Origin of the sequence: Flavobacterium aquiphilum, from assembly GCF_027111335.1 — a bacterium.
Taxonomy (GTDB): domain Bacteria; phylum Bacteroidota; class Bacteroidia; order Flavobacteriales; family Flavobacteriaceae; genus Flavobacterium; species Flavobacterium aquiphilum.
Genome location: NZ_CP114288.1, coordinates 288,357 through 346,027, shown reverse-complemented (window position 1 = coordinate 346,027; position 57,671 = coordinate 288,357). Strand labels below are relative to the sequence as shown.

General features: G+C 36.4%; 38 protein-coding genes (2 of these 38 cut by a window edge). 21 read left to right on the top strand and 17 right to left on the bottom strand.

Going from position 1 to position 57,671, the window contains the following annotated elements; translation table 11 throughout:
• The 6 genes from OZP12_RS01260 to OZP12_RS01235 all read left to right on the top strand — a co-directional run.
• Positions 1-19,732 carry the 3' portion of a T9SS type B sorting domain-containing protein gene (locus tag OZP12_RS01260; protein ID WP_281227242.1) on the top strand. It extends 2,120 nt beyond the left edge of the window, so the window shows 19,732 of its 21,852 coding nt (coding positions 2,121-21,852); the start codon falls outside the window, past its left edge; the stop codon is at positions 19,730-19,732.
• A 37-nt stretch (positions 19,733-19,769) separates the two neighbouring features.
• Positions 19,770-20,726, top strand: coding sequence for a PorP/SprF family type IX secretion system membrane protein (locus OZP12_RS01255; protein WP_281227241.1), 957 nt, complete (start codon positions 19,770-19,772; stop codon positions 20,724-20,726).
• Between the two features lie 265 nt (positions 20,727-20,991).
• The gene (locus OZP12_RS01250; protein ID WP_281227240.1) at positions 20,992-22,179 is read left to right on the top strand and encodes a phosphoglycerate kinase; all 1,188 of its coding nucleotides are present in this window, start codon (positions 20,992-20,994) and stop codon (positions 22,177-22,179) included.
• Between the two features lie 463 nt (positions 22,180-22,642).
• Positions 22,643-24,697: a LysM peptidoglycan-binding domain-containing protein gene (locus tag OZP12_RS01245; RefSeq protein WP_281227239.1), complete on the top strand. Its 2,055-nt coding sequence runs from the start codon at positions 22,643-22,645 to the stop codon at positions 24,695-24,697.
• A gap of 45 nt (positions 24,698-24,742) precedes the next feature.
• A complete protein-coding gene (locus OZP12_RS01240; RefSeq protein WP_281227238.1) occupies positions 24,743-25,720 on the top strand; it encodes a DUF4837 family protein in 978 nt (325 codons plus the stop codon).
• A 10-nt stretch (positions 25,721-25,730) separates the two neighbouring features.
• Positions 25,731-26,177, top strand: coding sequence for a GNAT family N-acetyltransferase (locus OZP12_RS01235; RefSeq protein WP_281227237.1), 447 nt, complete (start codon positions 25,731-25,733; stop codon positions 26,175-26,177).
• Positions 26,178-26,272: 95 nt separating this feature from the next.
• On the opposite strand, the gene OZP12_RS01230 is transcribed toward OZP12_RS01235, so the two are convergent.
• The 3 genes from OZP12_RS01230 to OZP12_RS01220 form a co-directional block, all read right to left on the bottom strand.
• Positions 26,273-27,910: a S41 family peptidase gene (locus tag OZP12_RS01230; protein ID WP_281227236.1), complete on the bottom strand. Its 1,638-nt coding sequence runs from the start codon at positions 27,908-27,910 to the stop codon at positions 26,273-26,275.
• Between the two features lie 2 nt (positions 27,911-27,912).
• Positions 27,913-28,743 (bottom strand): DUF4349 domain-containing protein, encoded by an 831-nt coding sequence (locus OZP12_RS01225; RefSeq protein WP_281227235.1) that lies wholly within the window; start codon positions 28,741-28,743, stop codon positions 27,913-27,915.
• 91 nt (positions 28,744-28,834) lie between these two features.
• Positions 28,835-29,215, bottom strand: coding sequence for a ribonuclease P protein component (locus tag OZP12_RS01220; protein WP_281227234.1), 381 nt, complete (start codon positions 29,213-29,215; stop codon positions 28,835-28,837).
• Positions 29,216-29,460: 245 nt separating this feature from the next.
• Here OZP12_RS01220 and OZP12_RS01215 point away from each other — a divergent pair, with 245 nt between their 5' ends.
• The 3 genes from OZP12_RS01215 to OZP12_RS01205 all read left to right on the top strand — a co-directional run bounded on the left by OZP12_RS01215 (position 29,461) and on the right by OZP12_RS01205 (position 31,977).
• Entirely contained in the window at positions 29,461-30,195 is a 735-nt protein-coding gene (locus OZP12_RS01215; RefSeq protein ID WP_281227233.1) for a lysophospholipid acyltransferase family protein, read from the top strand.
• A 13-nt stretch (positions 30,196-30,208) separates the two neighbouring features.
• Positions 30,209-31,195 (top strand): acyl-ACP desaturase, encoded by a 987-nt coding sequence (locus OZP12_RS01210; protein ID WP_281227232.1) that lies wholly within the window; start codon positions 30,209-30,211, stop codon positions 31,193-31,195.
• A 137-nt stretch (positions 31,196-31,332) separates the two neighbouring features.
• Positions 31,333-31,977, top strand: coding sequence for an HD domain-containing protein (locus OZP12_RS01205; RefSeq protein ID WP_281227231.1), 645 nt, complete (start codon positions 31,333-31,335; stop codon positions 31,975-31,977).
• Positions 31,978-32,097: 120 nt separating this feature from the next.
• On the opposite strand, the gene OZP12_RS01200 is transcribed toward OZP12_RS01205, so the two are convergent.
• Entirely contained in the window at positions 32,098-32,493 is a 396-nt protein-coding gene (locus OZP12_RS01200; RefSeq protein WP_281227230.1) for a hypothetical protein, read from the bottom strand.
• 252 nt (positions 32,494-32,745) lie between these two features.
• On the opposite strand from OZP12_RS01200, the gene OZP12_RS01195 reads away from it, so the two are divergent.
• Positions 32,746-33,327: an LOG family protein gene (locus OZP12_RS01195; RefSeq protein WP_281227229.1), complete on the top strand. Its 582-nt coding sequence runs from the start codon at positions 32,746-32,748 to the stop codon at positions 33,325-33,327.
• Positions 33,328-33,512: 185 nt separating this feature from the next.
• Entirely contained in the window at positions 33,513-34,055 is a 543-nt protein-coding gene (locus OZP12_RS01190; RefSeq protein WP_281227228.1) for a PsbP-related protein, read from the top strand.
• A 48-nt stretch (positions 34,056-34,103) separates the two neighbouring features.
• Here the strand turns inward: OZP12_RS01190 and OZP12_RS01185 are convergent, their stop codons facing one another.
• The 6 genes from OZP12_RS01185 to metG form a co-directional block, all read right to left on the bottom strand.
• A complete protein-coding gene (locus tag OZP12_RS01185) occupies positions 34,104-35,495 on the bottom strand; it encodes a hypothetical protein (protein WP_281227227.1) in 1,392 nt (463 codons plus the stop codon).
• Positions 35,496-35,837: 342 nt separating this feature from the next.
• Positions 35,838-37,226 carry a hypothetical protein gene (locus tag OZP12_RS01180; protein WP_281227226.1) on the bottom strand — a complete coding sequence of 463 codons (1,389 nt, stop codon included), beginning with the start codon at positions 37,224-37,226 and terminating at the stop codon, positions 35,838-35,840.
• Positions 37,227-37,298: 72 nt separating this feature from the next.
• The gene (locus OZP12_RS01175; protein ID WP_281227225.1) at positions 37,299-37,928 is read right to left on the bottom strand and encodes a chloramphenicol acetyltransferase; all 630 of its coding nucleotides are present in this window, start codon (positions 37,926-37,928) and stop codon (positions 37,299-37,301) included.
• A gap of 135 nt (positions 37,929-38,063) precedes the next feature.
• On the bottom strand, positions 38,064-38,774 hold the full coding sequence (locus tag OZP12_RS01170) for an HAD family hydrolase (protein ID WP_281227224.1): 711 nt from the start codon (positions 38,772-38,774) through the stop codon (positions 38,064-38,066).
• Between the two features lie 10 nt (positions 38,775-38,784).
• The gene (locus tag OZP12_RS01165) at positions 38,785-39,672 is read right to left on the bottom strand and encodes a DMT family transporter (RefSeq protein ID WP_281227223.1); all 888 of its coding nucleotides are present in this window, start codon (positions 39,670-39,672) and stop codon (positions 38,785-38,787) included.
• Positions 39,673-39,771: 99 nt separating this feature from the next.
• A complete protein-coding gene (gene metG, locus OZP12_RS01160; protein WP_281227222.1) occupies positions 39,772-41,832 on the bottom strand; it encodes a methionine--tRNA ligase in 2,061 nt (686 codons plus the stop codon).
• Positions 41,833-42,069: 237 nt separating this feature from the next.
• On the opposite strand from metG, the gene OZP12_RS01155 reads away from it, so the two are divergent.
• The 3 genes from OZP12_RS01155 (at position 42,070) to OZP12_RS01145 (ending at position 43,516) form a co-directional block, all read left to right on the top strand.
• Positions 42,070-42,240 carry a hypothetical protein gene (locus tag OZP12_RS01155; protein WP_281227221.1) on the top strand — a complete coding sequence of 57 codons (171 nt, stop codon included), beginning with the start codon at positions 42,070-42,072 and terminating at the stop codon, positions 42,238-42,240.
• Between the two features lie 60 nt (positions 42,241-42,300).
• Entirely contained in the window at positions 42,301-42,840 is a 540-nt protein-coding gene (locus OZP12_RS01150; RefSeq protein ID WP_281227220.1) for a DMP19 family protein, read from the top strand.
• A gap of 220 nt (positions 42,841-43,060) precedes the next feature.
• On the top strand, positions 43,061-43,516 hold the full coding sequence (locus OZP12_RS01145; protein ID WP_281227219.1) for a hypothetical protein: 456 nt from the start codon (positions 43,061-43,063) through the stop codon (positions 43,514-43,516).
• An 87-nt stretch (positions 43,517-43,603) separates the two neighbouring features.
• On the opposite strand, the gene OZP12_RS01140 is transcribed toward OZP12_RS01145, so the two are convergent.
• From OZP12_RS01140 to nhaA, 5 genes are all read right to left on the bottom strand, one after another.
• On the bottom strand, positions 43,604-44,098 hold the full coding sequence (locus OZP12_RS01140) for an outer membrane beta-barrel protein (RefSeq protein WP_281227218.1): 495 nt from the start codon (positions 44,096-44,098) through the stop codon (positions 43,604-43,606).
• Positions 44,099-44,253: 155 nt separating this feature from the next.
• Positions 44,254-45,627: a hypothetical protein gene (locus OZP12_RS01135; RefSeq protein WP_281227217.1), complete on the bottom strand. Its 1,374-nt coding sequence runs from the start codon at positions 45,625-45,627 to the stop codon at positions 44,254-44,256.
• Between the two features lie 4 nt (positions 45,628-45,631).
• Positions 45,632-47,623 (bottom strand): hypothetical protein, encoded by a 1,992-nt coding sequence (locus OZP12_RS01130; protein WP_281227216.1) that lies wholly within the window; start codon positions 47,621-47,623, stop codon positions 45,632-45,634.
• A 6-nt stretch (positions 47,624-47,629) separates the two neighbouring features.
• Positions 47,630-48,289: a hypothetical protein gene (locus tag OZP12_RS01125; protein ID WP_281227215.1), complete on the bottom strand. Its 660-nt coding sequence runs from the start codon at positions 48,287-48,289 to the stop codon at positions 47,630-47,632.
• A 107-nt stretch (positions 48,290-48,396) separates the two neighbouring features.
• Positions 48,397-49,560 carry a Na+/H+ antiporter NhaA gene (nhaA, locus tag OZP12_RS01120; protein ID WP_281227214.1) on the bottom strand — a complete coding sequence of 388 codons (1,164 nt, stop codon included), beginning with the start codon at positions 49,558-49,560 and terminating at the stop codon, positions 48,397-48,399.
• 123 nt (positions 49,561-49,683) lie between these two features.
• Between nhaA and OZP12_RS01115 the strand changes: the two genes are divergently transcribed.
• The 4 genes from OZP12_RS01115 (at position 49,684) to OZP12_RS01100 (ending at position 51,940) form a co-directional block, all read left to right on the top strand.
• Positions 49,684-50,634, top strand: coding sequence for a 2-hydroxyacid dehydrogenase (locus tag OZP12_RS01115; RefSeq protein ID WP_281227213.1), 951 nt, complete (start codon positions 49,684-49,686; stop codon positions 50,632-50,634).
• Positions 50,635-50,721: 87 nt separating this feature from the next.
• Positions 50,722-51,129 carry a DUF805 domain-containing protein gene (locus OZP12_RS01110; protein WP_281227212.1) on the top strand — a complete coding sequence of 136 codons (408 nt, stop codon included), beginning with the start codon at positions 50,722-50,724 and terminating at the stop codon, positions 51,127-51,129.
• A gap of 3 nt (positions 51,130-51,132) precedes the next feature.
• Entirely contained in the window at positions 51,133-51,414 is a 282-nt protein-coding gene (locus tag OZP12_RS01105; protein ID WP_281227211.1) for a TM2 domain-containing protein, read from the top strand.
• Positions 51,415-51,502: 88 nt separating this feature from the next.
• Positions 51,503-51,940: a DUF2752 domain-containing protein gene (locus OZP12_RS01100; protein WP_281227210.1), complete on the top strand. Its 438-nt coding sequence runs from the start codon at positions 51,503-51,505 to the stop codon at positions 51,938-51,940.
• Positions 51,941-51,999: 59 nt separating this feature from the next.
• Here the strand turns inward: OZP12_RS01100 and OZP12_RS01095 are convergent, their stop codons facing one another.
• Positions 52,000-53,802, bottom strand: a complete 1,803-nt coding sequence (locus OZP12_RS01095) for a GNAT family N-acyltransferase (protein ID WP_281227209.1) — start codon at positions 53,800-53,802, stop codon at positions 52,000-52,002.
• A gap of 321 nt (positions 53,803-54,123) precedes the next feature.
• Between OZP12_RS01095 and OZP12_RS01090 the strand changes: the two genes are divergently transcribed.
• The 3 genes from OZP12_RS01090 (at position 54,124) to OZP12_RS01080 (ending at position 57,080) form a co-directional block, all read left to right on the top strand.
• On the top strand, positions 54,124-54,885 hold the full coding sequence (locus tag OZP12_RS01090; protein ID WP_281227208.1) for an exodeoxyribonuclease III: 762 nt from the start codon (positions 54,124-54,126) through the stop codon (positions 54,883-54,885).
• Between the two features lie 45 nt (positions 54,886-54,930).
• Positions 54,931-55,869: an OmpA family protein gene (locus OZP12_RS01085; protein ID WP_281227207.1), complete on the top strand. Its 939-nt coding sequence runs from the start codon at positions 54,931-54,933 to the stop codon at positions 55,867-55,869.
• A 173-nt stretch (positions 55,870-56,042) separates the two neighbouring features.
• On the top strand, positions 56,043-57,080 hold the full coding sequence (locus OZP12_RS01080) for an NADP(H)-dependent aldo-keto reductase (RefSeq protein ID WP_281227206.1): 1,038 nt from the start codon (positions 56,043-56,045) through the stop codon (positions 57,078-57,080).
• Positions 57,081-57,215: 135 nt separating this feature from the next.
• Here the strand turns inward: OZP12_RS01080 and OZP12_RS01075 are convergent, their stop codons facing one another.
• On the bottom strand, positions 57,216-57,671 hold the 3' portion of the coding sequence (locus tag OZP12_RS01075; RefSeq protein WP_281227205.1) for a transglycosylase domain-containing protein. It continues 1,506 nt past the right edge of the window; the window shows 456 of its 1,962 coding nt (coding positions 1,507-1,962); its start codon lies beyond the right edge, outside the window — the gene reads right to left on this strand; the stop codon is at positions 57,216-57,218.

Here is a 57,671-nt window from a genome sequence, read left to right as displayed (position 1 = left end):
TTCAGATGGTTCAACTATTGTTTGGGAAAAATTGAATGAAGCCAGTTGTACAGCTGTATCGAATCAGAACTGTGCTAATGAAAATAGTTCATGTACATGGACACAAGTTGAAACCGGCGCAAGTTATACGGCAAACACTTCGGGTCAGTTCAGGCTTACATTGAATTATCCTGGTGGCTGTTTCAACCGTTTCTATTTTAATGTTTATCAAAATTTATTAGATCCGACAGAAACGCATAGAGATATTATCTGTAATACTAAAGGAAATATTACTATTGGAGGCGTACCTTCTGGATATGAATACAGTATTGATGGAACCAATTATCAGGCAAGTAATAGTTTTACCATAAATACAGCTGGATTATATACTGTATATATAAGACAAGTTGGGGTGACTAGTAATCCTTGTATTTTTAAGGTACCTAATATTCAAATCAGACAGAGAAATTTTACAGTTAGTACAACTGTTACCCAGCCATTATGTTTTGGAGAAAAAGGAAGTATCAAGGTAGCTGCCAATGATGTAGAGCCTCAATACAATTTTAAAATATTTAATGGAGGGACTTTAGTAAATAGTGTTGGCCCTACCACAGCCGGGGATTATACTTTTTCAAATTTGACTCCGGGAATTACTTATCAGGTACAGGTTACAACACAAGATGGATGTAGTAATGATCAATGGATTTATATAAGTCAGCCTTCAAGTGCCGTTACTGCTAATGCTGCCATTGTTGAGCCACTTACCGCATGTAATGATGGTAAAATTGTTATTACTACACAGGGTGGGACGGGGCCTTATTATTATTTTGTTAATGGTTCCTCAACTTTTCAAACCTCAAATGAGATAATTGTTACTACGCCGGGTAAATATGATATTTTAGTTGTTGACTCTAAAAACTGTAGTGGAACAGCTACTGTAACAGTGCCAGATAATAGTAAGCCAACTTACACTATTGGAAATACAAATAGTACTTGTTATGGAAATGGTTCACAAATTACAATAGGAAACATTGTGGCTAATGGTTATACAATGTCTTATAGTATTGATAATGGAGCAACTTTTAGTTCAAATCCTGTCTTTTCAAATTTATATCCAGGAACTTATAATGTAGTTGTAAAATATACTATTACTTATATGTCTCAATGGAATGGACAACAGACAAAAACTTGCCAAGATCCTGCTGTAACTGTAACCATTACAGGGCCAACTTCAGCAGTTTCTGCTTCTGCAGGAGTAGGAGAACTAGCAGGTTGTGGACCATTGCAAGGGGGACAACCAACAGGTTTATTACGAATCACCAATGTACAAGGTGGAACAGCACCATATCAATATAGCTATGATGGTGGAAACATTTGGGAAGCATCTAGCCAAAAATATGTTGTAGCTGGTACTTATAGTTTAGCAGTTAAAGACGCTTTAGGATGTACATACCAGATTCCATATTCGGTTATTTTAGATCCCAAACCTGCTGATCCGGTTATTCAAGACAATGTAAATACAATTTATAATTGTGATGGTACGGCAACTGCAACTGTTATAGTGAATAATCCTGCTTCATCAGGAGGTACTACTTATACCTATCAATATTATTTGGACAATGTATTGAATACCAATACTCCAACAAATACTTTTTTGAATGTACCTTCAGGAAGTCATACGGTTAAAGTAAAATACGACGTAAGCACGGTTTCCAGTTATAGTAATTTATTATCAGAAGATTTTGGAAGAGGTGATGATACGACTTCGCCAGGTATTAACAGTGCTTATTGCTGGGAAAAGCAAGACGGAAATACCTTAGCTTTTGCGACATGTAGTTTAAACGATTGGCATCCTTGGTTGATGAATGATGGCGATTATGTAGTTACAAAAGCATTACTTCCAGACCATTTTAATGATTTTAATTGGTGGCTACCAAAAGACCATACAGCTGTTTTAAATAATACTCCAAGTATCACCGATGGGCGTTTCTTGGCGGTAAATATTGGAGCTACAATTCCGATAGGTGCTGTTTTATACAGTAAGCCGATTAATGATGTGATTCCAAATCAGAGTATTAATGTGTCATTGTATATGGCTAACTTGTTGAAAGCGAGTAATAATTTGCCATCACCTCAATTAAGGGTACAGTTAGTAAAAAATGGAACAGTGATCGCATCCCAAGCGATGCCTGATATTCCTAGAGATGAAAAATGGCATTTCAGTACCGATTTAACAGGAAGTGTTTTAACTCTAAATCCTGGAGATAATACTTCATTAGATTTTCAAATTATATCCAATAGTCAAGTCGTGACCGGTAATGATTTGGCAATAGACGACATTCAGGTATATCAAATCCCAAAATCGTGTGGGAACGAAAGAGAATTCCCAGTAATAATTGATGGAAGTAAAGCATTCAAAGCTTCGTTACCATCATTTAGTAATCCTAAATGTAACGGAGGTAATGATGGTACTATTACAATAGCAGCCGAAAACTTTAATACAACAACAGGTTACCAGTACAATATTGACGGAGGTACATTTCAAACAACTACAGTTTCACCATTTGTATTAACCGGAATTGGAGTAGGTTCACATACCATTGTGGTTCAGAATGATGCGACTGGGATTTGTTCATACCTTTTAAAACAAGTTATTACATCTCCAACAGCAGTAACTGTTACTGCTTCGGTTACAACATTGCCAACATGTACTACTGGTGCTACTATTACAGCGATTGGGAGCGGAGGCACACCTGGTTATGAATTTGAATTGCGTGCATCAGATGGAACAACTGTTATTACAGGCTTTCAAGCTAGCGGCATATTTACAAATGTAGCTTCAGGAAATTATAAAGTTTTTGTGCGTGATGCTAATTTATGTACGGGATCAGGTACTGGTGTGGCTGTAAGTGTAACTGCACCAACTGCACCAACTGCAACTTTGGACACCACAACAGATTATTGCTATACTACCGCAGATCCGGCCAAGCTTGTTGTAAAAGTGACGGGTGGATTAGCACCTTATACTTATACAACAACTTTTAATGGAGGAACACCAAGTGCAGTAAGCCCTACTTTTGCAGGGCCAACTTTCACTTATACAGCAACAGCTCCGGGCACTTATGCTTTCGATGTTTATGATGCCAATGGTTGTAAAGCAAATACAATAAGTCAGGTTATTAATGATGAGTTAACTGTTGCTACTCCTGTTACAACCGGATTGGACTGTGATGCTGCTCCTTCAAATCAGGCAGTGATTACTGGTACGATTTCTGGAGGGAAAGCACCATTTGTTGTAACGCTAGTTTCAGGAACTGGAGGGACTTTGGTTCAACCGGTTGGAAATGGGAATACTTTTACATATTCGAATGCGGTTGCCGGTACTTATGGTTTTCAGGTTAAGGATGCCAATAATTGTTTGGCAACGAGTAGCCAAAAAATAGATCCATTAGTTCCTATCACTTTAGGAAGCACAAATATAAGTCCAAAATGTAATGGTGGCTCGGATGGAAGTATTCAGTTAAATCCAAGTGGAGGATCTGGTGGGTTTACTTATAGCAAAGATGGTGTTATGTATGATAATACATCATTATTTACCGGACTGAGTGCCGGGATTAAATACACTTATTACGTACAAGACAGTAATAAGTGTATTAAAAGCATAGACGTTACTTTAGCAGCTCCATCGACTATAAGCGCTACAGCTGCGATAACGACGCCTTATACTTGTGATGGTCCCGCAGTTATTTCTGTAACAAGTATTTCGGGTGGAAAAGGTCCTTACAATTATACTTTGAATAGAGGAGCTACAGTAGTTTCTTCAAATACCTCGGGAGTATTCAGTGGTATCAGTGTTGTTGGAAATTATACGGTTGCAATCACTGATGCAAATGGTTGTCCTGCTACGGCTACACCATCATTAACTATTTCGGCTTTAAACGGACCAACAGATTTAACGTTTACTTATAAGAGTTTTGATTGCGATACTAATACTTCGGCATTCAATGTCAATTTACCATCTTCGGGAGGTGGTCAACCTCCAATAAGATTTCAAATTATTGCTCTGCCAGCGTCTATTGCAGTTGGTTCACCCTTGTATAATTATTTAACCCAAGATCATCCGGATGGACAATATTCAGGTGTACCAGCAGGTGTTTATACTTTTGAAGTGACTGATAAAAACAACTGTAAGTACCAAGAGGTATATGAACTGGCACCTGAACCTCCGATAGTGGTAAGCGGAAGTGTACTCAATAATGTGAAATGTTTTGGAACAGCTACTGGTTCCGTAGAATTTTCTGTTTCCGGATTTGCCACAACTTATTCTTATACCATAAATAATGGTGCATCTTCCGGATTTGTCAGTAATCCAACAATTACGCTTACTAATTTAGCGGCGGGAGATTATACCATTAGTGTTACAGACAAAAAGACTGGTTGCGTCAGAACCGCAAAGGTTTCTGTTCTAGCTCCGCCTACAGAATTAAAAATTGATTCAATAGGCACAACGCCTATCACATGTTTGTCCAATGCAACGGTTACCATTAACACAGTAGGGGGATGGGGAAGCAATACTTATACAGTTACTGGAACTGCTCCAGTTGTGGCCCCGGTTACTCAATCCACAAATTCTTTTACAATTTCTGCACCAGGAAATTATACAGCTACTGTAACCGATATGAATGGTTGTTCCGTTACTCAAAACTTTACGATAGCCAATAAAGTTAACCCTGTGGCCAGTATTGATCCAAGTTCTGATTACTGTTATGACAGTACGGATAAAGCAACATTAATTGTTACTCCAAATGCAAATCCAAATTATGTTTATAATATAAATAACGGAACTTTTCAATCAACAGGAACATTTGCTAATTTAACTCCTGGAGCTTATGTAATACGTGTAAAAGATATAACAACAGGATGTATTCTTCCATTAGCGTCAGAAACAATTGCTAGTCAAGTTTCGGCTGGCACAGCTATTACCAAAAACTTAGACTGTACGTCTTCGCCAAATGCCATAATTAAGGTTACCGTAGCAAACGGTTATCCGGATTATTCATACCGAGTGAGTACCGACGGTACTTTTACTGGAGTCAAAACTCCACTAGGCGCAGGTGTGACTACTTTTAACTATACCACAACACATGGTCCTGGTGCGGCGACTTATTCTTTTGAAATTACCGACGCCAAAGGATGTGTTACGATAATTACACAATCGATAAACGCCATAGTGTCCCCAACGGCCACTACTAACCCAACGAATCCAACTTGTTTTGGAAACAGTAATGGTTCTGTTTTGGTAAATGCCAGTTTAGGCTTGGCACCTTATACGTATGAGTCTTCTACAGACGGAATCACGTTTGTTCCAATGGCTTCAAACCTTTACTCAAATGCTGCGGCAGGAGATTATTGGTTTAGGGTTACCGATGCCAATAGCTGTACTTTTACCACTGGAAAAGTTACCTTGACTGCACCGGCAACCGTAAGCGGTACAGCCTCGATAACCACACCTTATACCTGTACCAGCCCTGCAACGATAACTGTAGGGGCGACCGTGACAGGCGGAAATGGTGTTTACATGTACACATTAAACAGGGGAGGTGTGGCCGTAACTGGTGCCCAAAGTTCCAAAACCTTCAATAATATTAGTGTTGTTGGATCTTATACGGTAACCATTAGCGACAGTAACGGATGTTCGTTCACAACGCCGGCAATGTCTATTGTGGCATTGAATCCGCCAACGGACTTGGCATTCAGTCCGTCGGCATTAAGCTGTCCTACCAATAAAAGTAATGTTACCATAACAACGACTCCGGCTGCAGGGAATACCCCTTACAGCTATACCATTTTGCCGTCCCTTCCAGCAGGAGCAGTTGTGACACTAACTGGAATCGATAATTTATCTCCGGGGACTTATACTTTTGAGGTTACGGATGCCAAAGGGTGTAAGTATTCGGAATCTTATGAGATTATTGCATTGCCAAATTTAAGTGTGAATGGTGTATTAAACAATAACGTAAAATGTTTTGGGGACAATAATGGTAAAGTGACTTACACTGTTTCCGGATTTGGCAATGGCGCGCCATATTCTTATACAATAGATGGGGCTTTACCTGCCACTGCGGGAACTACGCCAGTTACAGGAAGCACTTTTGATATTGTGGTTTCAAATCTAAATGCCTCAAGCCATACGATTGTCGTTACGAATCCAACCACAAACTGTACAGCATCGACTTCGGTTACCGTTTCGGGACCATCGTCAGCTTTAGGAATAACAGCACCAACAATTACTCCTATTACCTGTTCGGCAAATGCCTCAATAGTGATTAATACTACGGGAGGTTGGGGAAGCAACAGTTATACCGTTACGGGAACAAATCCAGTAGTGGCAGCAGTTACACAATCCAGTAAGACTTTTACAAATCTTGCCGCCGGGGATTATACGGCGAGTGTAACGGATTTGAACGGTTGTACGGTTTCTATACCATTTACAGTTGCACCGTTAGTGGCTATTGTTGCTAGTATTGACCCGATTTCTGATTACTGCTATGACAGTACCGATAAGGCAACATTGGTTGTTAGCCCTAATGCGAATCCAAATTACCTTTACAACATCAATAACGGAACTTTTCAAACTACGGGAACCTTTGCCAATTTGACTCCCGGAAATTATGTAATACGCGTAAAAGATATCACTACGGGATGTATTCTTCCTTTGGCTTCAGAAACAATCGCCAATCAGGTATCGGCGAGTGCTAGTATTACAAAAAATTTAGATTGTACGTCTTCGCCAAATGCCATAATTAAGGTTACTATTTCAAATGGTTATCCGGGCTATTCATACAGGGTTAACATCAATGGAGGTGGTTATAGCGGATCGCCATTGAGTTTAGGAGGTGCTACCACTTTCAATTATACGACCACCACCGGAGCTGCTGCAGCAACCTATACGTTTGAAATTACTGACAGCAAGGGTTGTATTACAGAAGTAACTCAGAATATAAACGCTAGAGTGTCCCCAACGGTCACTACCAACCCAACGAATCCAACTTGTTTTGGTGGAAATAACGGTTCTGTTTTAATTAATGCCAGTTTAGGATTGGCACCTTATACGTATGAGTCTTCTACAGACGGAATCACGTTTGTCTCAATGGCTTCAAACCTTTATTCTAATGCAACTGCCGGAGATTATTACTTTAGGGTAACCGATGCCAAAAGCTGTACTTTTACCACTGGAAAAGTTACGTTGACCGAACCTTCAAAAATTACGGCATCGGCATCGGCAACTAATTTAACCTGTAATACCAGCAATGTACAACAGGCTGCACTTATTACCGTTAATGCTTCAAACGGTACGCCATTTGCGGCACCAGATTTGTACAGATACAGTTATAATGGTGCGCCGTATGTAAGTTCAAAGACTTTTAGCATTAATACGGCATCGACTGTAACAATTGATGTTAAGGATGCCAATGGCTGTATCATTCCGGTAGTAGGAGGGGTAACTATTGATCCTTTAACAGCGCTATCACTTAGTTTCAGTAAGAGCAATGCTATTACATGTAGCGCGACAACTACGGGATTAACCGTTACAGTTACAGGTGGTGTAGCGCCTTATAAGTATGAAATTACAGCTCCAGCTGCAGCTATAACTGTAGTTACAGGTATTTCATCAACATCGCATACTTTCAATGCATTACTGCCAGATACCTATACCGTAAAAGTTACGGATGCCAATGGTTGTTCAGTAACTGATACCTATAAGATAGATGCTGTAAAGCCAATTACAGTAAGTGGCTCATTAGTTGCCAATGTTACCTGTAACGGAGGGAACGATGGAAAAATTAGATTTACTATCGGTGGAGATACAACAGGTTATTCTGTAGTCTTAAAAAATAGTTTGGGAACAATAATTAGTTCAGGACTGACTACTACCCCTTCAGGTTCAGGTTTTATTTTGGATTATATTGGCTTGCCAACCGAAACCTATACACTTGAAGTAAACAGTCCAACAGCTTGTACTGTAACAGCTAGTGTGCCAGTTTCCGAACCTACTGCTGTTACCATAACAGGTATCAATGCTACCAAAGTATATTGTTCTAAAACCATTTCGACGATTACCGTTACGGCTTCTGGAGGTACAACTCCATTGTCGTATGCCGTTGTTAAGCATTTAGTTCCTGTTGTGGCAGGTGACTATGTAAGTACTAATGTATTTACAAAAAACACCACAGCTGATGGTTTGGATTATGATGTATATGTAAAAGATAAAAATGGTTGTCCAGCTCCAATGGGAACTGTATCAGTACAAAGTGACTCTGCCCCTACAGTTTTAGCAGCTGGGACAGGATGTTTAGGGACTGGATATACTATTACGGCAACGCCAGGAGGCACTGTATTTGGTACGCCAACCTACAGTTTAAATGGTGGATCCTTTGTTGGTACCAATGTTTTTAATATAACCACGGCTGGTGATTATACCATTACCATAAAAGACGGAAATGGCTGTACTGCTCCAAGTAATTTAGTTCATGTGGATCCTAAATTAACTTTAAACGCCATTCTTGATAAGGATATTACTTGTACTTCAGTTGCTCCATTTACTAATGATGCTCAAATTACACTGACTCCTGGAGGCGGAAAAGCGCCTTTTGCATATGAGTATAGTTTAAATGGCGGTAGCTTTACTTCTTTCCTCGGACCTGTTTTGCCTGCACCTGCTCCAATCAGTCCGCTTACTCAGGATAATTATATTTTTAAAATTACAGATGCCAATGGATGTAGTGTAGCTACTACTGGACCAATTAAAGTTACGGCTAAAGTAGATCCTGTGATTTTGAGTGTAACAATTCCATTAGGAAAAGAAATTAAATGTAATGGAGATGCTACTGCAAGCATCAGTATTACTATCGATAACACTAAGGGTCAGGGGCCATTTGTGTTTAATGTTAAGCAATATGCCGATGGAACATATACTAGTCCAGCCGTTAAAGATTTTGGTACTCAAACTTCAGGTTTACCAGCCGGATTTTATGAAGTTACTGTTACTGATGCCAAAGGATGCTTCGACACTGAACGCATTGAAATTAAAGAGCCGAATCCAATAAATGTTTCATTTACACCTAATAATATTACATGTGTTTCAGGAAGTGGAATTTCTAAGGGTTCAATTGTTGTAAATTCTGTTACTGGAGGAACAGGAAACTATACGTATCAAGTATCCAATGATACAGGTTACATATCTCCAATAGTTACTTCGGATGGTACAACAGCTGAAACATTTACTTTAATAGATTTTGGAAACTATCAATTAACAGTTATTGACGCTAATGGATGTAGTTGGATTCAACAAGACATAAAAATTGCTTCACCTCCTACTTATTTAGATTTGGTTGTTACTCCTTCTACCCCTGCATGTGGTGCTTTGGGTTCAGCTGAAGTTAAAGTTCAAGCTTCGTTGGCGGGACCTTTAGGTTTTTTCTTTGCCATTTATAAACCAGGAATTACTTATACCGTAGGGGATCCTGCATGGTATCCAGAGGACGCTCCAAATAGCTTAAAGACTACCATACCGAATTTAATTCCTGGGGTTACTTATACTTTTATAGTTTACGATGATAACACAAAATGTTATTATTTCAAAACATTTATTAGTACTGTACCATCTGGGTCTAGTTTAACTTCAACTGCAACAGCTGTGCCTATAACATGTAAAGGTTCGGCAGATGGTTCTGTCAATTTAAATATTAAAAGCACTTATGGAGTAAATACAAATGTAAAATATGAAATATTTAATTCGGCAACGTTATTAACAACAGGCATTGTTGACAATGGTGTTGTTAATGCAAATTCTACATTGACAATTTCAAATTTTGGAGGTAAGCCTTTATATTCGGGATTGCCTTATGGTACTTATTATGTTTTGATTACAGAGACTTCTGGGGCTAATAGTGGATGTTCAATTACTACAGCACCATTTAGTATTACAGAATCATCAATTCCATTATCAGTTTCCGCATCGGTTACTAAAAATTCGAATACTTGTGTTGCTAATGCTGGAATTATTACAGCTATCGCTAAGGACGGTACAGCAACTATTGCCAACCCTTATCTGTATCAAATTTTTGCAGATGCTGGAACACCAGGTGTAATTGATGCTACGGACAAAGTGACAACTGACCCTGTTTTTTCTGCAACATTTACTCCCGCAATGACTTCAAATACTTTCTTTAAAGGTCAAGGGGATTATATCGTTTATGCAAAAGATGCATACGGCTGTATACAAGCAGCATTTGTATCATTGGTTGATGATACTCCGCCAACAATTACACCTCAAACACCACCGTGTTTTGTTGCGGGTATGAATATTGATTTGGATTTATCTACTTTCAGCGCATCAACTATTGGCACACCTACCTATAGTATTAATGGCAGTTTCCAAGCAGATTCTAACTTTAGAATTAGTAGTCCGGGGTCTTATACTTTGGCAATCAAAGACGGAAATGGATGTGTTGCTTCAACTCCTTATGTGATTAGGGATGAAATAACGACAGGTCTTAATGTTATGAAACAATTGGATTGTACTGTATCGCCCGAAGCCATAGTTCACGGTGTTGTTGCAGGAGGTTTTGGCAGCGGCACGTATTCTTATACAGTGAAAATCGGAAGTGGTGCTTTCGGTGCAAGTGTGCCAATTGTAGGCAGTACTTTTGATTATAAGGCGGCTACATCAGATACCTATACTTTTGTAATTACGGACGGTACCTGTAGTGTTACCGAAAAAATTGATGTTGATTCTAAAGTCCCAACTGTATTTACTACTGCTGTTGTTGATGTTAAATGTAAAGGAGATGCTACCGGTAGTATTTCTGTTAACGTAACTTCTGGCGAAGGACCATTTGAATATAGATTGGACGGAACAGATATTGATGGAACGGTAACTCGTGTTTATCAGGATTCAAATCAATTTGATTCGCTGAAAGCTAGCACAACATATATTGTTACTGTCAGAAGCAAAACAAATTTATGTGAGTATGCTAGTGCGCCAATTACAGTGGGTGAGCCACTTTTGGCTTTGGCTGTTGATGCTCCAACAGTCGTAAAATTGAAATGTGGTACAGGTAATCTGCCTCAAGCGGCTACGGTGACCCTGAATGTTACTGCCGGATCAGGAAGTGGTTCTTACCAATATAGTTTTAACGGAAGTGCTTATGATTCCGGAAATGTATTCACCGTAGAAGATAATGGAACAACGCAAACAATTCCGTATAAAGTTAAGGATGCCAATGATTGTGAGGTTTCAAGTACGGTTACTATAGATAAGTTGGATCCGCCGGTTTTCAATTTGCTAGCATTTTCCCAAACTACAGTTACTTGTTTAGCACCAAACAGTGATGTAAGAGTGGTTAGTACTCATGGCGTGGGAACATTGACTTACGAAACGATTGCGCCTTCGCCAATGACTGTCAATAATGGAAATGATCCTTTGTTTATTGGTTTAATCCCTGGTGATTATGTTTTCAGGGTTACGGATGATAATGGATGTGTGGATCAGGTTAGTTACAGAGTAAACGATGTCACTAAAATCGATCTTCAGGTTACTTCCCAAACGGACGTAATTTGTGATGCATCGGCTACCGGAACAGCAACTTTTGCCGTGACTGGTTTCGGGACGGGTGTCGGTACTTATAGTTGCACGGTTAATGGTGTTGCATTTGCGTTAGTTGCGCCTAACAGCAATATGTCTCCAACAATCAGTTTGACAAGTTTGGTCGCAAATACTTATTTGGTAAGGGTTACCGATGACGCCACGGGATGTTATTCAGAAAAAACGGTAATTATTAGTAATCCTAGTATTCCATTGAGCAGCACTAATGATGTCACTCCATTGGGTTGTACGATTAAGGGAGCAGTAGCGATTAACGCAAAAGACGGTTGGGGCGGTTATATCTATACGCTTACTACTCCAACGGGAACTTTCATTACACAAAGCAATAACTATTTTGGCAATTTATCGGATACATCAGGTGTTTACACAACATCGGTTACCGATGCGAATGGTTGTACCGTAACAGATACGTTTACGCTGACGACTCCGGCTAATCCTACGGTTACTGTTTTGGCGTCTGACTATTGTTATGATGACAGCAATAAGGCGACTTTGGTTGTACAGGCTTCATTAGGAGTTGCCCCTTATCTTTTCAGTATTGATAATGGTCAAACGTTTGTTCCAAGCAATAGTTTGCCGTTGCCAAATGATACTTACACGTTCAGTAATTTGGCACCAGGTAGTTATGATATAGTGGTTAAGGATGCTTACGGATGTCCATCTATGGTGCCTGTAAACGAAGTTATTAAACCGCAGCTTTTTGCTACGGCAGTCTCTAGGAAAGATATTGATTGTACAGGTTCTCCAAATGGTATCATCAAAATAAGCGCAACGGGTGGTTATGGTCCATATAGTTATAAAGTTTCTACCGATAATGGTGTCACTTTCTCGGCTATTTCAACTGGATTTACGAATCCTTCGGATACGGATTTCAGTGTGCCGGTTTCAGGAGTGCCTGTGAGCTATGTTTTCGAAATCACGGACAGTAAGGGATGTGTGTTTGTGACCACTCCACCAGTGTTAATGACACCTCCGACACCTGTGGATGTAATTCTAGCGGACATCGTTACAACACCGGTTGATTGTAATACTCCTCAGGGTACAGACAACAATGGAACAATTACCGTTAATTTGAGAGCGGTTAATGATAATCCTGATTATACGTATGCCTTGTCGGGAAGTGCAGTCCGTGGTCCACAATCATCGAATGTTTTCACAGGATTGTCTGCCGGTACTTATGATGTTGTTGTCACTTCAGGCAGGGGATGTATGGCTACCGTGACAGGTGTGGTTATTGCTAATCCAACAGTTGTAACGGCTTCAGCTTCGGCTCCTGCATTCAGTTGTGCGGTTGACCCGACCAAAACAGTCGTTACTGTTGTAGGTGGAGGCGGTACCGGCCCATACACTTTCAGTAAGGATGGGGTTAATTATTTCACTAGTAATAGTTCGCCAACTGCGGACAATAAATATGCATTTGATTTAGTTGACAATGCAAGTACTCAAAATCCTACCTATTGGGTAAAAGATTCTAATGGATGTGTTCAATCAACAACATTGGCGCCAATTAGTCCGTTGCCTAAATTGACTTCTGTTATAGCCACAAATGGTCTAGCAATGGATTGCATAAACAATCAGCAAGCAATGAATGTGGTGATTTCTGGAGGCAGCAACACTCCGAATCCATTTACATATCAAGTGTATCAAGATGGTGTTGCCATTGGAGGTTTAACTACAGTTGTGGCTAATTCCTTTACCTATAATGCTCCAACAGCCGGTCATTATTATGCTTTTAAAGTGTTTGACAATAATACTAGTTGTGATTTGACTTCAGAAACCTACGATGTTCCATTATTTAATAAAATCAATGTTGTTGCAACTCCGTATGCTGATGTTAAATGTAAATCTGCTACCAATGGTGCGATTGAAATTAATGTAACGGGTTATTCCGGAACTTACAATTATGAAGTGTATGATGGCGGTACATTGGTTACCTCGGGATTAAATGTAGATACTGCGACTTCCAATCCATTTGTAATTCCATTTGGATTCGGTGCAGGAACTGCTTATACCGTAAAAGTGATAGAAACGGCTTTCCCAAGTTGTTCTACAACTTCAAACGTGGTTGTGATTACTGAGCCTGCATTAGCATTAACCATTTCTAATGATGTCACTCCATTGGGTTGTACGATTAAGGGAGCAGTAGCGATTAACGCAAAAGACGGTTGGGGCGGTTATACCTATACGCTTACTACTCCAACGGGAACTGTCATTACACAAAGCAATAACTATTTTGGCAATTTATCGGATACATCAGGTGTTTACACAACATCGGTTACCGATGCGAATGGTTGTACCGTAACAGATACGTTTACGCTGACGACTCCGGCTAATCCTACGGTTACTGTTTTGGCGTCTGACTATTGTTATGATGACAGCAATAAGGCGACTTTGGTTGTACAGGCTTCATCAGGAGTTGCCCCTTATCTTTTCAGTATTGATAATGGTCAAACGTTTGTTCCAAGCAATAGTTTGCCGTTGCCAAATGATACTTACACGTTCAGTAATTTGGCACCGGGTAGTTATGATATAGTGGTTAAGGATGCTTACGGATGTCCATCTATGGTGCCTGTAAACGAAGTTATTAAACCGCAGCTTTTTGCTACGGCAGTCTCTAGGAAAGATATTGATTGTACAGGTTCTCCAAATGGTATCATCAAAATAAGCGCAACGGGTGGTTATGGTCCATATAGTTATAAAGTTTCTACCGATAATGGTGTCACTTTCTCGGCTATTTCAACTGGATTTACGAATCCTTCGGATACGGATTTCAGTGTGCCGGTTTCAGGAGTGCCTGTGAGCTATGTTTTCGAAATCACGGACAGTAAGGGATGTGTGTTTGTGACCACTCCACCAGTGTTAATGACACCTCCGACACCTGTGGATGTAATTCTAGCGGACATCGTTACAACACCGGTTGATTGTAATACTCCTCAGGGTACAGACAACAATGGAACAATTACCGTTAATTTGAGAGCGGTTAATGATAATCCTGATTATACGTATGCCTTGTCGGGAAGTGCAGTCCGTGGTCCACAATCATCGAATGTTTTCACAGGATTGTCTGCCGGTACTTATGATGTTGTTGTCACTTCAGGCAGGGGATGTATGGCTACCGTGACAGGTGTGGTTATTGCTAATCCAACAGTTGTAACGGCTTCAGCTTCGGCTCCTGCATTCAGTTGTGCGGTTGATCCGACCAAAACAGTTGTTACTGTTGTAGGTGGAGGCGGTACCGGCCCATACACTTTCAGTAAGGATGGGGTTAATTATTTCACTAGTAATAGTTTGCCGACTGCGAACAATAAATACGCATTTGATTTGGTTGACAACGGAAGTATTCAAAATCCTACTTATTGGGTAAAAGATTCTAATGGATGTGTTCAATCAACAACATTACCTGCACCAATTGATCCATTGCCAAAATTAGTGTCTGCTACGGCAAGCCAAGTCACAAAAATTGATTGTGCCAATGGTGCCGAGTCGATTAAAATTGATGTTGTTGGCGGTTCGATACCGAGTGACTTTAAATATGAAGTTTCAATTGACGGAGCTGCCTTTACAGTTTTAACGCCATCTGCGGGTGCGTCATTTAATTATTCTGCTTTAGCGGCTGGCAGTAATTATCAGTTTAGAATAACGGATAATGTGACGGGTTGTAACATTTTGTCAAATGCTTATTATATTCCGTTGTTCAATAAAATGAAGGTATTTGCTAGCGCTGCTGCAAATGTTGATTGTAATGGCAATGCAACAGGTGCAATTGAGATTAACATTACTGACTATGCTGGCCCCTACAATTATGAGATTCTAAAAGGAGGAGTTCCACTTGTGCCGGCTATTACCGGTTCTGGAGACAGTAGTGTTACAAGTTCTTTAGTGCTTCCTTCGGTATTGAAGGCTGGTACTGATTACACTGTCGTGGTTACTCAAGGGGCTTATCCTAGATGTACAGTGTCATCTGCTAACGTAATTATTACAGAGCCTGCAGTTTTAGACTTAAGCGGACTTAAAGTAAGCGTTAAAAATCAGAATTGCAATACTATCGGAGCGGTACTTACAATTGATGAAACAACAATTGTTGGAGGTGTATCTGGAGGAAATACATATGCATTTGTTGCGGCTGGAGGAACACCAGTTTATGGATCATCTAATACAATAACAATTGCAACCACTAAGGCGGCTCCATTGTTTGATGCTTATGATGTGTATGTAAAAGATGCGAATGGCTGTTTTGATCATGTTACAGTGAATATTTCGCAAGATCCTATGCCAACAGTTACAGCTTCAGTAGCTAGCCAATGTGCCGATCCTGCTGGATATACTATTAATGTAGTTGGAACAGGTGTCGGTACATTAGAATACAGTCTTGATGGAAATAGTTTCCAAACAGCAAATTCTTTCAATGTTAATTCTAGTGGCAATTACACTGTAACAGTTCGCGATGCAAATATGTGTAAAGCTACTTCAACAGCAGTCACTATTTTGGCACCGTTGCAATTGCGAGCCGACATAGCAACAGTACCAACTTGTTTAAATGCAGATGGTGTGGTAACTTTGACCGCATCTGGAGGTTCAATACCAGCCAATTATCAGTACAGTAAGGATGATGTGACTTATGGTTCATCAAATATATTTAATGGCTTGGCACCTGCTTCTTATACATTCTATGTGAAAGACATGGTGACAAATTGTACAAAATCTGTTGCTGTTCTTATTGAAACTCCAAATACAACAATTGACTTCAGTTCGAATAAAACAGACGTAAGTTGTAAAGGAGGAAGTGATGGTTCGATATCCATTTCCTTGGCTTCTTCAACTTTGACGGTTAATAATAATCCCCCTTACAAATTCAGTTTGGCAGGAACTACGGTAAATAGTGTGGCTGTATCAAGACCACTACAGGATTCTAATGTTTTTGATAATTTGCAGGCAGGAAATTATGTTGTAACAATTATTTCGTCAAAAGGTTGCCAAGCGACTACCTCTTCAATTGAAGTAAAAGAACCGTTTATCATCACCGTGCCAAATCCAGCAGTAGCTCCATTCGGTTGTACATCTGGAAACGCGATGAACTTTGCTACGATAACAGTAAACGGAGTAACTGGTGGTACGGGACCATATTCAATTTACGAGTTCTTTAAAAACGGAATATCGGTTCAACGAGGGGCAAGTAATGTGTATACTGGAGCCGATTTGGCAGGAGGTAATTATACCGTAACAGTTTATGATAGCAAAGGCTGTCAAGGTTCAACTGCAGCCCCAATTGTTATTGCGCCATTCATTTCTTTAGATAAAGTAAATGTTACTGTAAACAGAGCTATTACTTGTAACAATTCTGAGGAAATTACGGTATCTGCTACCACTACAGGAGGAACTCCAGCTGTATTGAATTATACAGTTGCTGGTACTGGAGGAAATGTGTATAACCAAACGAAGACAACAGGTATTTTTACTGGATTAACTGTCGGGGATTATGTCATAACTGTAGCAAACCCTACTACTGGTTGTAGTATTACATCAGTTCATTATGTGAACGCACCAAATACATTTGAATTGAAAGCAGTAAAAACTAGTGATGTGAAATGCTATGGTTCAAATGAAGGTGCCGTTCAATTGACTGTCGTAGATACTCAATTGGTTCCAACTAACGATGCTGGAGCATTCACTTATACTTTAACAAGACCGAATGGTACTACTACTAATGGTAATTCTGCAACAGCTGGACCATTGACGCTTTCGGGTTTAACGGCTGGTGCTTATAAGGTGACGGCTACTTTGACAAATAGTCCATTCTGTTCAGTTACTACTAATTTCACCATTGATCAGCCAAGTGCTGCATTAACTGTTACTGAAACTCATACAGCAATTACTTGTATAGCTGGTAACAATGATGGAACAATTTCGGCTGTTGCCACAGGTGGATGGTCAGGAGGATATGAATTCCAATTGGAATTAGCTTCAGGTACTGTTATAAGAGCTTGGGCGACTTCACCAGATTTTACTGGTTTAGTTGCTGGCAACTATATTGTAAAAGTGAGAGATACAAAATTGTGCGTGAGTCAAGTCTCGGTTCCTTTGGTAAATCCTACACCTATTACTATTACAGCTACACCAAGTGTAACTAAAGTAAGTTGTTTTGGAGACAAGTCGGCTACAATTACAGCTGCAGCCAATGGAGGTCAAGGAAGTAATTATTTATATACATTGAATTATACTTCATTGAATCCGGTAATTTCTTCAGGACCACAAAGTAGTCCAGTGTTTACTGGATTAGGAGCTGGAAGTTATAGTATTACTGTTACTGATGGTTGGTCTTGTAGTGTTACTTCAACAGTGGTTACTATTAATGAGCCTACTGAGGTACAAGCCAATTTAGTGTTAGCTAGTTCACAAACTTGTAAAACGCAATCCAGATTGACACTTTCTGCAACAGGCGGTACAGCACCATATCGTTACAGTGCTACGTCAAATATCGCAACGAGCGTTGCTATGGTTGGAAATTCAATAACGTTCCCTGTAGGAAATGGTACTTTCCATTATTATGTTTGGGATGCTAATGGTTGTGCTAGTTATATTTCTAATGATATCTCAAATGATCCGTTAGAGCCTTTAGCAGTAGGATTAGATGTTGAAAATGCTGTGATTAACTGTAGAGGTGATTTAACTGGAGTTATTGTTGCTGAAGCAAAAGGAGGATTAGGTAATTATGTTTATACTCTTGTAAATGGTTCAGGTGTTGCAATTGCACCAGCTCCGGTACAAAGTACTCCTGGCCGTTTTGAAGGATTAGCAGCCGGTACTTATAAGGTGAGTGTAACTAGCGGAGATTGTAATATTGTTTCCGGTACGGTTACTATTACAGAACCAGTTACTGCATTGACTGCTACTCCTACCGTAGTAAACGTGACTTGTAATGGTAATAATAACGGAGAAATAACTATTAATGCTTCTGGTGGAACTGGGATTATCAAATATGCAATATCGCCAAATCTGGATCAGTTCTTTGTCACTAATAAATTTGTTAATCTTAAACCGGGATTCTATGATCTTATAGCTCAGGACGAAAACGGATGTTATGTTTACATGAAAAATGTTCAAATTATCGAACCTACTCCTGTGGATGTTAAAGTTGATACTACAAAACCATTGACTCAAGAGTTATGTGCCGGTGATAAGTCGGGTGCATTTAGTGTTGTCATTACTGGAGGTACAGCACCTTATAGCACAGTATTGGATAATCCAAAAGGGACTTATGTACTTGGACAAGTAGATTTCCCAGGTCTATCAGGTGGTACTCATACAGTTTATGTAAAAGATGCTCAATCTTGTACATTCGAATTGGTTGTTCCGTTAGATATGCCTGTTACTTTAAATCCAACGGCTGTAGTTTCAAATGATTGTGTCAATAATGCAGCGGCTAATAAGGTTATTGTAACTGTTGACCCAAGTAATAATCCTGCAGATGTAAAATACTCTTTGGATAATTCTGGAGTCTTCCAAATCAGTAATGTGTTTACAAATATTGCTCCTGGGGATCATTTCATAATGGTAGAACATAAAAATGGATGTGCAGATGCAACGGCTCCATTTAAAATAAATAAAGTTGATCCATTAACTATTTCACTTTCTCTTGGTGGATTGAACGAAATTGTGGCTACGGTTACTGGTGGTTCTGGAGTTTATCAATTTACTGTAAATGGTGAATCTATCGGATCGAACAATAAATATATTTATTTCAAATCTGGAGATTATACTGTGACTGTGACTGATAGTTATGGATGTACCCGTTCGGAGACTAAGTACTTTGAGTTTATTGATATTACAATACCTCCGATATTTACACCAAATGGAGACGGCAATAATGATAATTGGAAGCCAACAAATACTGAGAACTATCCTGACATCAAGTTTATTATTTATGATCGTTACGGACGTCAGGTTGGTGTTTTCGGAGCTGGACAATCTTGGGACGGTAAGTATAACGGAACCGAGTTGCCAATGGGAGATTACTGGTACATACTTAAACTGAGACATGCTCAGGATGATCGTGAATTTGTTGGCCATTTCACTCTATATAGATAACAAAAAGGAGAGTAGTTATCCTAAAAGAAATAATTAAATGAGAAAGATAATAACAAGCATTTTCCTTTTGGCTGTAACTTTTAGTTACAGTCAAGAGATGAATGTTCCAGTAGCTTCGCAATATTTGGCCGATAATCCCTATGTGATTTCACCTAGTTATGCCGGAATTGGTGATAACTTTAGAATTAACCTGAATGGTTATAAACAATGGGTAGGTATTGAAGAATCGCCAAATAGTCAGGCTTTGTATGCCGATTTTAGAGTGTTGAGCCAATCCGGTGTAGGATTAAGCTTGTACAATGATTCGAATGGTAACACCAAACAGGCCGGAGGTAAGGCTACCTTTGCCCATCATATTATTTTGAATTATTATACCAAGCAATATCTGTCATTTGGTCTATCATACATTTATAATTCGTTTCGTATTGATCTTCCTAACAATCTACCCCCTGATCAAGCTATAACCGATAATAGAGCTACGACGAATAACAATTTTGAGGTTGGGCTTTTATATCGCTATGGTCCTTTTTATTTGAGCGGTACAGCAACTAATATTTTGAAAAAGAATACTGATTTTTATACTACAAAGTTGGAACCTAACCTGCTTGCTAATTATCAATTGTACACGGGGTATGTGATTAAACTTCCAAATAGAACCGAATTAGAGCCATCTGCTTTTTATCAGTTATTTCAAAGTGATGGTCGTTCCAATACAGATTTGAATATAAAATACCGAAAATTCAATCGATATGAGGACTATTGGTGGGTTGGCGCAAGTTATCGTTTCTTGAATGACCAAATAGGAAAACCTCTTGGGGTTGGACCTTTAGTTGGATTTACAAAAGGGTATTTTTCTATGGGGTATTCTTATCAATTAACATTGGACGAAAATTTGATTTCCACCAATTCGGGGACACATTCTTTGACTATTGGATTTAGGTTTTTACAAGGAGTTAGTAACTGTCCTTGTACCGAGAGTCCAGTACATGATTAGATAGTTTTCTTTTAAAATATAAAAACACAAATTAGTTCTGATAGCGGAATTGGTTTGTGTTTTTTGTTTTACTTGACAGTATAATGAATTATTATGAGTTGGTTTTTAATTTATGATTTTGGTAATTCCTTAATCCTTTGTGCTTACGTTATATTTACATCGATTTCGTTAGTAAATTCATAATTTTTTTAGAATTTTCAAATTTAATACTTATTTAAAAGTTATATCTTTGCTTTTCTTTCAAATACAACTAAAAATAAGAACTATGAAGACTTTGAATAATTTTGATTTTAACAATAAAAAGGCAATAATAAGAGTAGATTTTAATGTTCCTTTGGATGAAAATTTTAATGTGACTGATACTACTCGTATTGAAGCTGCTAAACCTACTATAGATACTATTTTGAATCAAGGTGGAAGTGTTATCTTGATGTCACATTTGGGTCGCCCAAAAGGAGCTCAAGACAAATATTCATTAAAACATATTTTAAAAACAACTTCTGAAATTTTGGGAGTGCCTGTTCAATTTGTATCAAATTGTGTTGGAGCTGAAGCTCAAGAAGCTGCCAAAAATTTGAAACCAGGACAAGTTTTGTTATTGGAAAACTTACGTTTTCATGATGAAGAAGAAGCTGGAGATGTAGCTTTCTCAAAAGAATTGGCTTCATTAGGAGATATTTATGTAAATGATGCTTTTGGTACAGCACACAGAGCACACGCTTCGACTACTATCATTGCTCAGTTTTTTCCAGAAAATAAATGTTTTGGAACTTTATTGGCTAAAGAAATCGAAAGCTTAAACAAAGTTTTGAAAAACAGCGAAAAACCGGTTACTGCTGTTCTTGGAGGTTCAAAAGTGTCTTCAAAAATTACAGTTATCGAAAATATTTTGGACAAAGTTGACCACATGATAATCGGTGGTGGAATGACTTATACTTTTATCAAAGCATTAGGTGGAAATGTAGGTGATTCAATTTGCGAACTTGACAAATTGGATTTGGCTCTTGATATTTTAAAACAAGCCAAAGAAAAAGGAGTAGAAATTCATATACCAGTTGACGTTGTTGCTGCTAACGACTTTGCAAACAATGCTGATACTAAAATTGTGGATGTAGATAAAATTCCTGATGGATGGCAAGGTCTTGATGCTGGTCCAAAATCATTAGAAAATTTTGAAAAGGTGATTATGGATTCTAAAACGATCCTTTGGAATGGGCCTCTAGGTGTTTTTGAGATGGAGACATTTGCTAAAGGAACTATCGCGCTTGGAAATTACATTGCAGCAGCTACAGCAAACGGCGCTTTCTCATTAGTAGGAGGTGGAGATTCAGTTGCAGCAGTAAAACAATTCGGTTTTGAGGAAAAAATGAGTTATGTTTCTACAGGTGGAGGTGCTATGTTAGAAATGTTAGAAGGAAGAACATTACCTGGAATTGCTGCTATTTTAGACTAAAATCAGTTAAAGTTTTCAAATTCAAATCTTAGAATTTGTCTTCTTTAAAATACATATAACCTTTAGTTGCATTATTTGTAACTAAAGGTTTTTTTGTAATATACTATTATGTAATAATTTACGTTGTGTATATGACAATACTGTAGTAGGTGAGTTTTGTATATAATCATCGTTTTTTGAAATTTTCCTAGCTTTATTTTCTAAATTTTGGTAGAATGACTTATGTTGTTTGAAAAGAATTTTAAAATTTTGAAAAATTTAATAGTATTTAAAGGCAATTTTTCACATTTTAACTAAGTATTTTACTTACAAGATTTTATATTTTTATATAATTGTCGTTTTTTTTTGTATTTTTAACATTATTTTTGATTCAAGTTAGAAAATACATCCTAAGTTTGCAAGAATTGATTTGTAATCGACTGATATGTAATTGGTTGAATAGTTGCGGTTTGAAATTACAGTTATGACATTAAAAAATACCACCTTATCGTTTTTTCTTTTGCTTTCTTTTACTGTTTTTTCACAGAGTAATCATGTGGAGAAAACAGAAGTAAACAATGTAGAAAAACCAGTTTCCTTTTTAGATTCGATAAAAAACACTTTCGTAAAATATGACCGTACTGTAAAAACAGATAGTTTGTGGATGAATCAGATCAGCAGTATTGCTGATATTTATAGCAATGTAGAAACGGAAATTAATACCGTAAACATCGATAAGGATATTGATAAAGAACTCCCTACTGAATTGCTAAAGAAGCGACTGGCAGAGATGGATGCCAAATCCCCTTTTAATATTGAATACAATCAAGGTCTTGAAAATTTAATAAAATCCTTCCTTAAAAACAGGCGTAAAGCGTTTGCCAACCAAATGGCAGTAGCCGAATATTATTTTCCTCTTTTTGAAGAGGCATTGGCTAAACAAAACGTTCCTTTAGAAATAAAATATCTGGCCGTTGTAGAATCGGCGTTGAATCCAAAAGCAGTTTCAAGAGTGGGTGCAACAGGATTGTGGCAATTCATGTACGGGACAGGTAAACAATACAATCTGAATATTGATTCTTATGTGGATGAGCGATCGGATCCTTTGAAATCTTCAGAAGCTGCCGCACAATACCTGACAAACATGTTTACTATTTTTAACGACTGGGATTTGGTATTAGCTTCATATAATTCCGGACCGGGAAATGTTACCAAAGCCATTCGTCGTTCAGGAGGTCAACAGAATTTTTGGAACATCAAGAAATTTTTACCGCAAGAAACCCAAGGATATGTTCCGGCTTTTCTAGCCACAATGTACATTTACGAATACCATAAAGAACACGGTATTGTTCCTAAAAGAGCTTTAGTTAAGCATTTTGCCACCGATACGGTGATGGTTAAAAAAGAAATGTCTTTTGCTCAAATTTCCAACTTATTGGATATACCTGTTGAGCAGCTTCAAGCATTAAATCCTTCCTATAAACGCAATGTAATTCCTAAATACGAGGGTAAATATCATTATTTGACTTTGCCTTCGTGTAAAGTTGGCGTTTTTACTTCTAATGAGGATAAAATTTACGCTTATGTTCAATACGAAATGGACAAAAGAGAAAAGGTTAATGACACCAAAAAACCTCTTATTGTAAAAGATTCTACTTTTAGTGCATTGGCATCAAATACCAGAGTGAAGTATTACAAAGTTAAGCGTGGCGATAACCTCGATGAAATTGCCAAAAATAATGATGTTGCTGTTTCTGATTTGAAGAAATGGAACAAACTCAAAGGTAATTCCATTGCTGCGGGTAAATCGCTAAAAATAATCATTGAAAAAGATTCGGAACCAAGCAGTCAATTGGCATTAAATACGGTTAAAAATAAAGCTTTATTAGCAAAAGAGAATTCTAATATTGCTGCCAAAGAAAGCAAAACAAGTTTGGATAAAAAAGATTCGCTTGTTACGGCCAATGCTTCAAATTTCTATGTTGTTCAAAAAGGTGATAACTTAAATAGTATCGCTAAAAAATACAATATAACTGTTGCAGAAATTAAAGAATGGAATCACTTAACATCACCAAATATTAGATTAGGAGATTCATTGCAAGTTGGTAATACCACAGCGCCAATTGCTGAAGAAAGTACTGCAGTTGCTGTTGCTACTCCAGAGCTTAAAGATATTCAGTACGAAGTTCAAAAAGGAGATAATCTTGGTAGCATTGCCAAAAAATTTGGTGCATCTTTGACTGATTTGAAACAATGGAATAATTTGAACTCAAATAATATTGCTATTGGGAATGTTTTGGTAGTTGCTAAAAACGAAATTGCAATCAATACTAATAATGCAACCGTTGATTCTTTTAAGAAAAAGGACAATAGTGTGTCTTTATACCAAAAAGAGATTAACTATTTGGTGCAAAAAGGAGATTCATTGTTCAGCATTTCCAAAAAATATCCTGGAGTTACAGTTTCTGATTTAAAAAAATGGAACAATATTACCGGGGATGACCTAAAACCGGGAATGGGGTTGAAAATAAAAGGATAATTGAATAAACTACAGTATATTTGAAGTCTATTCAGACTTTTTAATATGAATAAAACTTCCATTTTATTTTTACTTATTGCAATTCTTTTTTCTTGTTCCAAGAATAAGGACAATCTTTCCAAACATTCTACAGGTAAGATTAATTCTATTTCAATAGTCATCGATAATCAGTTATGGAATGGTGTCGTTGGTGACAGCATTAGGAATAAATTTGCAAGTCCTGTTGAAGGTTTGCCAAAAGAAGAACCCATTTTTGACATTAATCAGTATCCAACTGATGTCATGGAGGGTTTTGTAACCAAAAGCAGGGTTATTATTGTTGTCAAAAAAGGTGCTGAGAATCATTTTTCCGTACAAAAAAACCAGTATGCAAGTCCCCAAAATGTATTTCACATTACTGGAGAATCAGTAACGGCTCTTTTGGAATTAATAGAAAAGCATACCCCAAGCATTATTCGAACTATCAAAAAAGGTGAAATTGAAGCTCATGAGGAATTGTTAAAGGATTCTGTAGTAGTTTCAAATACAATCCAGAAACAATTCCAACTTGATTTAAAAGTTCCGAAGAGCTATTCTTATAGCATTAAAAACGATAATTTCGTTTGGCTGAAAAAAGAGTTTTCCAGTGGGAGTACAAGTATATTGGTTACTCAATTTCCTATGAAGAGTTTTAGGTTACGCGGTGATGTTTTGAGTAGGATCATTAAGATTCAGGATTCTATCGGAGCAACTTACATAAAAGGCACTACGCATGACTCCAATATGTATGTCGACACATCTTATCCACTTTATCTTTTTAAAACCAATTTGGCCGGTAAAATGGCTTATGAAACCAAGGGTACTTGGCGATTGAAAAATAGTTTTATGTTTGGTCCTTTTATAAGTTATCTTATTGTGGATTATCGGAAACAGAGAATTATATATCTCGAAGGATTTTGCTACGTACCGTCACAAGAGAGACGTGATTATATGCATGAATTGGAATCGATTTTGAAAGGAGTAAAAATATCTGAAGAAAAATAAGTACTTGCTTATGGCCGTAGAATGGGAAATAAAGCCTTTTGAGGCATTATCTGTAAATGAATTATATGACATACTTCAATTGCGAAGTAAAATCTTTGTAGTGGAGCAAAATTGCGTCTATCTCGATATTGACGGAAAGGATAAGGTGGCTTTGCATCTTTTTGGAACTTTTGACGGGAAAATTGTGGCTCACGCCCGACTTTTTAAATCGGGAATTTCTTTTGATAATGCATCAATAGGAAGGGTAGTGGTTGATCCAGATTACAGGGATAGAAAGTGGGGACAAGAATTGATGAAGAATGCTATTTTGGGCATTAAGGAACATTTTGGTGAAAGCCAAATCACCATTGGAGCTCAGCTATATTTAAAAAAGTTCTACGAAAGTCTCGGTTTTGTGCAGTCTAGTGAAATGTATCTCGAAGATGATATTCCACATATTGAAATGGTGAGGGAGTGATTTAGTTTGCTTTCAGGAAATTATATAAACTAAATTGGGTTATTTTGGACGAGATAAGTTCCAAAATAACCCGATTTTTTCGTCAGGAAGGTGTGTTAAATCTTCAAAATCGAATTATACTCAGCCGTAGTGTTCAAAATACTGACCGCTTTCTTAATTTCGGGATTGTTTTTGATGTAATAATTATAAAGTCCTTCTTGATATTGGTAGCGTTTGATGATTTCGTCCAATAATAAACCTTTAATTTCTTTTTGGTTTTTATCCAATAATGCATTTTCGGATTTTTGAAGTGAAGTCAGCAATTGTTGGTATTCCACGGCAATGGCTTCATCCAGTTTTTCTTTTTTGGCTGTCGCCAAAGTGTTTTTCAAAGCTACTTCGGTATCAGTGTCAAAAGTAATTTTTTGGTTTTTCAGGAACTGTTTGAAATCGGCATAATCCGCATCGGTGATTACCGGGATTTTTGTTCCTAAATTCGGGTTTTTGTAATAATAGTAGGTAGCATAGTTAAAAATACCGTCGTTTTTCAATAAGGCGTTGGCAATCGGACTTGTTTTGGTCTCTTCCATTTCAATATCAGGCAAAATTCCTCCACCATCATAAACGGTTCTTCCTTTACGGGTTTTAAAGGCATTGTAATTTTTGGCTTCGGTTCTGATAGCCACACCGTTTTTATCTTTGTGAGCATAATCCAACGCCTGAATACATCTTCCCGAAGGCGTGTAATAGCGCGAAATCGTCACTTTAAGCTGTGTGCCATAAGTTAATTCCACAGGTCTTTGAACCAAACCTTTCCCGAAACTTCGGCTTCCCAAAATTACCGCACGATCCAGATCCTGCAAAGCTCCCGAAACAATTTCGGAGGCCGATGCGCTTCGGCCGTTGACCAAAATAACTAGAGGAATCGTAGTATCAATCGGATCTCGTGATGTTTTGTAGGTGTTGTTGTGTTTTTCTATTTTGGATTTTGTCGTTACAATGATTTCATTTTTTGGAACAAAAAGATTGCAGATATTTACCGCTTCGTTTAATAAACCGCCGGGATTTCCTCTTAAATCCAATACAATTCTTTCGGCACCTTGGCTTTTTAATTGTTCCAATGCTTCTTTGGTTTCGGTTGAGGCTTTTCTGTTAAAGTGATCCAATACGATATAACCTGTTTTGTCATCAATTTTGGCGAAATAGGGAACCGACTTGATTTCGACTTCGTCCAAAACAATTACAGTCGAATTGGTTTTTCCCTGACGAATGTATTTGATGTCGATTTTGGTGTTTTTGGAGCCTTTCAATAATTGCGAAGCATCATCTTTGAAGTCGGTCAAAGGGGTGTCTCCTATTTGTATGATTTCGTCGCCCGCTTTAAGTCCCGCTTTATCGGCAGGGAAATTTTTATAAGGTTCTTTTATGATCAGTTTGTCGTCTTTACGGGTTATTAACGCCCCAATTCCGGTGTATTCGCCCGTATTGTTGATTTTGAATTTGAGTACTTCCTGTTCGTTAAAATAAACGGTATAGGGGTCAAGCGATCCCAACATTCCTTTGATGGCATTGTTCATCAACTCAGCCGGTGTGGTTTCATCGACATAATTCTTGTTCAGTTCCTTGAACAGTGTCGTGAAAATTTCCAACTGTTTGGCAATCTCAAAATAGTCATCTTTGAAACTTACCCCGACAAATAAAAAGGCCGAGGCAACAACGGGAATTATGATTTTTTTTTGGAAAAGGGTACGCATGATTATTTGTTTTTCTTCTTGAATCGTTTTCTAATAAAATAAAATAGAGCTATTGCTATGATGATAAATGGCCAAACTTCCAATAGTCCTAAAAAGAAATTTGAAATTCCATAAAATCCAGATTTGAAGGCATTCCAAACTTTGGCTCCATAGGAAATTGTGACGCCTCTTTCTTCAGCAATTGTTTTGTAAAACTCTATGGTAATTGTACTCAAAGAGATTCTGTTTTGCATGTATCTCAATTGTCCTTCTTTGGCTTCAATTTCTTCGCGAATAGCCGACAGTTGTGCTTCAATGGCTAACATTTCAGACATTTTGGTTGCTTTTGACAAAAGCTCAATGTATCTGTTTTCAAGTTTCTTTTTGGCCTTTAAGCGTGCATCAATGTCAATGTATTGTTCAGTTACATCTTCAGAATTAATTTCTTTATTGTCAAAATAAGTAACTCCCGTCGAAATGTCTTTTATGAAAGAATCGAAGTTTTGACTTGGGATACGAACTGTTATTCTTCTGTATATGGAGCCATAGTCCTTTCCTTCACTATCGTTCTGAATGAAAGCTTTTCCTTTTTTTACGGCAATTTTTATTTGTTCATAAGTGGTTTCTAAATTTTCGGTTTCAAATCTTAGATTACCATTTTTGATTATTTTTTGCTCAATGGTCGTATTCTCTGCGTCTTTGAAACCTGAATTAGAGATTGCTTCGCTACCGATCAGTTTTTTTGCGGGTAGCTTTACTGCAGTGATTGCCATATCTTGGGAAACTTCCGCATCGGCTTTTTTACAACTCAATACTGCGAAAAATAAAAGTGCAATTATTAATTTTGACTTCATAGGGCTGTAATTTATTTTTAAAAATACAAAATTAATTTAGATTACAACTAAGCGGTAGTTAGGCTTCTTAAAATGAAAAATGTACTGTATCCTAATCTTCTTTTTTGGTTTGAACGACAAATTTTTCGAACAATTGTATGGTTTTGGTGTTGATTTCCTCAAATGATAATCGGTCTTTGCTTTGGTAAAAAAGCATAAAAGTATAAGGTTGGTCTAAATTGTCAATTAGTAAATGTTTGTTGAGCCTATAAGTTTCGCGCAATACACGTTTGAAATAGTTGCGGTCAACGGCTTTTTTGAAGTATTTTTTGGAAACCGAAACGCCTATTTTGATTTTTTCGCCTTCGCCAAAAGTCCCCGGATTGTAAACCAACCGCAAAGGATATTTCGATACCGATTTGCCTTCGGTGAATAATAATCCGATGGCTATTTTGCTTTTGAGTTTTTCGTTTTTGGGATAGGTGAAGCTCATTTTTTTTAAAATACTGTTCATTATGATGTTGGCAAAGTTACAATTAAAGTGCAGTCATGCAACAGTCAGTTTGTGATAGAAAACGATCTAGAATTGTATCAAAAGTTTCTTTTTTATTGGATAAATAAATGGTAATATTTTTGTAACTTTCTGTTTTGCAATTGAATATAATGATGAGGATTAATTGCAAGGGTTATAAATAGTGCTAAAAATATATTTCTTACTTTTGTGGCAAATTTTAAAGTATGCAAAAGTTAATTTCGTACCCTTTATCTGTTATCGTATTATTTTTAGTGCTGTTGACTTTGGCGATATTTCATCCTATTCAATGGGTTTGTTTGCACGCATTTGGATATCAGGCACATAAAAAAAGTGTTGATTACCTAAATTTCATATTACTAAAAATTGTTCTTATTTTAGGAACGACTTTTGGTTGTGAAGGTGTTGAAAAAGTACCGGAAGGGGTGCCGATTATTTTTGTGGCGAACCATCAGAGTTTATACGATATTATTGCAATAATTTGGTTTTTGAGAAGATCTCATCCCAAATTTGTGAGTAAGAAAGAATTGGGGAAAGGAATTCCAAGTGTTTCTTTTAATTTGCGTCATGGAGGCTCCGTATTAATTGACCGTAAGGATCCAAAACAAGCGATACCAACTATTAAAAAAATAGCTGATTATATTGAAAAACATAAACGTTCGGCAGTGATTTTTCCGGAAGGAACCAGAAGCCGTAACGGAAAACCAAAGGAATTTGCCCAGACAGGGTTAAAGATTTTATGCAAGAACGCACCATCGGCTTATGTAGTTCCAATTAGTATCAATAATTCGTGGAAACTCTTAAAATACGGAACTTTTCCTTATGGTTTAGGAAATCATATTACCTTTGCGGTTCATGATGCATTTGCAGTGAAGGATTTTGAGTTTAATGAAATCATGCAAAAGACTGAAACGGCAGTCAAAAATGGAATAAAAATTTAATAATTTATAAATAATGTCTATAAAAAACATTCGTCTGGAAGTAATGCAATTTCTGGAAAACAAGGTAGAAGGATTTATGGAGCAGTATCTGATTCCAGTGGAAAAGATATGGCAGCCTTCGGACTTTTTGCCTAATTCGGAAAGTGATAATTTCCTTGAAGAAGTAAAAGAATTGAGAGAAATATCCAAAGATCTACCTTATGATTTTTGGGTGGCTATGGTGGGTGATATGATTACCGAAGAGGCTTTGCCAACATACGAAAACTGGTTGATGGAGCTTGAAGGTGTTGACAATGAAGGCAGAAATGGTTGGGCCAAATGGGTACGCGAATGGACTGGAGAGGAGAATCGCCATGGAGATTTACTGAATAAATATTTGTATTTGTCGGGTCGCGTGAACATGCGTGAAATCGAAATGACAACACAGCATTTGATCAATGATGGTTTTGATATTGGAACAGGAAGAGATCCTTATAAAAACTTTGTTTATACCAGTTTCCAGGAATTGGCTACTTATGTTTCTCATAATAGAGTGTCGCAATTGGCCAAAAGCTATGGAGATAAGAAATTATCCAAAATGTGTAAAATGGTTGCGGGAGACGAAATGCGTCACCACCACGCCTATAGCCATTTTGTGACCGAAATTTTCAAATTGGATCCAAGCGAAATGATGCTTGCTTTCCAATATATGATGAAACAAAAAATCGTTATGCCAGCTCATTTCTTGAGGGAATCTGGACAAAAAATCAGTTCGGCTTTTGAGCATTTTTCAGATTCTGCACAAAGAATTGGAGTATATACTGCTAACGATTATGTTGATATTATGCAGAAGTTAATTGATAAATGGGAAATTGATAAAATTACAGGTTTAACTGCCGAGGCTGAGAAAGCCCGCGATTACTTGATGAAATTACCAGCCAGAATGGCAAAAATCTCCGAAAGACTGGTGATTCCTGCAGAATCATTCCAATTCAAATGGGTTGAACCTGCAAGATTGTAGAATTTAGATTTTTAAATTGATATTGATATTGTCATTGATATTGATTTTTAAATTTGACAATTAATTATTATGCTGATTTTTAAGGTTAATGCTTTGAAAATCAGCATTTTTTATAAAAAAAACAATAAAGAGATAATATGGATTTAATTAATAAAACCATTCTTTTTGTAAAAGAAAAATTAGCAAATGCTGAAGGTGGACACGATTGGTTTCATATTCAGAGAGTTTATAAGAATGCATTATTGATTGCTAGTGGCGAGGAATGCGACGAAACGGTCGTAAAACTCGGTGCTTTGCTTCATGATATCGCTGATAGTAAATTTAATGGTGGTGATGAAACCGTGGGGCCAAAAGTAGCCCGTGAGTTCTTGGAAAGTCAAGGCGCTACAGAAGCTGTTATTTCGCATGTCATTCAAATTATCGATAACGTCTCTTTTAAAGGCGGAAACACGGAAAAGGCCTTCTCGTCCATCGAATTGGATATCGTGCAGGATGCGGACCGTTTGGACGCCATAGGGGCAATCGGGATTGCAAGGGCGTTTAATTATGGCGGATTCAAAAACAGGGCGATGTATGATCCTAATATTGCTCCGAAATTGAACATGAGCAAAGAAGAATACAAAAACAGCAATGCGCCAACAATCAATCATTTTTATGAAAAATTGTTGTTGTTGAAAGACAAAATGAATACCCAAACCGGTAAGCAAATAGCACAACAAAGACATCAATTCATGCAGGAATTCCTGTCGCAGTTTTATGCCGAATGGGATGGGGCGTTGTAGATTTTTAATTTCTGTGGTAGGGACGCACTGCAGTGCGTCTCTACCATTAATGAATTTTTACACAATTGTTTCAAATTTCCGCATTCTAGAATCTGCCTTCTGAAATCTGCTTTCTGCATTCTAAAGTCCTTTTTCCTTCATCTCCAAAATTACATCCGAAGCGTTTTTGAACGTAGGATCTTGTAAAATAATACTTCCCGCGCGTTTTTTATTGATTTTGAAAGTAATGTCATTTTCGGTGGTGAACAAAAGTGCCGTCAGAAAAGGCTTGTTCATATAGGAACTTAGGATCTTGTAAGTTTCGTCAAGCGAATGAAAACTTTCGATTTCTTCGGTTTTGTATCGCTCTGTAACCGAAAGACTAAAGACCCCATCATTCAAAACCGGACGCACATATATATTTTTCAAATCGGTGTCGCCTATGGTTTTTGCTAAAGTCAATTTAGCATAAGTTTTATCGGTGATGCTTTCTTTTACTTTTTCCCAAAATTCATTAAAAACAGGTTGAAAAGACATAGAATTTATTTTTTAGGTATGAGACCACAAAATTAAGTTTTTGGAATCAAACAAATAGGTTTTTTATACCGTTTGTTATTTCAAATTAGTTCAATAAATATTGAACCAAATGAAATATACAACGGCATTATGCCAAAACAATTGAATTAATTTCAAAGTAGAATTGGTATAACTTGTGATTCTTAATGAGTATATTTGGGAGACCTAATAGTTTTTTAAAACCTGTTAGATCGGATTAAAAATAAATAGAAAATGAAAAGAATTACCGTATTCTGTGGTTCGAGTTCAGGGACTGAAGAAAATTATACAATACAAGCCGCTTTACTTGGCAAAACTTTGGCAGAGAAAAATATTGAATTAGTTTACGGCGGAGCCAATGTTGGACTTATGGGTGCAGTCGCTGATGGTGTTTTGAATAATGGCGGAAAAGCAATCGGAGTGTTGCCTAATTTTTTAAGATCAAAAGAAATTGCACACAAACAACTCACCGAATTGATTTTGGTTGACACTATGCACGAAAGAAAAACCAAGATGAATGATCTTTGTGACGGCGTAATAGCCCTCCCGGGTGGTTTCGGAACGATGGATGAACTTTTTGAAATGCTTACTTGGGCGCAATTAGGACTGCATAAAAAGCCGATTGCTCTTTTAAATGTTGACGGTTATTTTGACGCTTTGATTACGTTCACTGAAACCATGGTAAACAAAGGACTTTTGAAAGAAGTAAACCAAGAAATGCTTTTGGTTAGTGACTCCATTGACGAACTTTTGGATAAAATGGAAAATTATGTTCCGCCAACAGTTGGGAAATGGATTAGTAAAGAAAATATTTAACGTCAGTTCGAGTAAATTTTCAGAAAATGCGAATAGCTTTTTCAGAAAATTGTATCGAGAACACTAGTTAGAAAAAAAGTTCTTCTAGAGTATTTTAAGTTTAAAAGTTGGTTCTCGATACAATTTGAAAAGCTGTCGCATTTCAAATTTACTCGAACTGACGAAATTTAGAGAAACTAAATGATATGAAACACAAATTATTATTATTACTGCTTGTTGTAGTCCTGGGGTTTATTGGCTGTCAAAAGAGTCAAAAAGTTGAGACAGGAATTTCTAAAGTTGAAAATGGAACGAAAGAAATCAGTAGAAATGGCTATTTTATTCGTTATGACGCTTCTTTTCGATTGGATGAAAGTGGAAAAAATGGAGTTGAATTTTATTTGTTTACGCCAACTAAACCGGGTGATGATTTTTCGGAAAATATTAATTTGATGATTCAGGATTTGGGAGTTTTGAAGTATGATTTGGATCAATTTGTAGCGATTTCCGAAAAACAGATTAAGGCGAGCGGAAAACTTATAGAAAGTACCCGAAAAAAAACGGACGGGCAGGAATACCAAATTCTAATCTTCGAGGCCAAATTCAATGGTTTAGATCTTAAATTTCTGCAATACGATTTCGTGAAAAATGATAAAGCCTATGTGCTGACTTTCTCCGCAAAACAAAGCGAATTTGAAAACTATCGAAAAGAGATAGAAAAAGTAATGAATACTTTTAAATTAGAATAATACTGCTTTATAAAGACATCACGGTTTCAAAAATTGGCTGCTCTAAAATCACATTGTCTCAAATCCATCACTGAATTTACGCATGGTATATTGTTTGGTTTTGGTGTCATAATACCCCATGATATAGTAGTTCTTGTAACGAATAATACTTGGTAGGCTGATTTCCTTATGTTCTTCTTTAAAACGGGAAATAAAATCGACTGCAAGAGGTGGCTCCTGATCTTGTTTGATATGGTCTAATTTTTTGTCAAATATACTTTCGAAGTAAATTGTCATCGGGACATTGCGATATTCTATGTCGCTGGTCAGTTCATTATCAAATGTAAAAGAATGTACAGTGTCCGAAAATTCAAGCTCACCTATTCCTCCAAATGTGATTAAAATGGATTTAGAAGTTTTGTAAACCGTTAATCCAACATTCAAAGAGTGAAGTTGATTCAAAAGTCGGGCGGTGGTTTGTATTTCCGTCGGTTTATCATTATTTAGCTGCAGCCATATAGGAGAAGATTTAAATGGAATCGTTTGGTTTGGTGCAACGTAAATACTTTTGACTATTTCTCCTGTTTTATAATCCCTTATTTCAAACAATAATTGGTTGCTACTGACTTTAAATTGATATATTTTACCTTCATGATAATAGGAATTGTTTGGGCCGAAAAAAGATTGAGTATCGGTTTTAGAAAACTTTTTTTCCTGAATTTCAAAAGTAGCAAGATCAATGAAAAATGCTTGTGTTTCGTGATAATCGTGGTCGAAAGTGAGAAGCAATTGATTTTTGAGAACGTATAGTTTTGATTTTTGAGTAGCCTTGAATAGCGGGTTGAACTGATTGGTTTCAATTTTTTCAGCGGGACAAGCTATTAGAATTTGGTTAAATCTTATAGGTAAATTTATGCTGTTTTTGAATTTGAAAGAGCTGAAATCGAGTGTTTTTTCTTCTTTTTTGCCATCTTTAAAAATGTACAATACCAATTTTTGCTCTAAATATTTTTGTGTGAGGATATAAAAAGTATTGTTCTGTTGAAATTGCGTAATAACAATTTGTTTAAAAAATCTTAAATCATAATTGACTGAAGTATTTGTCTTTGTGTTCAGATTGTAAGTAACTGCTGTTATTTTCTGTAAATCTTCGGAAGACCAGTAAAGAGTTGGGTTTCCATCGTCGCTAAAACTGTACCCTGATATTGATTTATGGGAGATATCCTTTTTTGCAAATGCATATTGATTGGTCAAGAACAGCGCATTGTTGTATTTTAGGATTGTGAGTGTTTTTTTATCGGTTGCGAAGGCAAATAGATCATGTGTATTGTTGTCTTCGGCATTTATGATTTGCCTGTAGTCTTTGGAATTTTTGAATTCCAGCGGAAAAGTTGCTAATTGCGTTTGACTAAAGAGAAAATTATATTGGATTAGAATAACAAAAAGTAGAATTTTTTTCATAATTACTTATTTGTACTGGAGGTTGATTAGAAAAAACCTACAAAAACTATACCATTTTACGAATAGCCAACTTGTGAATTCATAATTTATTGAAAATAATATAAGATTTATACTTTAATTCAAATAAATTGTTTTGTTTTCTAGAAAGACGTTATGTTTTTTTGAATGATTACAAAAAAGCCAAATGCTAACTTTTAGCCCCGGTTGAAGTGAAAATCGCCCGATTTAGAAAAACAAGGCTTTTGCCGAAGTTTTTCTAAATCGGGAATTGTAGCGGAAAACGGGACGATGTTTCCAAAAAAACCTTTATGTTTCCGCTCCAAAAAAGAAAGGAACTAGGAATTACATAGAATCAAATCCATCGCTGAATTTTCTCATGGTATATTGTTTGGTATTGGTGTCGTAATATCCCATGATATAGTAGTTTTTGTAGCGAATGATGCTTGGTAGCGACACTTCATCGTGCTCTTCTCTAAAACGCGAAATAAAATCAACAGCAAGCGGTTCCTGATCTTGCTTGGTGTTTTCCAATTTTTTGTCGAACCTACTTTCAAAATACATATATGTGGGGACATAACGATTTATATAGTCATAATAGTTTAGTTCATTGCCTGAATAATTATTCGCAATATCTGTAAATTGAATGTTTCCAGTTCCTCCCAAAGTTATCAGAATGGATTTAGTTGTTTTATAGACCGTGAGTCCTACTTCCAAGTAAACCAATTGATGTAAAAAATTGGTAGTGTTTGTCAGTTCTTTTGGTCTTTGCCCTTCCATTTGCAGCCATAAAGGTGAAGTTTTAAACGGAATCGCATCGGTTTGCGGAACTGTAAAGGTTTTAATATTTTCTCCTGTTTTGTAATCCTTTATTTCAAATTGTAATTCTTCAGCATTAACTTTTAGCTGATAGATTTTGTTTTCATGGTAGTAGGAATTCGATAAACTGACATAATTTTTGGTTGCGGTTTTCGGAAAAAGCTTTTCCTGAATTTCGAAAGTTGCAAGGTTTATATCAAATCCTTGTGTCTCATTGTCGTTATGGTCGAAAGTAAGAAGCAATCGATTTTTGAGAACGTATAGTTTTGTTTTCTGAGTGCCTTTGAATAAAGGATTAAAATGATTGGTTTCTATTTGTTCAATTGGGCAAACTTCCAGAATCTTGCTGAATGATACCGCTTGGTTTTTGCTGTTTTTGAATTTAAAAGAGCTGAAATCCAGTATTTTTTCTTCTTTTTTGCCATCTTTAAAAATGTACAGTATCAATTTTTCTTCAAAATGTTTTTGAGCAAGAATGTAAAAAGTATTGTTCTCTTGGAAATGTGTGATAACATCTTGGTTGAAAAACTGCAACTCATAATTAACAACAGCGTTAGTTTTGGAGTCCAAATCGTAAGTAGCAGCTGTTATTTTGCTCAAATCGTCGGAAGACCAATAAAGAGTCGGGTTTCCTTGATTATTAAAGCTATATCCTGATATTAATTTATGACTGATATCGAGCCTTGGAAATGTGTATTGATTGGTTAGAAACAATGCACTATTGTATTTTAGGATTGTTAGCGTTTCTTTGTCGGTTACAAAAGCAAACAAATCGTGTGTATCGTTGTTTTCGGCATTTAATATTTGTCTGTAGTCTTTGGATTTTTTAAGTTCCAATGGAAATGTTGCAATAACTGTCTGACTCAAAAGAGCATTGCATTGGATTAGAATAAAAAAAAGAAATATTTTTTTCATGAGTACTTACTAAATAAAATGTTTGTTTTGAAAGAATAAACAAATATTGTTCCGTTTTACAATATTATGAATTTATTGGTTCATTATTTCTTGAAAATAATCCACCATTTGACCTACATGAATGGCATCCATTAATCCGTGATGAACGTGAATTGACATAGACATTTTTCTTTTTCCTTTTTTGGAGACAGTCATTTTTCCAAAAGAAATTTTAGGGCTGCTGTCAGGGAAAGTCATGTTTCGGGCATGTGAAAGCGAGCTAAAATTCAACCAGGGAATTGCCGAAAAATGAATGAGGTTGTCATCATTGAATTCTCGTGTGAACAAACCGGTTGTGTTTTGAATACGATTGATTTCAGTTATGGCGTTTTGTTCAAAAATGCTGTAATCAGGATGGTATTCAATTAGAGAAAATCCAAAAGTACCATCGGCTCGGCTTATTGTTGCTGATCCGTCAATCCGGTCGTAAATGTAAATATGGGTGTTCTCCATTCGGTATTTGAAACTTTCAAAGGCATTGACCGCCACTAGGGTTTTGTGTAAATAATAAATAAAAAAAGAAGTACCCAGTGACTTTGCCTTGTCATAAGCTTTGGTGCAGTCGATGGTTACGTTTGCCCCAAAAAAAGGTTCCTGCATTTGTTTAAAAAAAAGAAAATGATCTTTTCGATTCCAATTGTCCAAATCTAAAATTTTTCTCATTTATATGGTATTTAGGGATGATAGGCTTCGTCGGAATGTGAACTTTAATGATAAGCAACTTTTATTTAAAAAAGCCTAGCTAAAATACTAAATAAAAAGCATTTTTGCTAGGACTGTTTTTTTAAAAAAGAACTCTCAGGTTTCCAATATTGTCAAGACTTCTGTTATTTTTTCAAATGTCTTAAAATTTTTGTGTTCCACTTTATGATCGATTTTTTCATGTGCCCAAGTAGTGTGAAAAGGAATATGAACGGCATGTCCGCCAATTGTTAAAACAGGCAATACATCTGATTTTAGGGAATTGCCGATCATGAAGAATTCCTCGGGTTTAATTTCCAAGCGTTTGATCAGATCCGAATAATCGACTTCTTGTTTGTCCGACATCACTTCAATATGGTGAAAATAATGCCCTAAGCCCGAATTGTGCAACTTTCGGCGTTGATCCAGCAAGTCGCCTTTGGTGGCAACGACCAATTTGTATTTTCTGTGTAAAGCTTGTAAAGTTTCCTCAACTCCGTCCAATAAAACAATCGGTTTTTCGAGCAGTTCTTTTCCGTATTGAATTATTTTTTCGATGACTTCGATTGGAATGGTGTTGTTCGAAATTTTTATCGCCGCTTCTATCATCGAAAGAATATAGCCTTTGATTCCGTAACCGTATAATTTGAGATTATCGATTTCGATTTTGAATAGTTCTTTTGAAATCCCTTGATGCGACAAATAATCTTCCATCAAACCACAGAATTTTTTCTCGGTTTCATCAAAATAGGTTTCGTTGACCCATAAGGTGTCGTCAGCGTCGAAGGCAATGACTTTTAAGTTCGATATAGAGTTTGTATTTGACATGATTTTTGTTTTAGTTCTTAGAAAAAAGTCTTTTCAAAGAAAAGACCTTATCGTAAAAGGTAATTCGGATTCCGAAAAGTAGAATAATTCCGCCGAAAACCATTTGTAAAGTTATTTTTTCTTCCAAAAAGAACCAAGCCAAGATAGAAGTAATTACGGCCTGACTTAATAAACTCAATGAAACTCTCGTCGCAGGCATGTGTTGCGTGGCATAACTGATAGAAAGCCAAGCACAAAGTTGACAAATTAATGCCTGAAGGACCAACACAAACCAGCCGGCATCTGAAAATCCGGTAAAAGGTTGATCCAAACTATAACAGAGAATTCCTAAATAAATACTGGAAGCGAATAAACTGATGGTCATGAACGATAATACATCGACTTTTGAAAGAACATTTTTGCTGATCAAAAGATAAATGGAATAGAAAATACCTGATAAAACGGCAAACAGAAAAGCCTTGTCAAAATTCATTTCAATGAAAAATTCAAAACCAACCAAAACCACCATTCCGAATAACGAAACTATTGTTCCCGTCCAGAAATTTACGCCAGGTTTTGATTTTAAAAATAAAAAAGAACCAATTCCAACCCAAACTGGGGATAAATTTGTCAATAACGATGCTTGAGTTGCACTTGATTCCTGAATCGCGATATTCCAAACCGCAACATCCGATGAAAATAAAATACCGCAAAATGCCGCCAAAAGAGCGAATTTTAAAGTTGGCATTTTAAAGTTTTTACTTAAAAGCGTGTAAGGCATAAGTAAGAGAAAAGCAAAAAACATTCGGTAAAAAGCCGAAATTAACCCAGGGGTTAAACGTAATTTTACCAATATCGGGAAAATCGAAATGCAAAGAATACCGTAGATTAAGGCTAATCTTGGTTTGGTGAGTTTCATGTTTTTAATCGTTTGTGCTTTTTTAAAAAAATAAAAAGAAATTGCGCGAATCAATTAAAAGATTTAACCGATTCACGCAATTTATATGAATTATAAAATTTAATTTATCGTTTCGCCATTTCCAACGCCATCAGCATCTGGATTTACGAAAACCAATTTTCCTTCGGCATTGGTAGTCATCAAAATCATTCCTTGACTTTCTACACCACGAAGGTTTCTCGGAGCCAAATTCACAAGAACGGTTACACGTTTTCCGATAATATCTTCTGGTTTGAAACTTTCGGCAATTCCCGAAACGATCGTTCGAACGTCAATTCCGGTATCCACTTTCAAAATCAAAAGTTTATTGGCTTTCGGCATTTTTTCAGCTTCAAGGATTGTTCCCACACGGATATCCATTTTGGCAAAATCCTCATACTGAATCAAGTCTTTTTGAGGTTCTGCTTTTTTGTTTTCGGCGTTATTTGCCGTTTTGGTTGCTTCCAATTTATCTATTTGTTTTTGGATTTCTTCGTCTTCTATTTTGGCAAACAATAATTCGGCTTCATCAATTTGATGACCGGCAGGAATTAAATCGGAATTATCCGAAACAGTATTCCAGCTCAAAGCTTCATTAATATTCAAAATACGTTTTAATTTCGTAGCGGTAAAAGGTAAGAACGGTTCACAAAGCGAACTCAAAGCAGCAGCGATTTGCAAGGCAACATACATTTGGGTTTTGGTGCGCTCTTCATCCGTTTTAATCATTTTCCAAGGCTCTTCGTCAGCCAGGTATTTGTTTCCAAGTCGGGCAACATTCATCATTTCGCCAAGTGCTTCCCTGAATCGGTATCTTTCCAGCGAACTAGCAATCACTGCTGGATACGCTTTCAATTCGGTTAGAGTCTGCTCGTCAACTTCTGATAATTCATTTGGTTGAGGTACGATTCCGTTGTAATATTTGTTGGTCAACACCACCACACGATTGATGAAATTTCCAAAAATAGCCACCAATTCACTGTTGTTTCTAGCCTGAAAATCTTTCCAGGTAAAGTCGTTGTCTTTGGTTTCCGGAGCATTTGATGTCAAGGCATAGCGTAAAACATCCTGTTGATTTGGAAATTCTTCCAAATATTCGTGTAACCAAACTGCCCAATTTTTGGAAGTTGATAATTTATTTCCTTCCAAATTCAGGAACTCATTCGCAGGCACATTATCTGGCAAAATATAGCTTCCTTCGGCTTTTAGCATCGCAGGGAAAATCACACAATGAAAAACAATATTGTCTTTCCCGATGAAGTGAACCAATTTTGTGTCTTGGTCTTTCCAATAAGGTTCCCAATCTTTCCCTTCTCTTTGAGCCCATTCTTTGGTAGAAGAAATATAGCCAATTGGAGCATCAAACCACACATATAATTTTTTTCCTTCGGCGCCTTCAACCGGAACGTCAATTCCCCAATCCAAGTCGCGGGTTACCGCACGAGGCTCAAGTCCGCCGTCAATCCAGGATTTTACTTGCCCGTAAACATTCGGTTTCCAGTCGTTTTTATGTCCAACGAGAATCCATTCATTCAAAAAATCAGAGTAACGATCCAGAGGCAAAAACCAGTGTTTCGTAGATTTCAACACAGGAGTCTCACCCGTAATTGTTGATTTTGGGTTGATTAAATCCGTAGCGTTTAATGTAGAACCACATTTTTCGCATTGATCGCCATACGCTTCTTCATTACCACATTTTGGGCAAGTCCCAACTACAAAACGGTCTGCCAAAAATTGATTGGCTTTTGCATCATACAATTGCTCGGTTGTTTCTTCAATAAAATCACCGTTGTCATACAATTTTCTAAAGAATTCCGAAGCCGTTTCGTGATGGATCTTTAACGAAGTTCTGGAGTAATTGTCAAACGAAATACCGAAATCAGCGAATGATTTACGTATAATTCCATCATATTTGTCAATTACTTCCTGAGGAGTAACCCCTTCTTTTTTGGCTTTCATCGAAATGGCAACACCGTGTTCGTCGCTTCCGCAAACAAACAAAACGTCTCTTCCCTGCAAACGCAAATAACGGGAATAAATGTCCGAAGGCACGTAAACACCCGCCAAATGCCCAATGTGTATAGGTCCATTTGTATAAGGCAATGCCGCAGTAATGGTATATCTTTTTGGATTCTGTATCATAACTCAATTTTATTGGGTGCAAAAATAAGCAATAGAATTGAGAGTTTAATGGTTTTTATTAGGAGCTAATCCCGCTATACGCTACAATCTTGTGTGCCTCTCGTCTTTTGGGACGAGACGGCACACAAGGATTTTCACTTCTATCGGGGCTAGGGACTTGGGGTTTCAGGACGGGTTAGTAATATTTAGTCTGTCTCTTTGCTTATATTTGCAAACAGAATTTGAAGATTATAAACCATGGCTAAAGGACCCGAAAAAAATACCAAAAACAAGGCTTTACACACCAAATTACTCAATCGGAAAAAGGCTAAACTTCAGGAAGAGAAAAAAGAAAGAGCTTTGCGTCTAAAAGCTTTGGTTGCCAAAATGAATCAGCAAAAAAGCAGTGACGATTCGAAAGCAGACTAAAAACATTTCTGTTCTTAGTTATTTTACCCGAAATTTGCCAAATATTTAAAAACAAACTCTATGGAATTCGGCAGAATAATAGTTTCGGAAACAGCCTTCAACAGTGAAAATCTTCAGGATGTCATTCACTCCAATATTTCGGTAATCAATCTAATGCGTGAGGAAGGTGTCGATGACGAACTCATTCACGAAGACGCCTTGACCAGTTATTATTTGGATTATTACTATACCCAATATGTTACAGGAAACTTTGCAAAATTCGTCCACAGCTCAGGTTGGAATACTGAGTTAAACGAATTAATCAAAGAAGGTTTAGCGTTGATTGGCGCCGAAAAGCATTTGGAATTATTCCAACAACAATCGAAAAAAGTAAAATTAATAAGCAGCATAAAACTTAATAAATTCCTGAACGGAAAATTGGAAGGAGTGAATCCAACCCGGGATTTGCTTAACACAGACGCTTTTTTTGAAATAGAAGAAAACTTGGTTACTTTGAATGCTAATTTTCTAAAATCCCATCCCGATTTCCAAGTTCTTTCCGTTGATGAAATGTTTGCCACTTTGGAAGAATTTGTAGGTCACGAGATTAAACGTGAATAGCCTCATTTAACCGAAAGGTTCGAAGAGCTTTACGTTCGTTTTGATTCGTTTGCGAACCTTGCCGTTGAGTAATTGTAATTTTCTGTATTTCAGTAAATTAATTTTTTTGGAATAACTTAACTAAAAAAAGAAATACCTTTATAGTTTTGAAAATTAAAGTTTTTCATTAATTTTCTTTTGCCCTAAATGCTGTTTATTGTTTAACTTAAAAAATAAGAGCATGCAAAAAATTACTTTTTTAATTAGCGGGTTTTTACTTCTTTTCGTTGGATTTGTTATGATCCCTTTTTCGGTTCAGGCAAGTGAAATGAATCCGAATTCATCGATTGTTTTTAAACATTCTCAAAAGCATCATGATCCAATAATTCAGGATAAGAATTTAATCAGAGGGAAATGGGGAATGGATGATTCAGCGATTGAATTGCAAGTTTTGGAACTTTTGAAAAATGGAGGATTGGAAGTAAATTATTCGAATTCGAAATTGGTTTTTATCGAAAAAGCTGGTTGGACTCAGTCTTCGGATGTTTTGAGGATATTTGTTATTTACAGACAAGACGATAAACCGGGTTATAGTTTATCGTTAAATTATGTTGCAGATAAAGATCTACTTGTAGGCATTTATACTGACGCTTTGGACAATAAATCATATAATGTCACTTTTAGGAGGATCAAATGATTTTCTTTGAATTAGATTTATCATGAATAAAAAAAACCACTCGCCGCGGCGAATGGTTTTTTTATAAAACTTATATTTGAAATAATTTTAAAGTTTGAAAGTAACTCCAAATTTACCACCGCTGTTTACGGTATTTCCTCCGAATTCAAGATTGATACCAAAATTTTTGGTAAAGAAATAACGACCACCTACCTGAAGTCCAAGGCCAACAGTATCATCATCATGATAACCGTTATCATTACTCCAAGCATAGTATGTTAAACTCGCTCCGGCGTAGAAATTAAAATTGCTCGGCATATTTAAGATTCTGTTGAAATGGTAATTTCCATTGGCACCAATTCCTACTGCATGGGAATTATAATGATTGTTTTGATATGCGTAATTATCTGTTTGAAAAGATAATTGACCTCCAAGAGTCCAATCTCTTGCAATCCCGTAATCAAGACCAAAATAGACAGGCACTCCCCATCCCGAAAATCCTATACCTGCGTTTAATTGTGTTCCGCCTTGTTCAAGAGGTGCTTGTGCAAATGCACCAACTGATAGAAAGCCAAAGGCAATCATTAAAATTAGCTTTTTCATAATCTTTCTTTTTAGTTTTTAAATTACAGGGCAAAAAATACATGGTTAAGTTTTTACCCCTCGTTAAGTAAATGTTTTAGAATTTCTGTCAAGCATTTAACGAGAAATTTAAGTTTTTATTTTGCATCTTCTGTAAAGATCTAAAAAAAACTGCTTTATTTCATAATGGAAATTAAGTTTTTTCTGTCTTTTGCTTTCAAACGTGCCTGAAAATGAATTAAATTGTTTTTTGGTGAAAGATTGATTTTTAAAGTTTCAAAAGATTGAAAAAAGGAAAAAATTTTGTTTTTGGCAATGATGAAGCGCCAGTCTTTGGTTTTCAGTTTGTCAAGATGAATATATAAATATCCAATTTTAGGAACAGAAATTTGAGAATTTTCAGTTTTTGTTAGATTGGCTTCCAGTTTAAAAGAATTGTCTTCGACGAAAGCTTTGGTTTGTGCCAAAGGAAAATTGACAAAAACCGAATGATTGTCAATTGTATTTTGAGTTTTCAGGTAATTATAGATTTTTTTGGAATCAACGGTCTGGATCGAAAAGCAAAAAGATGGTTCAGGGTTAGTACTGACAGTTACTTTTTTGATCGGATTAAAATCATCGTCATAGTCGTAACTGATAGCCGAATCCTTCTTCTCAATGATTTTGTTTAATACTAATTCTGTTTTGGTCGGGTTGCGGACTAAAATGGAATCTAAATCAAAACCCAGCATTTTATTGATTTTAGCTGAATTTTGTTTGAGGATGTTTTGCCCCCGAATCATTTCGAAATTAAATCCTAGTGACAATAATGCATTTGGATTTTGAGAGAATTGAAATTCTTTTTTGAATTTTGGTTTCAATGCGAGAAAGCCGTCAACTGTTATTTCGTTGTCTTCCAATTTCAGATTTAGGATTCCGTCCTTTTCCAGAATGCTATTTTTTTTAATCCAAAACGTTACTGCATTGTTTGTATCTATCGTTTTTTTTATTCTTTTGGTATCCAAAAAAAGCTTTTTGATAAATAAATTTTCGGCTGTTTGTAATGCAATTTGTTTTTGTTTCTCAGAAATGTTAGAAACCAGAATTTGATCCGAATATTTTACTATAAAAAGTGCTTTTGACTTAGAATAATAGGAACTCATCCCGTTTTGAAGCTCGGTTTGATTAAAGTTAGTTTTAGTTATGGCTTTTTCAAATGTGGTTTCATTTTCAATTTTTAATGCAATAAACCATTGTGAACCGGGTTGGTTTTCGATGTGAAAAAAAGCAAAATAATCGGGTGCTTTTATTCCGAAATCAGAAAGTTCGAAAAGCTTTTCAAATTTAGTTTCTGGTTTCTTCCATTGCCATTCAGAAGGATTTTTTAGATAAGAAATAGCAAAATAATTCCGAATGTTTTTTGCATCGGCTACAATAACTCGATCGGTATTTTGAGGAATGCATTTTTCTTCAAAAACTTTGTGATAGCCATACCAATATAAAAAAAACACACTCCCAATGACAATAAGGAGTGTGGCAATTCTGTAATGATAACTTTTTGGTCGCTTCATTAAATTATTCGGTAGCTTTTGTTGCTTTTTTATTTTCGATATAAAATTCATTAATAATATCAAAGATATACTGCAGACTGTTGGCGTGCTCTCCCTTGATAGTGTATAGCGCGTCCGAAACAATAGCACTATTTTTGAATTTGGATTCTACTGTGATTTCGCCGGCATTTCTCAAAGCAATATCATAATAATTGCTTTTGGTGTCCTTGTCAATTTCAGTTTTGGATGCTTCAATTATTTTTTGAACATCAAACCAGGCTGCCGAATTGTTTTTGGAAATGGATTTCTTGAAATCGGAACGAAGTGGCATTACGGTTTGATGGATGAGGTTTTCGATATTTTCTTTTGAAGTGGTTATCATTACCACGCCATTTTTCAATCCGAGATATAAGTTCTCCAACAGGTTGTCTTTTTCAAAATGAATGGTGTAATATCCATTGGTCAATTGATAATCAGTCGCGGTAAATTTGCTTTTGTTTAAAGGAAGTTGAAGCAATTTGTTTACAAAAGACTCATTTCGGGTATTAATAAGAAACGAAAAGTTTGGCTGAATTTCGTCTCTGGTGCCTTTGGTTTCTATTTGCTGATAATTTTCATCATAATCGATGTGAATATAATCACGATTTACTTTTTTGAGGTCATGGAGAACAAAAAGAGCGTTCCCTGGAATGAGGTCGGCAATGGCTTTTTCGTCCAAAAACAAAGCAACAGCATCAATCAAAACATCGGCCTCGTTGCCGCTTGCTTCTTTGGTATAGGATTGGTAAACAGAATTCAAAGTGGTTTTAAGAACTTTGTATTCGTAGTTCATAATAGCTTCCGTATTCATTGCAATAGAGTAATATCCCAGAACATTGTTGCCTACATAATTCAATAGGTTTTTGTCAATTTTTGAATCACATATTTCGTCATACGATTTTTTTGTTTCATCGTTTTTTGGCGATATTACCTGATTTAATCGGATTTTGTCTTTTTCAAAATAGCCATTCATGTGGAAATTACTATTGAGGATACCGTTTTTGTAAATTCCCGCCAAAGCAGAATTTGATCCTAGAAAACTGGTATATAACTGTGAAGTTAATGCATCCAAATCGGCGAAAATATAAAAATCGGATTTAGGGTTGTTGTTCTTAAATACAGTTGAATTTACTGCGGTTATTTCTGTTTTGGAATCAAAGGCTTCTTTGAAAATCAAATCAACAACCGGATTAATTTTTAATCTTTCGATGGAATCGGTTTTCTTTAATTCGAGTTCAAATAATTTTTTATTGGTTTCTTCCAATTCGGCGTGGGCTTTATCCTGAGCAGCATAAATTTCTTCTTCAGTACGCTCAACAACCGCAGGATCTCCTTTTGTTTTATTCGTCTTCTTTCCTTTTGTGTTTTTTCCTTTTTTATCAGGATCAGGAGTTGGTTTAATTTCTTCTTTTTTAGGAGTTTCGTCAGCTATTGCTACTGAGTCTACAAAAACTGCTGTAGTATCGATGTTTGTTAAATCAGAATAAGGCTCTGTTTCAGAGTAAATAGATTTTTTTGGCTTGGTATATGAAGCATTTACCATAATAGCAAATTTATCATTCCATGCCAAATGATGATTTTTGGAAGAGGAAATACTACTGTAGGAACTTTGTTTTTTTACTTTAAAGTTTTCTCCATATTTGGCTTGAATAATTTTTTCGAACAAAGACACATTATTTAGCGGAATCATAATCACATAATTCATCACAGAGTCTTTGTTGATGTAATAATGATACTGTTTGTTGGCTATGTCAATGCCGGTCTGAGTTAAATCTTTTGGCAAAAATTTTAATTCTTTTTCCAATAATTCTTGTACCCAAGGATATTCCTGAATGGTTTTGATTGCAACTTTGTCGTTAAAGTTTTTGCCGTTAAAACACATGGCAAAAGGAGCATTGTCCGGAACTTTGCTGGCCAAATCTTGGGCTTTTATTGTTGAGCAGAAAAGAATAACAAGGAGTAGGGTATATTTTTTCATCTTTATTTAGTTGAGGGTAATTGTATTTTCTATTTTTTCGCTTCCGTTAATCACGTTTATTACCGAACCGTTCAGTTTGATAGCTTTGTTGCTTTTTGATGTGACTGCATTTTTGTTGGAAAAGGATTTGATGGTCGAATCAAATTTGTAAACCGCAGTGTATTTGGCGGTTTGAAAAACTTCCTTGTCTGCTTTTTCCAATTTATCGTATAAGGCTTTTATTGGCACTTTTTGGCTTCGGACAAATTTTTTATCAGTGAATGTAAAATAATCTGTTGCAATTGGTTGGTTTATTTTTTTGCTATTTTTAAGTTTTAAAAAGACCGAATTGAGATTGCTTATTTTTTGGAAATCCAAATCAATTGTAAAAATATAGTTCGTTAAATCGATATTGGTTTTTACGTTGGAAATTCCTGTGGTGTTTTGTGCCAATTCTTCTATTTTCGAGGCTTCTTTTATAATTTCTTCTTTGGAAGGAATGATATAGCCGTTGACTTTTTGCATTTTCAAAATCGAATTGATTTTAGTTTTGCTTTGGCTAAAATTGATTACGAAATTAAAATGCCCCGAACCGTCGTCTTTCATTTTTACTTCTTCAATGACTTCAAAGCAGCTTTGGAACAGAAAGACAAAACACAACAAAGGGATAAAATAAACTTTTTTCATTCGATGTTTTCTTACAGGTTTTTAGTTCAATACTTGTAAGTAATGGCGTAACAAAGGAAAGGATAAAATTTCTCTTTTGAATTTATTTAATACGTTTTTTATCCTACTTATTTGATTTTAGTCGATTTTGACGGAGCTTTTAAAGTGGATTTCAGCCATAAAAAACCAATGATACCGGATAAAAAAGAAGCAAGCAAAATGGCTATTTTGGAATAAGTGATTACTTCCTCACCATCATTTTTGAAAGCCAAAAGGGTGATGAAAATAGACATCGTAAATCCTATTCCTCCTAACATTCCAGCTCCTAAAATATTTCTCCACCGAAGGTCTCTTGGCAGCGTGCAAATGCCCAATGCAACGGCAATGAATGAAAAGAACCAAATTCCCAAAGGTTTTCCTATCACTAGCCCTAAAATAATCCCGATTGAATTTTCATGGCTCAAACCTTCGTACCAGTTTGAATTTATGGCGATGCAGGTATTGGCTACAGCAAATAAAGGGAGAATGATAAAGGCTACGGGTTTGTGTAAAAAATGTTGCAGTCTGTACGAAGCCGTTTTTTTTCCGCCATTGCCAAATGGAATCACAAAGGCTAATAACACTCCGGTGATGGTCGCGTGTACACCTGAGTTTAGCATAAAATACCACATAAAAGCACCGCCAATTAAATAGGGAGCCAGATGATGTACTTTGCGACGGTTTAGGATAAACAATAATCCCATGATTACAAAAGCAATAATCAAGTTTACAAAAGCAATGGTTTGCGTATAAAATAGGGCAATAACAAGAATGGCACCCAAATCGTCAATAACGGCAAGTGCGGTCAGGAATACTTTTAATGAGGCTGGAATTCGATTACCTAATAAAGACAGAATCCCAATGGCAAATGCGATGTCTGTCGCCATAGGAATCCCGGCTCCGTTTTGTGTTAACGTTCCGTAATTCAATGCCAGAAAGATTCCTGCGGGAACAATCATACCGCCAAATGCTCCAAAAATTGGAAGAATAGCATTTTTGATATTGGCCAATTCGCCATCATACATTTCCCTTTCCAATTCTAATCCGATCAGTAAAAAGAAAATAGTCATTAACCCGTCATTAATCCAATGCGTAATGGAATGGTGTCCGATTTCTGTTTCCCAAAAGGCAATATATTCTGTCTGAAAAGACGAATTAGCCAACAATAAGGACATAACGGTTGCAAAAAGGAGAAGAAGACCGCCCGCCTTTTCGCTTTGAAAAAATTCAGTAAATGTTTGGGTTAATTTCATTTCGAAGATTTACTTTAATAATGAATTGCTAATTTAAGAATTGTAGGTTAATTATTCGGGCTTCAAGGCATAAACCGTGATTTTTTAATTAATTTTGAGGCTCTAATTCTGTAATCCCTTTTTATGGACATCAAAATTCTTCATATTGATAGCAACCATCCTTTACTTTGGAATCAATTGGAACAGGCTGGTTTTATCAATCACGCCGATTTTACTTCTACAAAACAAGAAATTGAAGCCAAAATTCAAGACTATCAAGGAATCGTTATTCGAAGCCGTTTTAAAATAGACAAACAGTTTTTGGACAAAGCGACCAATTTACAGTTTATTGCCCGGGTTGGAGCCGGACTGGAAAGCATCGATTGTGATTATGCAGCTTCAAAGAATATTGCGCTGATTGCTGCTCCCGAGGGAAATTGCAATGCGGTTGCCGAACACACTTTGGGGATGATATTGTCATTGTTCAACAAATTAAACATTGCCGATAGCGAAATCCGTTCTGGAGAATGGAATAGGGAAAAGAATCGTGGCCATGAACTTGATGGGAAAACCGTTGGGATTATCGGGTATGGAAACATGGGAAAAGCGTTTGCCAAAAAACTCCGTGGTTTTGATGTGGAAGTTTTGTGTTATGACATCAAAGAAAATGTTGGCGATGCCAATGCAAGACAGGTTTCGTTACAGGAATTACAACAAAAAACAGATGTTTTGAGTTTGCATATTCCTTGGACTCCTATAACGGATAAGATGGTCAATTCGGATTTTATTAACGCTTTCGCAAAAAACATTTGGATTATCAATACTTCCAGAGGCAAGAACATCATTACTGCCGATTTGGTTACCGCGATGCAGTCCGGAAAAGTGCTCGGCGCAGGACTGGATGTTTTGGAATACGAGAAACTGTCTTTCGAAAACCTTTTTCAAAATAAAAATACACCCGAAGCTTTTCAATATTTATTGGATGGACGAAAAGTGATTTTAACACCGCACATTGCCGGTTGGACTTACGAAAGTCATGAACGATTGGCGCAGGTTATAGTTGATAAGATTAAAGCTTTGTACGGGAAAAAGTAAAGTTGTAAGATTTTAATGGTTTAAAATTAGAATTTTGTGATATTTTTTATAATTTAGGAGGCATTATTAACCTATTAAAAAAAGATTATGTTTGAATATTACAAAAAAGTGGTTTTTGAAAACTATGCAAATTTTTCAGGAAGAGCCAGACGAAGTGAGTATTGGTATTTTTTATTGGCACAAATTATTTTTCTAATTGTTGCAACGATTATTGACAAAGTAACAGGATTAAATTTTGAGCCACTGCCTTATGGTTATGTTTACCTTGCTTACTCATTTGCAGTTTTTTTACCAGGTTTAGCAGTTGGTGTTAGACGTTTACATGATGTAGGTAAAAGTGGATGGTTTTTCTTTATTGCTTTGATTCCTTTGATAGGTTCAATTTGGTTGCTAGTGTTGCTTTGCCAAGAAGGAAATGCAGGAGAGAACGAATATGGAACTGATCCAAAAAGCAACTTTGATGAGATAAATAATATAGGACAAACTGAATATTAAATTATGGAAAATTCAAGACAAGAAGATTGGAATAGGCCACAGCCAATTCAACAGGAAAACAAAAAAGTTTTAGCTGGAATTTTAGCTATTTTATTTGGAGGACTAGGGATACATAAGTTCGTTTTAGGTTATACTCAGGAAGGAATAATTCAACTTATCATTACTGTAATTACTTGCGGAATCGTAGGAAGTACTATTGGCTTGATTGAAGGAATTATTTATTTGACTAAGTCGGATGAGGAGTTTTATCAAACCTACCAAGTAGGAAAGAGAGGTTGGTTTTAAAATGAGAAAATTAAAATCCTGATTTTTTTAGGATAGATTATATTTAGAATCGTATCATTTGACTAACTTTCGAAAAAAAAGATAAAAAGTGAAGCGGGATCTTAAAATACTCGGAATTATTGGGGCTGTAATAACCCTTATAGTTCCGTTTTTTTTGATGTTGTACAATCAGAATGATCATCTTGAAACAGATCAGTCCTTATGTCCTTTCAAAATGCTTACAGGTTTTCCTTGCCCAGGCTGTGGAATAACAAAGTCGTTGGTCTATTTGTATGAAGGAAATCTTTATAAAAGTTTGTCTTATCATATTTTGGGGCCTTTTGTAATTCTTTTTTGTGTGATTACGATAATCGTTCTTTTTACAGAATTGATTACAAAAAAAGAGTATTTTAACGGAATCATATACAACAAAAAACTGGCTTATTTTTTGGCTTGTTTTTTGATTTTTTATCAAATAATTAGAATTACCCGTTTCATAGAAAATAATACCTACGATTCTATTTTAAAGGAATCCATTTGGAAATAAGCACAAAAAATCCCGTCTCATTTTGGAGACGGGATTTTTTTGTTGTTAAGATTGAAAAACTAATCTTCTTTTTCGTTGAGTTTGCGTTCCAATTCGGCCTGGAATTCTTCCATAACGGGTCTTACCGTACTGTCGGGAAGGTCAGAAATTCTGATGTACATCAATCCGTCAATGGCGTTGTTGAACAAAGGATCCACATTAAAAGCAACGACACGGGCATTTTGTTTGATGTATTTTTTTATCAAAACAGGTAATCGTAGAGAGCCCGGTTCCAATTCGTCGATCAATTTGTCAAATTTGTTCAAATCAGCTTCAGCTTCGTCAAAAATGAAATCTTTGTCGGCATCTTTCAGTTTTATCCTAAATGCTTTTTTAGGATGAATGTATTGGGCAATATAAGGATCGTAAAAATTAGATTTCATAAACTCAATCATTAATGATTTGGAGAAATCCGAAAATTGATTGCTGATACTTACCCCGCCAATCAGGAATTTATGCTCTGGATGGTGTAGGGTAGTATGAATAATTCCTTTCCAAAGCAAGAAAAGAGGCATTGGTTTTTGTTGGTATTCTTTTACGATAAAAGCACGTCCCATTTCGATGGAATGGTGCAACATTTCATATAATTCAGGTTCAAAACGGAATAAATCGGTCAAATAAAATCCTTCTATTCCATATTTTGGATAGATTTCGGAACCCAATCCCATTCTGTAGGCGCCTGCAATTTTTTGCTCATCATTGTCCCACAAAAACATATGATGGTAATATTTGTCGTAGGAATCAATATCTATAGATTCGTTGGTTCCTTCCCCTATTTCTCTAAAAGTAATTTCTCTCAAACGTCCTATTTCATGAAGAACATTTGGGATTTCTTTTGCACGGGTAAAAAAGACCTCATAATTTTTGCTTTGCAGTAATCGATGATCCTTTTTGCGTAAAGCATCAATTTCCTTCACAATTTTTTCTTGACTTGCGGCAGAAGCAATTTCTTTTGGATTTTTTTGGATTTTTAAATTGGCCGTATTCAGGAAATTGTTGTCTTTTTCAAAAGGATTGGCCAACATATAGGTTTTCTTTCTTAAGAATTCCGTGTATTCCTCAATCGATTCGTATTCGTTTTGTTCGGCTACCGAAATTGGTTTTCCAATTCGCACTTTTATAATGCGGTCTTTTTGGGTCAATAATTCCGAGGGTAATTTGGCCGTTCTCAGTGTGTCATCTATTTTGGATAAAAGATAAAACAAACGACTGTTTTTGGCATGGAAATAAATAGGGACTACAGGAACTTGCGCTTTTCGAATTACTTTAATTGCTCCTTCTTCCCATTCTTTATCAACAACCAATTTTCCGTCTTTGTAGGTAGAAACTTCTCCTGCGGGGAACATTCCCAATGGTTTACCGTCTTTAAGATGACGTAGTGTTTCCTTAATTCCCACCACGCTGGACTTGGCGTCCTTATGGTTTTCAAAAGGATTCACCGGCATGATATACGGCTTCATTGGGTCGATGCGATGCAGTAAAAAGTTAGCTATAATTTTAAAATTGGGTTCTTTTTCGAGCATTAGTTTCAACAACAAAATGCCATCAATTCCGCCAAGCGGATGATTTGAAATGGTAACATAAGCACCGTCTTTTGGCAAACGTTTAAAATCTTCTTCAGGAATTTCAAATTTAATTTGAAACTCGTCCAGAATAGCATTAAGGAATGGTAACTCCTTTAAATGCTTGTTCCTGTCATAGATTTTGTTTAATGTCGAAATTTTTAAAGCTTTCATCAACAACCAACCGGAAAAAGTACCGAAAACACCATACTTGTCCGTCTTTATTGCCTTTGCAACTTCTTTTGCGGTAACTAAACCCATTTATTTTTTCTTTTTTGAGCAAGAGACAAAGATAGCAAAATACTCCATTTTTATGTTTTTTTTTTGAATCAATCTTTTTACTTTTTACTATTTTTGGATTCCACAAAAATAATAATCTTCCAAAATTTTGATAAAAAATTGGTTTTGAGAACCTGTTTCTATCAAAAATGATTTTGGTTTAATCAAGGGCTAATGAAATGAGCATGACTGAAAATTGGTTACAAATACTAATTGATGATTTGCGACCCGAGTTCCGATAATTATCGGGACGAATTGGCAAAGCAATTACATAATGATCGATAAAAACAATAAATTTAATATATGAAAATAATCTCTTACAATGTAAACGGAATTCGTGCTGCCATAACCAAAGGATTTTTAGAATGGTTACAACATGCCAGTCCAGATGTGATCTGTTTACAGGAAATCAAAGCAATCGAAGAACAAATTCCAGTTTCTGATATTACAGCCGCTGGCTATCCCTATCAATATTACTATCCTGCGACCAAGAAAGGTTACAGCGGAGTTGCTATTCTGTCAAAAATAGAACCTAAAAATGTTGTATACGGAACCGGAATCGAGCATATGGATTTTGAAGGACGTAATCTTCGTGCCGATTTTGATGACTGCTCCGTAATGAGTTTGTATTTGCCCTCGGGGACAAACGAAGATCGTTTGGGCCACAAGTTTATGTACATGGATGATTTTCAAAAATATATTGACGAACTCAAAAAAGAGGTTCCTAATCTTATTATTTGTGGAGATTACAACATTTGTCACGAGGCTATTGATATTCATGACCCAATTCGGAATAAAAACGTTTCAGGATTTTTGCCCGAAGAAAGAGCTTGGCTTGATAAATTTATGAAGTCCGGTTTTGTAGATAGTTTTCGTCATTTTAACAAAGAACCACACCAATATTCCTGGTGGAGTTATCGTGCCGGAGCCCGTGGAAATAACAAGGGTTGGCGTATCGATTATAATCTGGTAAGTGATTCGTTGAAAGAAAAATTAAAAAGAGCCGTTATATTACCAGATGCCATGCATTCGGATCATTGTCCGATTTTGGTAGAAATCGAATAAAAAACCAATATCAATTTCAAAAATCAAATTCAAAAAATAAATCAAATGATCAAAAAAGTTTTTATCGGACTTTTAATTCTGGGGCTGTCCACCTCTTGTGTTTCCAAGAAAATCTACAACGATCTTGAAGCGCAATACGCCAATCTGAAAAAAGAAAACCAAACTATGGCTGGCGAAAATGCCGCTTTATTGGCATCCAAAAAACAATTGGAGTCAGAGAAAGCTGCTTTGCAAAGCAATTTAGACAATGTAAAATCCAATCTGGCAAAAGTACAAGCCGATTATGATGCTGCTAAAAACAAAATGAAAGTGATGCAGGATTCCTATGCCGCTTTGGAAAAAAACAGCAATGAAGCATTGGAGGCCAATATGAAAAAGAACCGTGATTTATTGGCACAATTAGATGCAAAAGCAAAAGCACTGGCAGCTGAAGAAGAAAAATTAAATGCAAGTGCTCAGCGTTTGAAAGAATTGGAAGAGCTGATCGCTGCCAAAGAAGCTAGTATGAAAAAACTAAAAGAAACGCTTTCAAAAGCGCTTAATGGTTTTGAAGGCAAAGGTCTGACAGTTGAGCAAAAAAACGGAAAAGTATATGTTTCTATGGAAAATAAATTGCTGTTCAATTCCGGTAGTTGGGCTGTAGGAACCGAAGGGAAAAGAGCAGTTGTTGAGGTTGGGAAAGTGTTGGGAGATAATCCTGATATTTCTGTGCTGATAGAAGGTCATACCGATAATGATCCATATGCTGGTTCAGGGCCAATTGCAGATAATTGGGATCTTTCGACCAAAAGAGCGACTGCGATTGTAACTATTTTGGGAGAAAACAGTAAAGTAAACAAACAAAATCTTACTGCTGCGGGTAGAAGCGAATATGCTCCGGTAGCCAGCAATTCTACATCTGAAGGGAAATCTAAAAATAGAAGAATCGAAATTATTTTGACTCCAAGGTTAGATGAAATTTCAAAAATGCTAAATCAGTTTTAGGAGGAAGTTTATAAGAGACTAAGTTGTTAAGTATAAAAAGGTTTACGTTTTGCGTGAACCTTTTTTTGTTAATATTTAGGTAAAGCCAAATAAAAAAGGGAGAACTAATTTTTATATTTGTTTCAAAAAAAACTTAGGCTATTAGAAGCTTAGTCTCATAAAAATTAAAAAAAATGAAATACACCACTTTACCGAATACCGATATTAAAGTCAGTAAAATATGTCTTGGTACAATGACTTTTGGACAACAAAACACTGAATCCGAAGGGCATGCACAGATGGATTATGCGCTTGAAAGAGGAGTGAACTTTTTTGATACCGCCGAGATGTATTCGATTCCGTCCAAAAAAGAAACGTATGGAAGTACCGAAAGAATTATTGGTACTTGGTTCAAGAAAACCGGAAAAAGAGAAGAAGTGGTTCTTGCGTCCAAAATTGCCGGTCCAAATGCAAATTTTGGTTATATGCGAGATAAATTGGATTTTTCTCCTGCTAGTATTGAGTACGCTTTGGACAAAAGTTTGCAACGTCTTCAAACTGATTATTTGGATCTTTATCAATTGCATTGGCCGGAGCGTAAAACGAATTGTTTTGGACAACGTGGGTATAAATTTCAGGAAGATGCATGGGAAGATAATTTTTATGAAGTTTTAGAAGTATTGGATGGTTTTGTAAAAGCCGGAAAGATCAAACATATTGGCGTTTCCAATGAAAATCCGTGGGGAATCATGCGTTTTCTGGAAGAAAGTAAATACCATAATTTGCCAAGAATTAAAACCATTCAAAATCCATATTCATTGTTGAACCGACTTTTTGAAAACGCATCTGCTGAGGTTTGTTTTAGGGAGAATGTTGGATTATTGGCGTATTCACCTTTGGCTTTTGGGGTATTATCCGGAAAATATTTGTCGGGAGAAAAACAACCTAATACGAGATTGAGTTTGTTTCCGCAGTATTCGAGATACAGCAGTGCCAAATCCACCGAGGCAACAAAATTGTATCAAGAAGTCGCCCACAAACATGATTTGACTTTAACTCAATTGGCTCAGGCTTTTGTATTGCAACAGCTTTTTGTAACGAGTTCCATTATTGGAGCTACTACGATGGAACAACTTAAAGAAAATATTGATACTATTGATGTTGTACTTTCAGATGAAATTTTGAAGGAGATAAACGCTATTCAGGCAATTATTCCAGATCCGGCTCCTTAAATTCAGATTCCGTAGTAGATTTCTAATGTGGAATCTGGGTTAAAACCGCAAAGGCGCAAAGAAAAAACCACAAGGTTCGTAAAGCTTTGCGTTCTTTGCGAACCTTGCGGTTAAATACCTAAGAATCAAAAAGTTTTAGAAATCAAATTCTTCTTTCATTTCTACACTATCAATTACGGTTGTGTCTTTTGGTTTGATGTTCAATAGCGAATGTGCTCGACCTGTAAGCGTTACCGGAGCTGACAAGCCAACAGTATCTTCAGGAACTAATAAACCACGGCGGAACATCAGATTTCTCAAGAATGCTTGTTGCTTGGTGGCATAAGCTTTCTGTAAACCTTCCTGGTCAAATTGCCACATGAATTTCTTTGGTTTTGGGATAACAGTAGCTAGGAACAAACATTCGCGTACATTCAAATCGGCTGGTTTTTTCTGGAAATAAAATTCGGCAGCCTCGCCAATTCCATATACGTTTGGTCCCCATTCGATAATATTGAAATACACTTCAAGCATACGTTGTTTGCTCGTGATTCGGTTGCCTTCAATTATATAAACCAACAGAATTTCTTCTAGTTTTCTGGACAACGTTTT

Excerpts from the sequence above, each read along its gene's own strand:
- OZP12_RS01255 (WP_281227241.1), top strand. The coding sequence starts at position 19,770 with ATGAGAAAGATAATAACAAGCATTTTCCTTTTGGCTGTAACTTTTAGT.
- OZP12_RS01250 (WP_281227240.1), top strand. The coding sequence starts at position 20,992 with ATGAAGACTTTGAATAATTTTGATTTTAACAATAAAAAGGCAATAATA.
- OZP12_RS01245 (WP_281227239.1), top strand. The coding sequence starts at position 22,643 with ATGACATTAAAAAATACCACCTTATCGTTTTTTCTTTTGCTTTCTTTT.
- OZP12_RS01240 (WP_281227238.1), top strand. The coding sequence starts at position 24,743 with ATGAATAAAACTTCCATTTTATTTTTACTTATTGCAATTCTTTTTTCT.
- OZP12_RS01235 (WP_281227237.1), top strand. The coding sequence starts at position 25,731 with ATGGCCGTAGAATGGGAAATAAAGCCTTTTGAGGCATTATCTGTAAAT.
- OZP12_RS01230 (WP_281227236.1), bottom strand. The coding sequence starts at position 27,910 with ATGCGTACCCTTTTCCAAAAAAAAATCATAATTCCCGTTGTTGCCTCG.
- OZP12_RS01225 (WP_281227235.1), bottom strand. The coding sequence starts at position 28,743 with ATGAAGTCAAAATTAATAATTGCACTTTTATTTTTCGCAGTATTGAGT.
- OZP12_RS01220 (WP_281227234.1), bottom strand. The coding sequence starts at position 29,215 with ATGAGCTTCACCTATCCCAAAAACGAAAAACTCAAAAGCAAAATAGCC.
- OZP12_RS01215 (WP_281227233.1), top strand. The coding sequence starts at position 29,461 with ATGCAAAAGTTAATTTCGTACCCTTTATCTGTTATCGTATTATTTTTA.
- OZP12_RS01210 (WP_281227232.1), top strand. The coding sequence starts at position 30,209 with ATGTCTATAAAAAACATTCGTCTGGAAGTAATGCAATTTCTGGAAAAC.
- OZP12_RS01205 (WP_281227231.1), top strand. The coding sequence starts at position 31,333 with ATGGATTTAATTAATAAAACCATTCTTTTTGTAAAAGAAAAATTAGCA.
- OZP12_RS01200 (WP_281227230.1), bottom strand. The coding sequence starts at position 32,493 with ATGTCTTTTCAACCTGTTTTTAATGAATTTTGGGAAAAAGTAAAAGAA.
- OZP12_RS01195 (WP_281227229.1), top strand. The coding sequence starts at position 32,746 with ATGAAAAGAATTACCGTATTCTGTGGTTCGAGTTCAGGGACTGAAGAA.
- OZP12_RS01190 (WP_281227228.1), top strand. The coding sequence starts at position 33,513 with ATGAAACACAAATTATTATTATTACTGCTTGTTGTAGTCCTGGGGTTT.
- OZP12_RS01185 (WP_281227227.1), bottom strand. The coding sequence starts at position 35,495 with ATGAAAAAAATTCTACTTTTTGTTATTCTAATCCAATATAATTTTCTC.
- OZP12_RS01180 (WP_281227226.1), bottom strand. The coding sequence starts at position 37,226 with ATGAAAAAAATATTTCTTTTTTTTATTCTAATCCAATGCAATGCTCTT.
- OZP12_RS01175 (WP_281227225.1), bottom strand. The coding sequence starts at position 37,928 with ATGAGAAAAATTTTAGATTTGGACAATTGGAATCGAAAAGATCATTTT.
- OZP12_RS01170 (WP_281227224.1), bottom strand. The coding sequence starts at position 38,774 with ATGTCAAATACAAACTCTATATCGAACTTAAAAGTCATTGCCTTCGAC.
- OZP12_RS01165 (WP_281227223.1), bottom strand. The coding sequence starts at position 39,672 with ATGAAACTCACCAAACCAAGATTAGCCTTAATCTACGGTATTCTTTGC.
- metG (WP_281227222.1), bottom strand. The coding sequence starts at position 41,832 with ATGATACAGAATCCAAAAAGATATACCATTACTGCGGCATTGCCTTAT.
- OZP12_RS01155 (WP_281227221.1), top strand. The coding sequence starts at position 42,070 with ATGGCTAAAGGACCCGAAAAAAATACCAAAAACAAGGCTTTACACACC.
- OZP12_RS01150 (WP_281227220.1), top strand. The coding sequence starts at position 42,301 with ATGGAATTCGGCAGAATAATAGTTTCGGAAACAGCCTTCAACAGTGAA.
- OZP12_RS01145 (WP_281227219.1), top strand. The coding sequence starts at position 43,061 with ATGCAAAAAATTACTTTTTTAATTAGCGGGTTTTTACTTCTTTTCGTT.
- OZP12_RS01140 (WP_281227218.1), bottom strand. The coding sequence starts at position 44,098 with ATGAAAAAGCTAATTTTAATGATTGCCTTTGGCTTTCTATCAGTTGGT.
- OZP12_RS01135 (WP_281227217.1), bottom strand. The coding sequence starts at position 45,627 with ATGAAGCGACCAAAAAGTTATCATTACAGAATTGCCACACTCCTTATT.
- OZP12_RS01130 (WP_281227216.1), bottom strand. The coding sequence starts at position 47,623 with ATGAAAAAATATACCCTACTCCTTGTTATTCTTTTCTGCTCAACAATA.
- OZP12_RS01125 (WP_281227215.1), bottom strand. The coding sequence starts at position 48,289 with ATGAAAAAAGTTTATTTTATCCCTTTGTTGTGTTTTGTCTTTCTGTTC.
- nhaA (WP_281227214.1), bottom strand. The coding sequence starts at position 49,560 with ATGAAATTAACCCAAACATTTACTGAATTTTTTCAAAGCGAAAAGGCG.
- OZP12_RS01115 (WP_281227213.1), top strand. The coding sequence starts at position 49,684 with ATGGACATCAAAATTCTTCATATTGATAGCAACCATCCTTTACTTTGG.
- OZP12_RS01110 (WP_281227212.1), top strand. The coding sequence starts at position 50,722 with ATGTTTGAATATTACAAAAAAGTGGTTTTTGAAAACTATGCAAATTTT.
- OZP12_RS01105 (WP_281227211.1), top strand. The coding sequence starts at position 51,133 with ATGGAAAATTCAAGACAAGAAGATTGGAATAGGCCACAGCCAATTCAA.
- OZP12_RS01095 (WP_281227209.1), bottom strand. The coding sequence starts at position 53,802 with ATGGGTTTAGTTACCGCAAAAGAAGTTGCAAAGGCAATAAAGACGGAC.
- OZP12_RS01090 (WP_281227208.1), top strand. The coding sequence starts at position 54,124 with ATGAAAATAATCTCTTACAATGTAAACGGAATTCGTGCTGCCATAACC.
- OZP12_RS01085 (WP_281227207.1), top strand. The coding sequence starts at position 54,931 with ATGATCAAAAAAGTTTTTATCGGACTTTTAATTCTGGGGCTGTCCACC.
- OZP12_RS01080 (WP_281227206.1), top strand. The coding sequence starts at position 56,043 with ATGAAATACACCACTTTACCGAATACCGATATTAAAGTCAGTAAAATA.